The 51,651-nt window shown below is 63.4% G+C and carries 46 protein-coding genes and 1 tRNA gene (1 of these 47 cut by a window edge); 35 read left to right on the top strand and 12 right to left on the bottom strand.

The annotated features are described in order from the left end of the window. The 3 genes in view from NUW81_RS11775 to NUW81_RS11785 are tightly spaced (each overlapping or abutting the next) and all read left to right on the top strand, a layout consistent with a single transcriptional unit that may run on beyond the window. Positions 1-798, top strand: partial view of an HlyD family secretion protein gene (locus tag NUW81_RS11775; RefSeq protein ID WP_245113800.1) — the 3' portion only. Its footprint begins 231 nt before the window's first position; only the last 798 of its 1,029 coding nucleotides appear in the window; the start codon falls outside the window, past its left edge; its stop codon occupies positions 796-798. Beyond that, entirely contained in the window at positions 795-2,336 is a 1,542-nt protein-coding gene (locus tag NUW81_RS11780) for a DHA2 family efflux MFS transporter permease subunit (RefSeq protein ID WP_245113513.1), read from the top strand. Before NUW81_RS11775 ends, NUW81_RS11780 begins: the two co-directional genes overlap by 4 nt. Continuing rightward, a complete protein-coding gene (locus NUW81_RS11785; protein ID WP_245113516.1) occupies positions 2,336-2,608 on the top strand; it encodes a DUF167 domain-containing protein in 273 nt (90 codons plus the stop codon). The genes NUW81_RS11780 and NUW81_RS11785 overlap by 1 nt, the downstream gene beginning before the upstream one ends. A gap of 3 nt (positions 2,609-2,611) precedes the next feature. On the opposite strand, the gene NUW81_RS11790 is transcribed toward NUW81_RS11785, so the two are convergent. The 6 genes from NUW81_RS11790 to NUW81_RS11815 form a co-directional block, all read right to left on the bottom strand. Further along, positions 2,612-2,998, bottom strand: a complete 387-nt coding sequence (locus tag NUW81_RS11790) for a hypothetical protein (protein ID WP_260508505.1) — start codon at positions 2,996-2,998, stop codon at positions 2,612-2,614. An 86-nt stretch (positions 2,999-3,084) separates the two neighbouring features. Beyond that, the gene (locus NUW81_RS11795; protein WP_245113520.1) at positions 3,085-4,164 is read right to left on the bottom strand and encodes a serine hydrolase domain-containing protein; all 1,080 of its coding nucleotides are present in this window, start codon (positions 4,162-4,164) and stop codon (positions 3,085-3,087) included. Positions 4,165-4,251: 87 nt separating this feature from the next. Beyond that, positions 4,252-4,803, bottom strand: coding sequence for a 30S ribosomal protein S9 (gene rpsI / locus NUW81_RS11800; protein ID WP_245113522.1), 552 nt, complete (start codon positions 4,801-4,803; stop codon positions 4,252-4,254). Beyond that, positions 4,803-5,282 carry a 50S ribosomal protein L13 gene (gene rplM, locus NUW81_RS11805; RefSeq protein ID WP_245113523.1) on the bottom strand — a complete coding sequence of 160 codons (480 nt, stop codon included), beginning with the start codon at positions 5,280-5,282 and terminating at the stop codon, positions 4,803-4,805. Before rplM ends, rpsI begins: the two co-directional genes overlap by 1 nt. Positions 5,283-5,431: 149 nt before the next feature. Continuing rightward, the gene (gene cutA / locus NUW81_RS11810; protein WP_245113525.1) at positions 5,432-5,779 is read right to left on the bottom strand and encodes a divalent-cation tolerance protein CutA; all 348 of its coding nucleotides are present in this window, start codon (positions 5,777-5,779) and stop codon (positions 5,432-5,434) included. Next, positions 5,776-6,822 carry a COX15/CtaA family protein gene (locus NUW81_RS11815; protein WP_376741950.1) on the bottom strand — a complete coding sequence of 349 codons (1,047 nt, stop codon included), beginning with the start codon at positions 6,820-6,822 and terminating at the stop codon, positions 5,776-5,778. The genes cutA and NUW81_RS11815 overlap by 4 nt, the downstream gene beginning before the upstream one ends. Positions 6,823-6,977: 155 nt before the next feature. On the opposite strand from NUW81_RS11815, the gene NUW81_RS11820 reads away from it, so the two are divergent. From NUW81_RS11820 to NUW81_RS11900, 17 genes are all read left to right on the top strand, one after another. Further along, complete coding sequence (locus NUW81_RS11820; RefSeq protein WP_245113527.1) at positions 6,978-7,346, top strand: MerC domain-containing protein; 369 nt, start codon at positions 6,978-6,980, stop codon at positions 7,344-7,346. A 58-nt stretch (positions 7,347-7,404) separates the two neighbouring features. Then, complete coding sequence (locus NUW81_RS11825; RefSeq protein WP_245113529.1) at positions 7,405-7,875, top strand: Fur family transcriptional regulator; 471 nt, start codon at positions 7,405-7,407, stop codon at positions 7,873-7,875. Positions 7,876-7,936: 61 nt separating this feature from the next. Continuing rightward, positions 7,937-9,859, top strand: coding sequence for a 1-deoxy-D-xylulose-5-phosphate synthase (gene dxs / locus NUW81_RS11830; protein ID WP_245113532.1), 1,923 nt, complete (start codon positions 7,937-7,939; stop codon positions 9,857-9,859). A 50-nt stretch (positions 9,860-9,909) separates the two neighbouring features. After that, complete coding sequence (locus NUW81_RS11835; protein WP_245113534.1) at positions 9,910-10,239, top strand: diacylglycerol kinase; 330 nt, start codon at positions 9,910-9,912, stop codon at positions 10,237-10,239. A gap of 46 nt (positions 10,240-10,285) precedes the next feature. Continuing rightward, entirely contained in the window at positions 10,286-11,365 is a 1,080-nt protein-coding gene (locus NUW81_RS11840; RefSeq protein WP_245113537.1) for an endonuclease/exonuclease/phosphatase family protein, read from the top strand. 115 nt (positions 11,366-11,480) lie between these two features. Next, positions 11,481-12,077 carry a hypothetical protein gene (locus NUW81_RS11845; protein ID WP_245113539.1) on the top strand — a complete coding sequence of 199 codons (597 nt, stop codon included), beginning with the start codon at positions 11,481-11,483 and terminating at the stop codon, positions 12,075-12,077. Positions 12,078-12,115: 38 nt separating this feature from the next. Continuing rightward, positions 12,116-12,856: a TlyA family RNA methyltransferase gene (locus tag NUW81_RS11850; protein WP_245113541.1), complete on the top strand. Its 741-nt coding sequence runs from the start codon at positions 12,116-12,118 to the stop codon at positions 12,854-12,856. After that, a complete protein-coding gene (locus NUW81_RS11855; RefSeq protein ID WP_245113543.1) occupies positions 12,853-13,359 on the top strand; it encodes a TspO/MBR family protein in 507 nt (168 codons plus the stop codon). Before NUW81_RS11850 ends, NUW81_RS11855 begins: the two co-directional genes overlap by 4 nt. 14 nt (positions 13,360-13,373) lie before the next feature. Then, on the top strand, positions 13,374-13,655 hold the full coding sequence (locus NUW81_RS11860; RefSeq protein ID WP_245113546.1) for an accessory factor UbiK family protein: 282 nt from the start codon (positions 13,374-13,376) through the stop codon (positions 13,653-13,655). Positions 13,656-13,657: 2 nt separating this feature from the next. Beyond that, positions 13,658-14,164, top strand: a complete 507-nt coding sequence (locus NUW81_RS11865; RefSeq protein ID WP_245113550.1) for a type III secretion system chaperone family protein — start codon at positions 13,658-13,660, stop codon at positions 14,162-14,164. Then, positions 14,161-14,976, top strand: coding sequence for a pyrroline-5-carboxylate reductase family protein (locus NUW81_RS11870; RefSeq protein ID WP_245113552.1), 816 nt, complete (start codon positions 14,161-14,163; stop codon positions 14,974-14,976). The genes NUW81_RS11865 and NUW81_RS11870 overlap by 4 nt, the downstream gene beginning before the upstream one ends. A 65-nt stretch (positions 14,977-15,041) precedes the next feature. Next, positions 15,042-15,917 carry a branched-chain amino acid aminotransferase gene (locus tag NUW81_RS11875; protein ID WP_245113554.1) on the top strand — a complete coding sequence of 292 codons (876 nt, stop codon included), beginning with the start codon at positions 15,042-15,044 and terminating at the stop codon, positions 15,915-15,917. 128 nt (positions 15,918-16,045) lie between these two features. Continuing rightward, on the top strand, positions 16,046-18,400 hold the full coding sequence (locus NUW81_RS11880; RefSeq protein ID WP_245113556.1) for a putative bifunctional diguanylate cyclase/phosphodiesterase: 2,355 nt from the start codon (positions 16,046-16,048) through the stop codon (positions 18,398-18,400). 46 nt (positions 18,401-18,446) lie between these two features. Further along, positions 18,447-18,521 (top strand) — tRNA-Gln (locus NUW81_RS11885). A 116-nt stretch (positions 18,522-18,637) separates the two neighbouring features. Further along, the gene (locus NUW81_RS11890; protein WP_245113559.1) at positions 18,638-20,542 is read left to right on the top strand and encodes a tyrosine-type recombinase/integrase; all 1,905 of its coding nucleotides are present in this window, start codon (positions 18,638-18,640) and stop codon (positions 20,540-20,542) included. Positions 20,543-20,658: 116 nt separating this feature from the next. Continuing rightward, a complete protein-coding gene (locus NUW81_RS11895) occupies positions 20,659-22,167 on the top strand; it encodes a hypothetical protein (RefSeq protein ID WP_245113562.1) in 1,509 nt (502 codons plus the stop codon). Positions 22,168-22,208: 41 nt separating this feature from the next. Next, positions 22,209-25,013 carry a site-specific integrase gene (locus NUW81_RS11900; RefSeq protein WP_260508506.1) on the top strand — a complete coding sequence of 935 codons (2,805 nt, stop codon included), beginning with the start codon at positions 22,209-22,211 and terminating at the stop codon, positions 25,011-25,013. A 677-nt stretch (positions 25,014-25,690) separates the two neighbouring features. On the opposite strand, the gene NUW81_RS11905 is transcribed toward NUW81_RS11900, so the two are convergent. Continuing rightward, positions 25,691-26,185 carry a hypothetical protein gene (locus NUW81_RS11905; protein ID WP_245113564.1) on the bottom strand — a complete coding sequence of 165 codons (495 nt, stop codon included), beginning with the start codon at positions 26,183-26,185 and terminating at the stop codon, positions 25,691-25,693. A 295-nt stretch (positions 26,186-26,480) separates the two neighbouring features. Here NUW81_RS11905 and wecB point away from each other — a divergent pair, with 295 nt between their 5' ends. From wecB to NUW81_RS11980, 15 genes are all read left to right on the top strand, one after another. Continuing rightward, the gene (gene wecB, locus NUW81_RS11910; RefSeq protein ID WP_245113565.1) at positions 26,481-27,611 is read left to right on the top strand and encodes a non-hydrolyzing UDP-N-acetylglucosamine 2-epimerase; all 1,131 of its coding nucleotides are present in this window, start codon (positions 26,481-26,483) and stop codon (positions 27,609-27,611) included. A gap of 15 nt (positions 27,612-27,626) precedes the next feature. After that, the gene (gene wecC / locus NUW81_RS11915; RefSeq protein ID WP_280638892.1) at positions 27,627-28,868 is read left to right on the top strand and encodes a UDP-N-acetyl-D-mannosamine dehydrogenase; all 1,242 of its coding nucleotides are present in this window, start codon (positions 27,627-27,629) and stop codon (positions 28,866-28,868) included. Further along, positions 28,856-30,088, top strand: coding sequence for a polysaccharide biosynthesis protein (locus tag NUW81_RS11920; protein WP_245113569.1), 1,233 nt, complete (start codon positions 28,856-28,858; stop codon positions 30,086-30,088). Before wecC ends, NUW81_RS11920 begins: the two co-directional genes overlap by 13 nt. Positions 30,089-30,120: 32 nt before the next feature. After that, positions 30,121-30,597 (top strand): acyltransferase, encoded by a 477-nt coding sequence (locus NUW81_RS11925; protein ID WP_245113570.1) that lies wholly within the window; start codon positions 30,121-30,123, stop codon positions 30,595-30,597. A 143-nt stretch (positions 30,598-30,740) separates the two neighbouring features. Then, positions 30,741-31,988, top strand: coding sequence for a hypothetical protein (locus NUW81_RS11930; RefSeq protein ID WP_245113571.1), 1,248 nt, complete (start codon positions 30,741-30,743; stop codon positions 31,986-31,988). Then, positions 31,985-33,064, top strand: a complete 1,080-nt coding sequence (locus tag NUW81_RS11935; protein WP_245113572.1) for a glycosyltransferase family 4 protein — start codon at positions 31,985-31,987, stop codon at positions 33,062-33,064. Before NUW81_RS11930 ends, NUW81_RS11935 begins: the two co-directional genes overlap by 4 nt. Next, positions 33,061-34,248 (top strand): glycosyltransferase, encoded by a 1,188-nt coding sequence (locus tag NUW81_RS11940; RefSeq protein WP_245113573.1) that lies wholly within the window; start codon positions 33,061-33,063, stop codon positions 34,246-34,248. The genes NUW81_RS11935 and NUW81_RS11940 overlap by 4 nt, the downstream gene beginning before the upstream one ends. After that, positions 34,245-36,353 carry a bi-domain-containing oxidoreductase gene (locus tag NUW81_RS11945; RefSeq protein WP_245113575.1) on the top strand — a complete coding sequence of 703 codons (2,109 nt, stop codon included), beginning with the start codon at positions 34,245-34,247 and terminating at the stop codon, positions 36,351-36,353. The genes NUW81_RS11940 and NUW81_RS11945 overlap by 4 nt, the downstream gene beginning before the upstream one ends. 2 nt (positions 36,354-36,355) lie before the next feature. Further along, complete coding sequence (locus tag NUW81_RS11950) at positions 36,356-38,146, top strand: heparinase II/III domain-containing protein (protein ID WP_245113577.1); 1,791 nt, start codon at positions 36,356-36,358, stop codon at positions 38,144-38,146. Next, a complete protein-coding gene (locus NUW81_RS11955; RefSeq protein ID WP_245113580.1) occupies positions 38,146-39,360 on the top strand; it encodes a glycosyltransferase family 4 protein in 1,215 nt (404 codons plus the stop codon). The genes NUW81_RS11950 and NUW81_RS11955 overlap by 1 nt, the downstream gene beginning before the upstream one ends. Then, complete coding sequence (locus tag NUW81_RS11960; protein ID WP_280638893.1) at positions 39,357-39,953, top strand: sugar transferase; 597 nt, start codon at positions 39,357-39,359, stop codon at positions 39,951-39,953. Before NUW81_RS11955 ends, NUW81_RS11960 begins: the two co-directional genes overlap by 4 nt. 1 nt (position 39,954) lies before the next feature. After that, positions 39,955-40,896 carry a hypothetical protein gene (locus tag NUW81_RS11965; RefSeq protein ID WP_245113582.1) on the top strand — a complete coding sequence of 314 codons (942 nt, stop codon included), beginning with the start codon at positions 39,955-39,957 and terminating at the stop codon, positions 40,894-40,896. Then, positions 40,893-41,453: a GNAT family N-acetyltransferase gene (locus NUW81_RS11970; protein WP_245113585.1), complete on the top strand. Its 561-nt coding sequence runs from the start codon at positions 40,893-40,895 to the stop codon at positions 41,451-41,453. Before NUW81_RS11965 ends, NUW81_RS11970 begins: the two co-directional genes overlap by 4 nt. Next, entirely contained in the window at positions 41,446-42,474 is a 1,029-nt protein-coding gene (locus NUW81_RS11975) for a GNAT family N-acetyltransferase (protein WP_245113587.1), read from the top strand. The genes NUW81_RS11970 and NUW81_RS11975 overlap by 8 nt, the downstream gene beginning before the upstream one ends. Continuing rightward, positions 42,468-43,670, top strand: a complete 1,203-nt coding sequence (locus NUW81_RS11980) for a DegT/DnrJ/EryC1/StrS family aminotransferase (RefSeq protein WP_245113589.1) — start codon at positions 42,468-42,470, stop codon at positions 43,668-43,670. Before NUW81_RS11975 ends, NUW81_RS11980 begins: the two co-directional genes overlap by 7 nt. On the opposite strand, the gene NUW81_RS11985 is transcribed toward NUW81_RS11980, so the two are convergent. From NUW81_RS11985 to NUW81_RS12005, 5 genes are all read right to left on the bottom strand, one after another. Continuing rightward, positions 43,667-45,619: a polysaccharide biosynthesis protein gene (locus NUW81_RS11985; protein ID WP_245113592.1), complete on the bottom strand. Its 1,953-nt coding sequence runs from the start codon at positions 45,617-45,619 to the stop codon at positions 43,667-43,669. The genes NUW81_RS11980 and NUW81_RS11985 overlap by 4 nt on opposite strands. Positions 45,620-46,292: 673 nt before the next feature. Continuing rightward, positions 46,293-46,727 (bottom strand): hypothetical protein, encoded by a 435-nt coding sequence (locus NUW81_RS11990; RefSeq protein ID WP_245113594.1) that lies wholly within the window; start codon positions 46,725-46,727, stop codon positions 46,293-46,295. Between the two features lie 83 nt (positions 46,728-46,810). Next, the gene (locus NUW81_RS11995; RefSeq protein WP_312025036.1) at positions 46,811-47,128 is read right to left on the bottom strand and encodes an excalibur calcium-binding domain-containing protein; all 318 of its coding nucleotides are present in this window, start codon (positions 47,126-47,128) and stop codon (positions 46,811-46,813) included. A gap of 272 nt (positions 47,129-47,400) precedes the next feature. Continuing rightward, positions 47,401-47,610: a hypothetical protein gene (locus NUW81_RS12000; protein ID WP_245113598.1), complete on the bottom strand. Its 210-nt coding sequence runs from the start codon at positions 47,608-47,610 to the stop codon at positions 47,401-47,403. 376 nt (positions 47,611-47,986) lie between these two features. After that, positions 47,987-51,649: an autotransporter outer membrane beta-barrel domain-containing protein gene (locus tag NUW81_RS12005; protein WP_260508507.1), complete on the bottom strand. Its 3,663-nt coding sequence runs from the start codon at positions 51,647-51,649 to the stop codon at positions 47,987-47,989. Positions 51,650-51,651: the final 2 nt, after the last annotated feature.

The raw sequence follows: 51,651 nt of genomic DNA on the forward strand, positions 1-51,651 counted from the left end.
GGGCAGCATGTCGAGGCGGGCGAGCCCCTGTTCCGCATCGACCCCGAGCCGGCGCGCATCGCGCTGATGCAGGCCGAGGCGCAGCTTGCCGCGGCGCAGCTGCAGACGCGCCAGCTCGGCGTGGTGGCCGCGGGCACCGGCGCCGATATCGAGGGCGCAAAGGCCACGCTGGCGGTTCGGCGCAGCGCGTTCGACCGGCAGGCAGCGCTGCTCGAGCGCGGCTTCACCACCAAGGCGGCCTATGAGGAAGCGGCCAATGCGGTCGCGGTGGCCGAAAATGCGCTGGCCGATGCCCGTGCGCGCGCCGCCAATGCGAGCGCCGCGCTGGCACCGGGCGAGCAGCCGCAGGTGGCGGCGGCCAAGGCGGCGATCGAACAGGCGCGGCTCAACCTTCGCTACGGCATGGTCCGCGCGCCGATTTCGGGCGTCGTTACCAAGTCGCAGAAGGTGCTGCCCGGGCAGTCGGTCATCCCGGGGGTCGGGCTGATGTCGATCGTCCGTGACGACACGGCCTGGGTCGAGGCCAATTTCAAGGAAGGCGATCTTTCCCGCATGACCACGGGCCTGCCCGCCACCGTGCGCTTCGATGCCTATCCGGGCCTTGTCGTGAAGGGCCATGTCGAGACCATCGGCGCCGGGACGGGGAGCGAATTTTCGGTCCTGCCCGCGCAGAACGCTAACGGCAACTGGGTCAAGACGACGCAGCGCGTGCCCGTCCGCATCGCCTTCGACGAAGCGCCCGCGCGTGACATGATCGCGGGGCTGTCGGTCGAAGTCGAGGTCGAGCTGGCCGAGTGACCACCCACGAGGACATGCCCGCCGGCCGCCGCATGGCGGTGACGGTCGCCGTCATGCTGGCGGTGCTGATCCAGGTGCTCGACACCACGATCGCCAATGTGGCGCTGCCGCACATGCAGGCGAGCCTCGGGGCGACGCAGGAATCGGTCAACTGGGTGCTGACGAGCTATATCGTCGCCGCCGCCATCGCCCTGCCGATCGCGGGCTGGCTCGCCGAACGGGTCGGGCGGCGCGAGCTGCTCATCGTTTCCACCATCGGCTTCACCGTCGCCAGCGTGCTGTGCGCGGTCGCGACCTCGCTGCCCGAAATGGTATTGTTCCGCATCATCCAGGGGGCAACGGGCGCCTTCCTCGTGCCGCTGGCGCAGGCAACCCTGTTCGACATCAACCCGCCCGAACGGCACGCCCGCGCGATGGCGCTGTTCGGCGGCGGCATCATGATCGGCCCGATCCTCGGGCCCGTGCTCGGCGGCTGGCTGACCGACAGTTTCGACTGGCGCTGGGTATTCCTCGTCAACCTGCCGATCGGCGTGGTGACGACGATGATGCTGGTCCGCTACCTGCCCGAGAACGGCAAGGCGCGGCGCAAGTTCGACGTGCTCGGCTTCGCGCTCCTCGGTCTGTCGATCGCCAGCCTCCAGCTCCTGCTCGAGCGCGGGCACCAGCTCGACTGGTTCGAGAGCGTGGAGATCTGGATCGAGGCGGGGCTGTTCGTCGGCGCGGGCTGGATGTTCATCGTCCACACGGTGATGGGGCGCGAGACGCTGTTCGAGCGCGAGATGTTCGCCGACCGCAATTTCTCGATCGGGCTCCTGTTCATGGTGGTGACGGGCGTGCTGCTTCTCGCCGGCCTCGCGCTGCTGCCGCCGCTTCTCCAGAAGCTCTATGGCTATTCGGTGCTCCAGTCGGGCTTCCTGACCATGCCGCGCGGTGTGGGCATCCTCGTGTCGATGCTCATCACCGGGCGGCTCGTCGGCCTGGTCGACCTGCGCCTGCTGGTGCTGGGCGGCATGGCGCTGATGGCCTGGTCGATGCACATGATGACGGGCTTCGCCATCGAGATGGGACGCGGGCCGATCATCTGGTCGGGGCTGGTACAGGGCTTCGGGCTGGGGATCGTCTTCGTGACCATGCAGAGCCTTGCCTTCGCCACGCTGGCGCCGCGGCTGCGCACCGATGCGGCGAGTGTCCTCAACCTGTTTCGCAACATCGGCGGGTCGGTCGGCATCAGCCTTGTCGCGACCTTGCTCGCGCGCAACATCCAGGTCGCCCATGCCGACATGGCGGCGCAGGTGGACGAGCGCGTGCTGCCGCGCCTGACCGACCAGGTGGCCGGCGCGCAGGGGCTCGATCCGGCCACGGCAACCGTGCTGCTCGATGCCGAGATCAACCGGCAGGCGGCCTTCATCGCCTATCTCGACGATTTCCAGATCATGATGTGGCTGACGCTGGCGGCGATGCCGCTCGTGCTCTTGCTCAAGCCCTTGTCGAAGGCACAGCGGGGCGAGGGATCGCCGGCGCTGGCGATGGCCGACTGATGGACGATTGCGTCATCGCGGTCCGGGTCACGCCCAAGGCGAAGAAGCCGGGAATCTTGGGCTGGCGCCGCGATGCGGCGGGGGAGGAGCGGCTCGAGGTGCGCGTCGCCGCGCCGCCCGAGGATGGCAAGGCGAACAAGGAATTGTGCGTGACGCTCGCCAAGGCGCTGGGCGTGCCGAAGGGCGCGGTGCGCGTTGTGGCGGGCGAGACGAGCCGGTTGAAGCGGGTCGAAGTACCCGCGACCGCCGAACCGGCGACGCGGGCACTCTAGCGGCTATTCGGCGGCCGGCGTCCAGTCCGAGCTTTCCAGCGTCAGCGGCAGCTGCGCGCCGCCCTGGCTGAAAGTGCCGGCAAAGGCCTCGCCGTCCCATGTGCCCTGATAGGTCGCGCCGACCTGCGGGATGTTCACCGTCAGCACGTCGTCCGCCAGCGCGACGCTGCCCACGGGCAGCGGCATGTCGGTCTGGTCGGGGCTGTAGGCGACGCCTTCGAGCGTGCCGTCCTCGTCCTCGTCCGTGAACACGAAAATGACCCGCAGGTCCTGCTCGCCAAGCTCGAGATTTCCGGCCCAGGTGCCGATGGTGTCGTCATGATCGTCGGCAAGCGCGGGCGCCGCGAGCATCATGGCAGCGGCGGCGAGCGGTGCGAAACGGGTCATCATTGTCTCCTCATTGGGTCGACAGGCGACGTGGGGAGGGGGTGCCTTCGCCACAAGGGGCGCGCCACGCCTTTCGACCAATGGCGGTGCTATTCGGTGTCGGGCAGCGCTCGGCCGAGGAGGAAGTGCAGCGCAAGATCCTCTGGGCCGGTGCCGGCGTGGCTGTTGATCATGACGACGACGGCTTCGCCGCGATCGGGATCGAGCGCCATCATCGAGCGGGAGCCACCGGTGGCGCCATTGTGCCAGACGATCTCGCGGTCGCCGAAGCGGCGGCGGAAGAGGCCGAGGCCGTCGCTCGCGGCCCCTTCGAAGAGGAGGGGGATGGCGGCATCGAAGGGCGCGGGGCGGTCGAGATAGAGGCGGGCGAAGCGTGCCATGTCGCCGATGGTCGCGCGCGCGCCCCCCGCAGGTCCCATCGCGCCGAGGTCCCAGTCGGACTGGACATTGTGGATGGCGCCATGCGGCTGCGCGAGCGGGGCATCGTCGCTGTCGCCGAGGACGGCGGTCATGCCGAGCGGGCCGAACAGGCGCTGTTCGAGAAGCTCGGCGTAGGGCGTGCCGGTGGCGCGCTCGAGCGCGAGACCAAGGATCGCCACGCCGAAATTGCTGTAGGCGACGGTGCTGCCGGGCGCGCTGTCGAGCGCGTCGGTCGCATCGATCGAGGCGAGCAGCGCCGCATCGTCATAGGTGGCGTAGGGATTGTAGGGCTGCGCGGGGAGGAAGTCGGCGGGCATGCGCGGCAGCCCGCTGCGGTGGCGCGACAGGTCGCCGAGGGTGATCGCGCGGCCGTCCCCGCCGTCGGGTAGCTGGTGGTCGGATGGCAAATAGCGGTTGACCGGATCGTCAAGCGAGACCGTGCCCTCGGCGGTGAGCAACGCGAGGAGCATGCCGGTCATGCTCTTCGTCACCGAGCCGATCTCGAAGCGGGTGGCGCCGTCATAACCGGTAGCGGGGGCGTGGAAGAGGGTGGTGTCGCCGCCCGGGCCGATGATGGCAACCGCGATCGCCATACCGGGATAGGGCGCGACCAGCGGGTCGAGCGCGGCGCGTACCGCGGCCTCGTCGGGCAGCACATGGGTGGCGGCTGCCTCCGTCGCGGCGGGCTTTGCGGCAAGGGGCTGGGCGAGCGTGGCGGCGGCGAGCGCGGCGGGGAGCAGCATCTTCATGCGACAAAGCCTAGGCCCGAGAGGCGCAAAGAAAAAGGGCGGCGCCTTTCGGCACCGCCCCAATTCGGTTGTTCCTGTCGGAAGCTCTTAGCGCTTCGAGAACTGGAACGAACGACGTGCCTTCGCACGGCCGTACTTCTTACGCTCGACCACGCGGCTGTCGCGGGTCAGGAAGCCCGCGCGCTTGACGGTGGTGCGCAGCGCCGGCTCGTACTTGGCGAGCGCCTGGGCGATGCCGTGCAGCACCGCGCCGGCCTGGCCCGAAAGGCCGCCGCCCTTGACGGTGGCGATCACGTCATACTGGCCGGCACGATCGGTGATACCGAAAGGCTGGTTGATGACGAGACGCTGCGTCGGACGCGCGAAGTAGACGGCCTGGTCGCGGCCGTTGATGGTGATCTTGCCCGAACCCGGCTTGACCCAGACGCGGGCGACCGCGTCCTTGCGGCGACCGGTGGCGTAGGCGCGGCCATACTGGTCGAGCTCCTGCTCGCGCAGCGGCGCTTCCTCGACGACCGGTGCTTCGACGGTTTCGCCTTCGACCGCTTCCGGAGCGGTGACGGTTTCTTCCTTGGTCGTGCCCTGCTGGCCCTTGGTCAGGTCCTTGAGGTCCTCGAGACCCTTCTTTTCGTCAGCCATTACGCACCCACCTTGTTCTTGCGGCTCATCGACGCGACGTCGAGCGTTTCGGGGTTCTGGCCACCGTGCGGATGCTCGGTGCCGTTGTAGAGATGAAGGTTCTTCATGACCGCACGGCCCAGCGGGCCACGGGGAACCATGTTCTTCACGGCCTTCTCAAGCACGCGCTCGGGGAACTTGCCTTCGAGGATCTTCGCCGGCGTGGTTTCCTTGATGCCGCCGGCATAGCCGGTGTGCTTGTAATAGGTCTTGGTGTTCGCCTTGTCCGAGGTGAAGCGGACCTTGTCGGCGTTGATCACGACGACATGGTCGCCGCAATCGACGTGCGGCGTGAAGCTCGGCTTGTGCTTGCCACGGATGTGGTTGGCGATGATCGCGGCGAGACGGCCGACGACCAGGTTTTCGGCATCAATGATGTGCCATTTCTTCTCGACCTCGGCCGGCTTGGCCGGCTTGGTGGTCTTCATCAGCGCCTTCATGGCCTGATCTCCCGTTGAAAAATACGAAAGGCACGGGGACGAACCCATGCCGTTGGGCGCGCTAATGACGATTTCACCCGATTAAGTCAAGCAATCCGCATGGTTGCTGGCGGGTAATATGATACCGCGCCTGTGCGGCCTGGCCCGTTTCAGGCGATCGTCACGGGGTCGGCCGGTCCCGAATTCTCGAGGATCCAGTCGTGATAGTCGCCCGGTGCCTTGGCGATCGGCCAGACGGTGATGGCGGGGACCGAGAAGCCGTGGAGGTCTTTCACCCGCGCGATGAGCGCGTCGGTGCAGTCCATCGTCGTCTTGGCGATCACGGGGAATTCGGCGCCCGTCTCGATCTGGCCTTCCCACCGATAGATCGACTTGGCCTGCCCGAGGATGTTGCAGCAGGCGGCATGGCGTTCCTCGACGAGGGTGCGCGCGATCTCCTGCGCCTCGCCGAGCGCCGAACACATGATGAAAACCGAGACGGGCTGGCGGTCGATCATCGGGCTGTCCCTACGATATGCGCGCCCCAGGCGACGGCGCCGACGAGCAGCGCTCCGACGGCCTGGTGGCTGGCGGCAAGGACGATGTTCATGCCGCTCATCACGGTAGCGATGCCGAGCAGGATCTGGATGCCGAAGGCCGAGTGGATGGCGATCGAGGCGCGGCGGTCGAGGGGCTTCACGCGTCGCGCCAGCACGATCAGCGCGGCGACCGCCACCCACGCCCACCAGCGGTGCAGCCAGTGAATGAGGAAGGGGTCGTGGGTGAGCGCGTAGAGCGGCCCCATCGCCCAGTCGATGCCGGCGGGCCAGATCGCGTCGTTCATCAGCGGCCATTCGGTGGTGATATAGCCCGCATCGAGCCCCGCCACCCACGCGCCGAGCAGCAGCTGGACGAAGAGGATGAGGCTGACGCCGATCGACAGGCCGGTGAGACGCGCGGGGACGGTGTCGCCCTTGGCGAGCTGGCGCAGGTCGAGCGCGGTCCAGACGAGGCCGGCAAGGATGAACAGGGCGGTGAGGAGGTGCGCCGAGAGGCGGAAGTGCGAGACGTCGGTGCGGTCGACGAGACCCGACTGGACCATGAACCAGCCAAGCGCGCCCTGGCTGGCACCCAGCGCGAGGAGCGCGAGGAGGCGCGGCTTGTAGCCCTTGGGGATGGCCTTGCGAATCCAGAACCACGCCAGCGGGACGGCGAAGGCGAGACCGACGAGGCGGCCGAGAAGGCGGTGGAACCACTCCCAGAAATAGATGAACTTGTAGCTGGAGAGCGTCATGCCCGCGGGGCCGTTGATCTCGATATATTCGGGGGTCTGGCGGTAGAGCGCGAACTGCTCTTCCCAGGCCGCCTCGCTCATCGGCGGCAGGGTGCCGGTGACGAGGTCCCAGCGGGTAATCGAAAGGCCGCTTTCGGTCAGGCGGGTGATGCCGCCGACGACGACCATGAGGAAGACGAGGCCGGCCACCGCCATCAGCCAGTTGGCGATGGCGACGGGGCGGATCGTAGCGCCCTGCGGCGCGGTAAGCGGACGGTCCATGTTCATGGCCGCGCGCTATGCCGCGAAACGATGCGATAGAAAAGGGGAACCAAGGGCTTAGCCCCCGGCGATATGGGCGAAAACGCCGTTCGTCGGAAAAATTCGCCTTTTGATGCGATGTGATATTGTCTCTTTAACCCCTGCTGCCTATATGCGGGGCCATGAACGCGATCCTGCGCCAACCCGCGACTCTCGACCGCCTGGCCATCGGCCTGTCGGGGCTGTGCCTAATGCACTGCCTCGCGACCGCCGTATTGGTGGCGACGCTGGCGAGCGCGGGCGGCCTGCTCGGCTCGGAAATCATCCATGAAGGCGGGCTGGCGGTCGCCATGCTGCTCGGCACCGTGGCGCTTGGCCGCGGCATCCGCGAACATGGCTATATGATGCCGAGCGCGGTCGGCGGGCTGGGGCTCGGCGTGATGGGCGGGGCGCTGACCCTGCCGCATGACGGCACCGAGCTTGTCGCCACCATGGTCGGCGTCGGTATCCTCGCGCTCGGCCACCGCCTCAACGACATGGCACGCGACTAGGCACGCGCGACGAGCCGGATCGCTTGCGGCAGGCACGGCGAGCGCTTATCTAGGCGTCATGGCCGAGAAGCATGCACATCACCACCACGCCCATCATGGCAATGACCTGCGCGAAGCCGCGCGGGCGCAGATGGTCGAAAAGGGCGAGCAGTGGACCGACATGCGCGCTGCCGTGTTCGATGCGCTCGCCACCTTCGACCAACCCGCATCGGCCTATGATATCGCCGAAAAGGTCGGGCAGGCGCGCGGCAAGCGGGTCGCGGCCAACAGTGTCTATCGCATCCTCGACCTGTTCGTCGGCACGAACCTTGCCGCCCGCGTCGAAAGCGCCAACGCCTATGTCGCCAACGAGCATCCGGGCTGCCTGCACGACTGCATCTTCCTGATCTGCGACGATTGCGGCAAGGCGACCCATCTCGACAATGACGCCATCTCGGGCGGCGTGCGCGATGCCGCCGCGGGCACGGGCTTCAAGCCCAAACGCCCCGTGATCGAGGTGCGCGGCACTTGCGAGGACTGCGGCGACTAAGCCTTTAGTCGGTCCTTTTAGGCTGATGACACGTCCTTACAGGGGCGTTAGGAATGGACCCATGAGCACACGCCCCGACACCCCGCTGCTGGACACGGTCCACTATCCTTCCGACATCCGAAAGCTCGACAAGAGCCAGCTGCGGCAATTGTCCGACGAGCTGCGGGCAGAGATGGTCGATGCCGTCTCGACCTCGGGCGGGCATCTCGGTTCGGGGCTCGGCGTGGTCGAGCTGACGGTGGCGATCCATTATGTCTTCGACACGCCCGACGACCGGCTGATCTGGGACGTTGGCCATCAATGCTACCCGCACAAGATCGTCACGGGGCGGCGCGACCGCATCCGCACCATCCGCCAGGGCGGGGGGCTTTCGGGCTTCACCAAGCGTGCCGAGAGCGAATATGACCCCTTCGGCGCGGCGCACTCGTCGACCTCCATTTCGGCGGGTGTCGGCTTTGCCGTCGCCAACAAGCTTGCCGACCGCCCGGGCCGCGCCATCGCGGTGATCGGCGATGGTTCGATGAGCGCGGGCCTCGCTTATGAGGCCATGAACAATGCCGAGCAGGCGGGTAACCGCCTCGTCGTCATTCTCAATGACAATGACATGTCGATCGCGCCGCCCGTCGGCGGCCTGTCGCATTATCTCGCGCGGCTGGTGTCGAGCGAAGCCTATCTCGGCGTGCGCGACTTCGCCTCGCGCCTCATCCGCCGTATTTCCAAGCGCGTCCACAAGAGCGCGTCCAAGGCCGAGGAATATGCCCGCGGCATGGTCACCGGCGGCACGCTGTTCGAGGAACTGGGCTTCTATTATGTCGGCCCCGTCGACGGCCATGACATCGAGACGCTTGTCGACATCCTCGAGAACGTCCGCGACGCCGAGGAAGGCCCGATCCTCGTCCATGCCCGCACCGTGAAGGGCAAGGGTTACGAGCCCGCCGAAAATGCCGCCGACAAATATCATGGCGTGGCCAAGTTCGACGTCGTGTCGGGCGAGCAGAAGAAGTCGTCCGGCGGCCCGCCGAGCTACACCAAGGTCTTCGCCAACGCGCTCATCGCCGAGGCCGAGAAGGACGAGAAGATCGTCGGCATCACCGCCGCCATGCCGTCCGGCACCGGCATGGACGCCTTCGAGAAAGCCTTCCCCGACCGGATGTTCGACGTCGGTATCGCCGAGCAGCATGCGGTCTGCTTTGCCGCGGGCCTCGCCGCACAGGGGCACAAGCCTTTCTGCGCCATCTATTCGACCTTCCTCCAGCGCGCCTATGACCAGGTCGTCCATGACGTGGCGATCCAGAATTTGCCCGTGCGTTTCGCGATGGACCGCGCCGGTCTCGTCGGCGCCGACGGCTGCACCCATGCGGGCAGCTTCGACCTCGCCTATCTCTGCACGCTGCCCAATTTCGTGGTGATGGCGGCCTCGGACGAGGCCGAGCTCACGCACATGGTCCACACCATGGCGCATTATGACGATGGCCCCATCGCGGTTCGCTATCCGCGCGGCGCGGGCACGGGGGTCGAGATCCCCGCGCAGCCACAGCTCCTCGAGATCGGCAAGGGCCGCATCGTCAAGGAAGGCAAGACCGTCGCGCTCCTCAACCTCGGCACCCGCCTCGAGGAGTGCCATAAGGCTGCCGCGCAGCTCGAGGCCAAGGGCCTCAGCGTCACCATCGCCGACCTGCGCTTTGCCAAGCCGCTCGACGAGGCGCTGATCCGCGACCTCCTGTCGCGCCACGAAGTCGCGGTGACCATCGAGGAAGCGGCGGTGGGCGGTTTCGGTGCACATGTGCTGACGATGGCGTCCGATGCGGGGCTGACCGATGCGGGCCTCAAGATCCGCACCATGCGCCTGCCCGACACTTTCCAGGACCAGGACGCGCCCGACAAGCAGTATGAAGAGGCCGGTCTCACCGCGCCCGACATCGTCGAGACCGTGCTGACGGCCCTCAAGCGCAACGACGTGCGCGACGAAGGAGTGGTCGCCTGAGCGACGCGCGCTTCACCATTGCCGGACGGCTGAAAGCCTTCACCTTCGCCTTGAAGGGGCTGAAGACGCTCTGGGCCGAGGAGCCGACGACACGCTTCCATGCCGTCACCAGCATCGCGACCCTGCTCGCCGCGCTCGCGCTCGGTCTTGCGCGATGGGAATGGGCGCTGATCGTGATCATGATCGGGCTGGTCTGGTTCGCCGAGGCCGTCAACACGGCGATCGAGCGGCTTGCCGATGCCGTCACGCTCGAGCACCATCCCCTGATCGGTAAGGCCAAGGATGTCGCCTCGACCTCGGTGTTCCTCGCCAGCCTGACGGCGGCGGCCATTGGCGCGGTGGTGTTCGTCCCGCACATCGCGGCTCTGGTCGATGGATAGCGGCGAGCGCCGCGTCTTGCCTCATTATCTCGGGTGGCGCCGCTGGGTGATCCACGGCCTGGGTGCGCTGGGCCTGCTGCTCGCACTGGTCGCCTTCCTGCCCGCCTGGCAGACGGACCTGTGGTTCATCCGCATCTTCGACTATCCGCGCATGCAACTGGGTGTTGCAGGTCTCGTCGTCGCCTTTCTCTACGCGATCCTCACGCCGGACATCCGGCGCGGACGGTCGCTGTTTGTCTTTTCGGTGCTGCTCGTCGCGACGGCCTGGCAGTTTCTCCACGCCGCCCGGTTCCTGTGGCTCTACCCCAACGAGGTCGCCGGCGCGGACAATTGCGCCCCGGACAAGCAGCTATCCATGCTGGGCGCCAATGTGCTGATCGAGAACGAGGATTATCCCGCGATGTTGCGCGTGGCAGAGGCCGAGCAGGTCGACCTCATCCTGCTGACCGAGAGCGATGCGGCGTGGCAGGAGGCAATGCGCCCGCTGCACGAGGCCTATCCCTATCGCATCGCCGTGCCGCTCGAGAACAGTTACGGCATGCACCTCTATTCGCGCCTCCCGATGACCGGGGAGGTGAAATATCGCGTTCAGGACGACATCCCCTCGATCGACGCGCGGGTCACCATGCGCGATGGAAGCGAGATCATCCTTTATGCCATTCACCCCGAACCGCCCCGTCCCGGCGACGATACCGGCGAGCGCGATGCCGAACTGGTTCTGGTCGGACGGGAGGCGCGTGACGAGGGTGGTGCGTCCATCATCCTCGGCGATCTGAACGATGTCGCCTGGTCCAGGACGACCAAGTTGTTCCTCGAGGTTTCGGGAAGCAGGGATCCCCGCGTCGGCCGTCGCCTGATGCCGACCTTCAACGCCAATTGGCCGATGATGCGCTGGCCGCTGGATCACATGTTTCTCTCGCCGCATTGGGGGTTGGTCGAGATGGACCGGCTGGAGCATATCGGTTCCGACCATTTTCCCGTAAGATTCACTGTCTGCCTCGTGCGCGATGCGGAAGAGCGGCTACTGGCGCGCGATGCCGACAGCGAGGCCGAAGCCGAAGCGAGCGAGCAATTGCAGGAAGGGCGCGAGGAAGAGGCGACCGAGGTCGATGGCAAGAAATATTAGTGTCCGTCATGAAGGTGCCGAACCCGTGGCATCGAGCGGGCGCACCTTCCGGTCGCCGCGGATCGCCTTTACGCTCATCGCCTCTTAGGGAATTTGCGGCAGGACAGCATCCAACATGAGCGAGCTGCCAACCGAACCGATCACGCTGGAAGCCAGGACGCTGAGCACCCATCCGCGCTGGCAGCTGCCGCTCGCGCTGGCGGCGGTGCCGATTGCGGGATGGCTTGCGGGGCTGTTCGGCCAGCCGCCGGTCACGGGGCTCATCCTGTGGGGCCTGCTCGCGCTGCCCGTCACTGTCATGGTCGCCATCGCGCTCATCCTGCGTCCCTCGAACCGCAGGTTGGGGCTGCGCATCCACGCCGAGGGCTTCTTCTACCCTGCCTACAAGGACAGCGAGTTCAGCTGGAACGAGGTGGAGGACGTGAAAGTGCTGGGCGCGGGCGATGGCGAGGCGGTTCTGTTCGCGCTGCACGATCCGCCGCATGGCGGGGGGAGCCGCGCCGTGGGCGTGTCGCGCATCTTCGGCTGGGGCAATTTCGGTATCCGCACCGATGATCTCGACTGCACGGTGGACGAGGTGGCGGCGGCGGCGGAGCGCAACTTCCGGCTCGCCAAGCGGGCGGGTCGCTTCAAGCGCCGCGAGGTGAGCCGCGATGCCGAGGGACGCCGCCATACGGTCGGATTCGGCACGGGGCGGGGCTTGAGGCTCTGAGTTGACAGGCGCGGGCCCGCGCCGCCAAGGGGAGGGCGATGGCCAAGATACGCGCTGACCAGCTGCTCGTCGCTCGCGGGCTCGCCGAGACCCGGACGAAGGCACAGGCCTATATCCTGTCGGGCTATGTCTATACCGCCGAGCGCAAGATCGAGAAGGCGGGCGAACAGCTCAAGGAAGACGCCACGCTGGAAGTGCGTGGGCGCGAGCATCCGTGGGTCAGCCGCGGGGGCATCAAGCTCGATCACGGCCTCGACCATTTCGAGGTGGACGTGACCGGCATGACCGCGCTCGACGTTGGCTCGTCCACGGGCGGGTTCACCGATGTGCTGCTCACGCGTGGGGCCGCGAAAGTGTTCGCGGTGGATGTCGGCACCAACCAGCTGGCGTGGAAGCTGCGCTCGGACGAGCGTGTCAGCGTCCACGAACAGACCAACGCGCGAACGTTGACGAGCGACATCATCACCGAGGCGCCCGACATCGTCGTGTGCGACGCCAGCTTCATCGCGCTGCACAAGGTGCTCGACGCCGCGCTCGACCTCGCGAGACCCGGCGCCTGGGCCGTCGTGCTTGTCAAACCGCAGTTCGAGGCGGGACGCGCCGAGGTCGGCAAGGGCGGCGTCGTCCGTGACCCTGCCGTGCACCGGCGCGTGTGCGACGAGGCGGCGAATTGGGTCGAAAGCAAGGGTTGGCGCCTATTGGGCGTCGAGAAAAGCCCGATCACGGGCCCCGAAGGCAATGTCGAGTTCCTGCTCGGCGCACGAAAGGAAGATGCATGATCGAGAAACCCAGCCGTCCGTGGTGGAAATATGCGATCCTCTTTGTCCCGCTGATCGTCATCGGCGGGAGCGCCTCGGGCATCGGTTTCGGGCCCGACGAATGGTATCGGGACCTCGAGAAACCCGCCTTCCAGCCGCCCAATTACCTCTTCGGTATCGTCTGGCCGATCCTCTACGCGCTGCTCGGCGTGGCGATCTCGATGATCCTTGCCAGCCCCAAGACGCCCAAGCGCGACGCGGCGATCGCCTTGTTCGTCATCCAGCTCGCGCTCAATTTCGCGTGGAGCTACGTTTTCTTCGGCGCGCATGCGATCGAGGTTGCCAAGTGGCATCTTGCCGCCATCCTCGTCATTGCGGCGCTCGCGGCAGGACGTTTCTTCCGTATTCGCCCCCTAGCCGGATGGCTGATGGTGCCCTATTTGCTGTGGCTGATCTTCGCCTTCACGCTCAACAGCGCGATTGTGGAACTGAACCCCGGGGTCTCCGAGCCCCTGTTCGGATAGCAGGACGAGTAGAGATGCAGAGCCAGAACAAGTTTTTCGACGATCTCGCCAAGGTGGTGAACGGCATGGCCGGCACGGTGGCGGGCATGGGTCGCGAGGCCGAAGCGGGGGTGAAGGACAAGCTGCGCGACCTCGTCGGGTCGGACGACATGGTCAGCCGCGACGAGTTCGAAGCGGTCAAGGCGATGGCGATCAAGGCGCGCGAGGAGAACGAGCTTCTGAAGGCGCGCCTCGACGCGATGGAAGCCACCAAGGCTGCGCCCGCGCCCAAGAAGAAGCCCGCGCCCAAGAAGTGAGCATGATGACCGAGGAACGCTCCGTCACCCCGCGCGAGGAAGATGCGCCGGTCGAGATTTTCGAGGCCTATTTCCGCGCCCGCGGTTGGGCGTCCGAACGGATCGGCGAGGGCGAGGTCATTGCCTCGGCGAGCGGTTCGTGGTCGCAGTACGAACTGCGCGCGGTCTGGCGCGCCGATGACAGCGTGCTCCAGTTCCTCGCTTTCCCCGACATCAAGGTCGTCACCGACAAGAAATCGGAGATCTACGAGACCATCGGGCTGATCAACGAGCAGCTGTGGATGGGGCATTTCGAATATTGGCAGGGGCCGGGCGTCATTGCCTTCCGCCACGCCATACTCGTCGACAACAGTGGCCAGCTCAGCCTCGAGGAGGCCGAGGGCACGAGCGAGGCGGCGCTCGAGGAGTGCGAACGCTTCTTCCCCGTCTTCCAGTTCGTCCTGTGGGGCGGCAAGTCGCCGTCCGAGGCCATCGAGGCGGCACTCATCGACACGGCGGGCGAGGCGTGAGCCTCGGCGGCTCGGGCAAGGCGATGCCGCCGGGCTGGTTCGTCGGCTGCGGCAACATGGGCGGGGCAATGGTCGCGGGCTGGGTCCGCGCCGGCCGCGACCTGTCGAAGCTGACCGCCATCTCGCCCTCGGGGCGCGAGGTGCCGGGCGTGACCGTCGCGACCGACTATCCCGACGAGCATCCCGACTGGGTCTGGCTCGGTCACAAGCCCTATCAGGTCGAGCAAGTCGCCGAGCGGCTGGCGCCGAAGGCGAAGGGCGCGGTGATCCTGTCGATCCTCGCGGGCGTCGAATGCGCCAGCCTCAGGCGCCTGTTTCCGGACGCACGCGCGGTCGTGCGGCTGATGCCCAACCTGCCCGTCAGTCACGGGGAGGGGGTGACGGGGCTTTATTCCAACGATGCCGACGCGGCGCTGAAAGCGGAGATTTCCGATGTGATCGGTGACCTCGGACTGGCGCCCTGGGGCCAGGCCGAGGCCGACCTCACCGCGATCAGCACGGTCGCGGGCTCGGGGCCGGCTTATGTCGCGCGGTTCGTCGCGGCGCTCGCCAAGCAGGCCGAGGCGCTCGGGCTCGACGCTGACACGGCCCATGCCATCGCCCTCCAGACGGTGGCAGGCACCGGCCTGATGGCGCGCTCGAGCGGGGAGGGGATGGCCGACCTCGCGGTGCGCGTCGCCAGTCCCGGCGGCTCGACGCAGGCGGGGCTCGACGTGCTCGATGCCGAAAACGGGATGGACGAGCTCGTCGCGCGCACCGTGGCCGCGGCGCGACGCCGGACCGAGGAAATGGCGGCAGAAGCGCGGGGCTGAGCCGGCCGGCATTGACCGGAATCGCCTCTCTATCCTAGGCGGGCGGCCAAGGAGAGAGTGTTCAAATGGTACAGCCCTATAACGATCGTGACGGTTTCATCTGGATGGACGGGGGCTTGCGCCCGTGGCGCGAGGCCGAGGTCCACATCCTCACCCACGCCTTGCATTACGGTTCGAGCGTGTTCGAGGGCCAGCGCGCCTATGGCGGCAAGATCTTCAAGCTGACCGAGCATAGCGAGCGCCTCCACAAGTCGGCCGAGATCCTCGGCTTCACCCTGCCGTGGAGCGTCGCCGAGATCGACGCGGCCTGCGAGGAAGTGCTGAAAGCGAACGACCTTGTCGACGCCTATGTCCGCCCAGTCGCGTGGCGCGGCTCCGAGCAGATGGGCGTGAGCGCGCAGCAGACCAAGCCGCACCTCGCCATTGCGGCGTGGGAATGGGGCAAATATTTCGACGAGAAGAAGGCCAACGAGGGCATCCGCCTCGACATCGCGCCCTATCGCCGCCCCGCACCGCACACCGCGCCGGTCCACGCCAAGGCGGCGGGTCTCTACATGATCTGCACCATCTCCAAGCACGAGGCCGAGGCCAAGGGCTATGACGATGCGATGATGTTCGACTGGGAAGGTCGCGTCGCCGAGGCCACCGGCGCCAACATCTTCTTCATCAAGGACGGCAAGATCCACACGCCGATCGCCGACATCTTCCTCAACGGCATCACCCGCCGCACCGTCATCGACCTTGCCAAGAAGCGCGGCATCGAGGTGATCGAACGGCGCATCTGGCCCGAGGAACTGGCCCAGTTCGAGCAGTGCTTCCTGACCGGCAGCGCCGCCGAAGTGACCTTCGTCAAGGAAATCGGCCCCTGGTCGTTTGCCCCCGGCGACATCAGCCGCCAGCTGCGTTCCGACTATGACGACCTCGTCCATGGTCGCGGGTAAATAATAAGTAAATCCAATAACTTGCGAATGTAACTAATTATTGATAGAGGCTGGCCGATAAGACGTATTGTAGCGTTTCTTTGATTGGGTGGACGACCGACGTGGGTGGCAAACGGCAAGCAGGGGACATGGCTGTTCAACGCAGCGCGCCCGCGCGCGCGCCGCACCTGCCGCCCTCGTCCTTCTCCATCGGTGACCTTCTGCGCATCCGCCGCGGCCGCTCGGCCATGATCGAGGCGGTGCGCTGGCGGCAGGTCAACCAGTTCACCCGGATCGGCCCCAAGATCATCATTGGCAACCTGCTCATCGCGGCGATGGATGTCGGGGTGATGGCGGGCCATGTGCCGACGATCGAGCTGCTGTTGTGGCTCGGCACCTGCGCGGTGCTTTGCGGCCTGTTCGCGTGGCGACATCACCGGCTGACCCACGACCCAGACTATCGCATTGCCAAGCCCGCGAGTTTCGCCTCGGCGACCATCGGTACCATCGCCACCACGCTGATGTGGTGGGTGGTGCCGCTGCTCTGGTTCCCCCAGCTACCGTCCGACCTCCAACTTGCCGTCGCGGCCTTCGGCGTGGTGCTGATGAGCACGGGAGCCTTCATGCTCGTCTATGTGCCGCCTGCCTCGGTGGCCTATACGCTGCTGATGTCGGTCGCGGGGCTGATGATGGCCGCGCACCTCCAGAGCGGGCTGCTCGCAGTTCTCGTGCTGCTGTATTGCATTTCGCTGGTGGTGGCCTCGCTGGTGATCGCGCGCGAACTGTTCGTCCAGACCCGAAGCCAGATGGAATTGTCCGAGATGGGCGAGCTGGTCGAACTGTTGCGCGAACTCGACGCGCCGGGCTCGGGCGGCCTGTGGGAGCTCGACAGCGACCTCAATTTCACCAAGATGAGCCAGGCGCTGAATAGCGCCATCACGCTGCCCGCCGAGAAGGTGAAGGGGCGTTCGGTCTTCAAGATGATCGATCCCGACGGGCGCTATCGCAACATGAGTTCGGGCGTGCGCCAGCTGTTCGGCCATTTCCGCGAGGAAGAGCCGTTCCGCGATGTCGTCGTGCCGCAGGTCTATACCGATCGCTGGTGGTCGCTCTCGGGGCGTCCGCACTATGACGAGGACGGCAAGCTCATCGGCTGGAAGGGCGTGGCCTCCGACGTGACCGAGGCGCGCACCGCCAATGCCGATGCGCTGGGCGCGGCGCGCTCGGACCCGCTCACCGGCATCGCCAACCGCCTCCTCATCCGCGAACTGCTCGAACAGGCGCTCCTGGGGCAGATGAACAGCCACGGCGGCTGCGCGCTGCTGCTGGTCGACCTCGACCGCTTCAAGCTGGTCAATGACACGCTCGGCCATGCAATCGGTGACAAGCTCCTGTGCGCCATTGCCGAGCGGCTCGAGGCCGTCGTCGGCACTGAGGGCCATGTCGGCCGCCTCGGCGGCGACGAATTTGCCATCATCTGGCACGGCGACATCGACCGCTATTCGCTCTCGGGCCTGGCCGAGCGCGTCATCGCCGAGGTCAGCCGCGGCGTCACCATCGGCGCTGCCAATATCAATGTCGGCGCCACGATCGGCATCGCCATCGGCCCCGAGGACGGCAACCGCGAGGATCGCGTCATGCGCTCGGCCGACCTCGCGCTCTACAGTGCCAAGCGCGGCGGGCGCGGCGGCTATGCCTTCTACGACCGCGCCATGCTGCAGGCGGCCGAGGACCATCGCCTGCTCGAAAATGATGTCCGCGAGGCGTTGAAGAACAATGACATGCGGCTCGCTTACCAGCCGATCGTCGATGCGCGCACTGGCAAGATGGTGGGGCGCGAGGCGCTTCTGCGCTGGCGCCATGCCACCCGCGGCGAGATCGCGCCCGACCGCTTCATCCCGATCATCGAGGATGCCGGCCTCATCCACCAGATCGGCGACTGGGTCATCCGCGAGGCCTGCACCGAGGCGGCGGGCTGGGACGAGGACGTGCGCGTCGCGGTCAATATCTCGGCGGCGCAGTTGACCGGCGCGGGGCTGGCCAAGACGGTGGTCAACGCGCTCGCCCTGTCGGGCCTCCACCCGCACCGGCTCGAGCTCGAGGTGACCGAGAGCGTCTTCCTCGGCGACGATCCCGACACGCTCGCCTCGATCGAGCGTCTGCGCGGGCTCGGCGTGCGCATGGTGCTCGACGATTTCGGCAAGGGCTATTCCAGCTTCGGCTATCTCAGCCGCGCGCATTTCTCGAAGATCAAGATCGATGCAAGCTTCGTGCGCGCCGCCGCCGCCGGCGACCAGCAGTGCGTGGCCATCGTCAACGCCATCCTCGCGCTCGCCTCGGGCCTCGGCATCGAGACCACCGCGGAAGGCGTCGAGACCGCCGCGCAGGCCGACATCATGCGCGAACTGGGGATCGGCTCGCTGCAGGGCTACCTGTTCGGCCGCCCCGAGATCCTCGGGGTCAATGTGGTCGACATGGCGCGCCACCGCCGCGACATCGCCTGACCCCTTTTCATCTGCGTTTTAAGGGCTATAAGCCCGCCTGCGCTGCTGGGGTGTAGCCAAGTGGTAAGGCAGCGGTTTTTGGTACCGCCATGCGCAGGTTCGAATCCTGCCACCCCAGCCATAAACTATCCCAAGTATCTGAAAAGACTAGGAAAGCCTCCGATATCTGCTGGTTAATGTACCAGCGATTGTAGCCACTCGCTGTAGCCAATCGCGAGCGGCCTGATGGAGGTTTTCATGACCAAGATCCCCAACACCTTCCGCCGCGGAAAAATTTTCTGGTTCCGGGTAAGCCGGCGTTTGCCCTCCGGTAACCTGTTCCGGCCTACGGTCTCGCTTCGTACCGACAACTGCGCCGAGGCCCGCCGACGCGCAGCTCGTCTCACCGCGCGTTTCGAGGAAATGTACATGCGTCTGTTCGGAAGCGCGACCCGGCGCCTGGCCATGGATGCGCCCGACGCTACGAAAATCTTCAAAGCCGAATTCGAGCATGCGCTCGACCAGATCGAGGATGAGCGCGAGCATGCGTCGCTAGAAGGCTATGAATATGGAAGCTTCGAGACGTTCCTCGACGTCCACGAGCATGTCTATCGCTACCTCGCGGAAACGAAGTGTTCTGGCGAGGCGCCGACGATGGATGACCTTTTGGTGCGCTACCCTGCGCTGGCTCCGCGCACGACCGCGCTTGTCCACGGGGAGCTGCAGCGGCTCGGTGCGATCTGGCATACGCAGCTGGACGAAGCTGCCGGTGCGATGGAGGCCCAGGGCCTCGACACCGATATCTTCCATCTCGACCATGCAATCCGGCTGCGGTTCGAGGCGCGCCTCGCGGCGCTGCGCGAATATCGCGAGGGGATGATCGACCCCGCCCGCCGGTTTGCAGGGGGCGCCGGATTATCCAAACCGATCGTTCAGCCGGTTCCTCAACCCACGCCTCCCGTTGTGCCAACAGAACCTCCGGCAGCAGACATTCCCCTCTCGCCGCTAGCCGGGATGTCCGCCACCGAGTTCGGTCGCTACTTCGTCGAGGAGAACCCCAAGCTCAACGACCATGGTTCTCGCAAGCGGGGTGCCAGGTGGACGGAAAAGACCCGCAGTCAGTTCGAGGCGGCGATGCGCATGCTTGAGAAGAGCATGGGCGCCAAAAGCTTCATCGAGCTGTCGAATAACGACCTCAAGCAGCTTCTCGACCATTTCGATCGTCTTCCCCATACACATCATAAGACGCCGAGGCATCAGGACATGTCGCTTGAGGAGATCTGTCAGGAGGCAGCGTCGGAAGTCGCGGCAGGTAAAAGAGACAAGGGATCCATCGGGCTCAATGTCCCGACCCTAAACCGCCACTTTCGCTTCATTCGCATGGCGCATGACTGGGCTGTTCAGCGCGCCCCCTCTCTGACCAATCTCGACTGGGCGGCCTATTCGTTCGATGATCACCGCAGCGCACGAGATGTGCGCGATCCCTTCCCGGTCCAGTTGGGACGAAAGATCCTGCGGCTCCCACCGTGGCGGGGCTGTGCCGGGCGTAGCAAGCGCTTCGTCCCGGGCAGGGAGCTCTTCCACGACGCCGCTTACTGGGTCTTCCTGATCCTCTGGTACACCGGCATGCGCCGTGAAGAGGCCTGCAAGCTCAAGACATCGGATCTCTCGCGGCACGAGAATGGGGTGTGGTATTTTGACGTGAACGATACCGACACCGGCCGCGTCAAAAACAATAGCTCCAGGCGGTGGATCCCGATGGCCGACGAGTTGATCCGCCTGGGTCTGCCGCAGTTCTCGATCGCCAAGAAGAATGCCGAGGGCGACGTCCTCCTGTTCCCCGAACTCAAAGCGCCCTCGCGCATGCTCGGTGACACCTACTACCGTTTGTGCTGGAACAAGATTGTTGCCCATCTCAATGAGGATTTCTCGGGCGTGACGCTTCACGGTATCCGCCACATGGTCGCCGATGAACTCAAGGACGCGGGAGTTTCAACCGAGTTTCGTGCGGACCTACTCGGTCATACGGTGCCCGGTGAGACCGAGGGCCGGTACTCCAAGGCCGCGCGGCTCAAAGCGATGCAGCCGATCGTGAACCAGATCCCCGTCATCAGTTCGACGTTGCAGCCGATCCCTCACAACTCCCAACCCATACGGGATTAGTGCGTGTCCCAAGAACATCTGCGCGTGATAACGAAATGCCTGGGATGAAAGGCCGGTTAAAATGCCATTATCCTTAAATTGCGGTTGCTCATGTCGCTGTCAGCGAGGGTCTGGCCGTGGCGACTGATCAGCCGAAAGCGGCCAAGAGGGGCAACGGCTCGATCAACGTTCGAGCACGCTATAACCAGATGCTTCTGGGGGACTGGACGCAACTGAGCCAGGCTGACCTAGAGCGCATCAAACGCGTGCTGAGCCAGCGGCTGGAAGATGACGAAGCGGACCCTCTGACACTCGAAGCAGTGTTGTTGCTATGCGCGATCTTGAGCACCGGTCGGAAGCTTTCGGAGTTAGCCAAGCTCGAGATCCGTAGTGTCGAAACCCGAAGAGAAAATGTTCTAAAAACCCCGCCGTGCCTTCTGAGATTGGATGGGTCGTGGGGATGGTGGCTGCCGTCGGGAGCGCCCCCCCGTGCCCATGTCCAAGACAAAGGCGATATGGTTCGGGCAATTGAGAGCGTGTGGCTGCCGGTGACACCGCTGACAAGGGAGGCCTTGGAGCGGAGTGTTGAATTCTCTGAACTCAATAAGGGGCGGGGCAGGTGCGTTCTGTTCCGTTATTCAGAAGTCCAGCTGCGACAAGCAGCGCTTTCCATTCTCGACGATGACCGGCCGGACCAGGGCAGGCAGCGTCGGTCAGCTCGTACTGTAGAGGCCGCGGAGCGCTGGCTCTTCCGCGAACTCGTCAACGCCCCTGGCGGTGATCCCGCGGTCGCTACACTACTCACGGGTCGTGAGCATAGCGTCGCTAACCCCATGAGGCATTATGGGGCGAAGATGATCGATCCAGCGGTGAAGCTGCACAGGCAAGCTGTTGCTCCCTTTGACTCGCACTCCGGCGGATCCCCACTGACGTTGATCGCTCGTTATGTTGGTGATCCAGAGACCCCCCGTGACGATGTCGTGGGCAACATGATCGAGGAGATGATGTCCGCGCTGCGTTGGCGACGTCACGATCTGCCTTTCTTCCATCAAGCATTCACGGCGTACACCGTCGCTCTTCTGGCCTTTGCGTTGGGGCATCGAGGTAAATTCAGGATGCCGAGCGTGCGAGCGATCGACGAAAATGGGTTTGCCGACATCATCGACAAGAAAACGAAGGGAGGGGTCGAGCTTCGCAGGACTTGGGTATGCAGCTTGGCGCGCCAGCAGCTCGAGGCCTATGAGGACCATCTTGATACCCTGCAGAGCAAGCTGCCCTCCGAACAGGCTTTGCGTCTCATACGCATACGTGAAGGTGCCGGCATTTCCCTAGCACTCGTGAAGCTCACCAAATCCCGGAAGATCGTCGAAACCGACGTTAACTCAGTCATCACGTCGGCCAGGCAATTCGGCTGGCGGGGATCGACAAATGCAGGACGCCATTGGTTGCGCGGTAAGATGTCTGGAAAGTGCAGCAGCGAAACGCTCGGCGCATTTTTCGGGCACGTCCAGGCGGGGACAGACCCTTGGGGACCAACCTCGGCATTAGACCCTCTCCTGTACCGGGCGGATGTCTCAAGGGTTGTCGACGACGTCCTCATAAAAGCGGGTTGGGACCTTCAACGTGGGTGGGGCTCACCGTCGTGAATTATGAAGCGAGTAAGACCAGGCCCGCAAATCCAAGCGACATGGTCGATGTGAGCGCGCTTATCCGCGCAAAAATGATCGACGGTCTCGCGCCATCGATGGGCCTGTCGCCTCGTCAGCGTATTGGTCGGATCCTCGCATCGGCGATCTTCCATGGAGGATTCCTCGACAGAGAATTTTTCGAGCATCTCCATGCTGCGATCCGCGCGGGCTATCGCAAACAGGGCGAGTTGGTTTGGGTCGAAATTGCGCCACTGGACGGGGAAGGGAAGGGGCCGCGATCAAAAGGTAGGCGATGGTTTGCAGACCCGATCACTCGGGCGCTCATGGCGCAAATTGACGGGCGCGCGTGGCCTGAAACCGTAAACGCGAAAGAATGCGTTGCTGATTTCTTCGCATTGCAAATGCCGCCTGAGGCGCTGCTCGACCGACTATTCGAGATCGCAGAAGGAAGATGGCGAGGCTTGATGCCGCCCATGCTCGTCGAGCACGCACTTGGGCGAACTGGCGCTGTTCCGGTCGACGAAGAAAATTGGAACCGGCTTCTTCGTAACGATCTTTGGCAGGCTCAGAACCCTTCACCGACCGAAATTCTCAGCGATGAAAACTTACGTCGCCCCAAAGCCGAAGAGCAGGGAAATGCGGCAAAGGGTAAGTTAGTCGATAACCGGAATGCCGAGGAAAACGGGCCGGGCGGTGACGCCAACACTGATGGAGATACGAAGCACAGTCGACGATCAGGGCGACCAACGAGAAGCCCAAACTTCGACATCATCATCGGTAATTGGGGTCTCTCTGACGTCCCCAATATCCTAGCAGGTGCGGGATGCTATGGGCCCTCGGAGAAGCGCAAACGCGCGAGACTACTTCGGGCCGCGGCTGAAAAGATTCGTGGCAGACCATCCACTCGTCCGGCCGAGCTACTCCTTCGAGGTTGGGCGTTCAACGCGCTTACGTTTCCGAATCGAGGCAAGCCGGGGTTTGAGCCCAGCACGTTTCGAGATTATCTCGCTTACCTATGTCGAGACGTCATCCGACCGGATGACCAAATTTCTGACTATGTCCCTAAGCAGTGGCTCGAGCTTTTGGATGACAGACTATCCTCCATCGAGCAGCTCGGCCGACGACGTGAGGCGCTCAAAGCGGTACGCAGCTTGCTTCGCTATTTGGAAAAACGCGGTGGCCAAGCCAATGACTGGTCGCCCGTTTTCGATGCGCTCGATTTTCATGAGATCGATGAGTGTTCGAGCGCCCATCTAATATCTCCAAGAGAGTTCCAGTCGGCCTTGGCGGCGTGTACGACCGCCGACCAACAACTGAGCTTGGTTCTGGGGTATCGTGCCGGTCTTCGCTTCTCCGAAATAAGCGGGCTAACTGTACACGACTTTTCGGATTGCGGAGATGGACTGTTTCTTACTGTACAAGCTAATGACCACCGGAACCTGAAGACCCTGACCAGCAGACGGGTACTGCCGTTGCATCTCCTTCTCATCGCTCCGGAATTACGACAGATCCGCCAGCGCTTGAAAACGCTCAAACGGCGTTCTCGTCTTGAGTCAGGGAACAGTCGGCTGATTGTAGACGAAACCTTGGCCAGAAAAAACGGTAAATCGCCGAGTTTCGAGGCGCGAATAGATCAAATCCTTCAGGACTCAATCGCTCCCACTATATCGTTCGGTCACCTCCGTCATTGCTTCGGAAGCTATCTGCTTGCGACCATGCTGCTACCCCGCTCAAACGATGATAGCCTCGTGCCTGAAGAGCTCTCTCCGGTGATTTCTCATGATCGGCAGTCGAAGCTCGAAAAAGCGCTTCTGGGCTCTGAGAAGCTCGGTCAACACGGGCTTCACGCGGTCAGTCAGTCGATGGGGCATCTTCCCTCTTCCACGACCCTGAAGTGGTATTCGCATTTGCTCGACCTGAGCCTCGTTCAATACACGTCTCGCGCTTCCGAGATGGTCGCCTTTCCGCGGAATACTGCTGAGCAATTACTCGAGCGACCCCGCATGCGCCCGGTCGATTGCGATCGAGAAAGAGCGCGCGCGCCCACGAAGCGAAGGCGGCAGACCTATACGAGACCGAAATTTACTCCTGAGCGACATCACGCAAAAGGAGAATGGGTTGGCATCAGCATTGCTGACTTTGGCCGCTCGCTGCAGAGGAAAGAGCGCCGTCGCGAGATTGACCGGCAAGTCGATCGGCGTAGGCTGACAAGAAGATCGGTCAAATTTCTCGATGGGACCGTTGATGATGATTGGCGCGATATTCTGGCTGCACTAACGGACGATGACGACCGAGTTTCGGCGCTTTACTCCTCCTCAAAGGTGCAGGTTTGGCGAAAGGCTTATAAAGAAGTCCTATCGCTAAAGAAGCAATCGGGCGCTCAGCGCTTCTCTTCATCTAATGTCGACATACCAAACTCGGCCAAATGGGTTGCCTTTGTAGATGGGCGATGGCGCCGAGACCTGAAGCTCACAGCGCCTAAGCGTGAAGTCCTATTTGATGCCCTTAAAGGGTGGGACGATGCTCGGTCGGTCGTCCGCTTCAGGAGCCGTCCGAAGGCTGTCCTCTATCGCGACCTTCTCGTGAGGGATCTTGGATTTGAAGAGGGCAATATCGAGATTCAGCTCACCGGGCTTCGTTTCGCTGGGCGTTATACCTCTGAAACACTCCACAAAATCCTTGGAAAGGGGTCACACCTTCCTGGAACAGCCGCTAGGCGTGGTAGTCGTGGCTCTATCGTGATCGGTCTGACCGGCGTCAATCCCGAAATCGATAGCCGGCAAGTCCGTACAGCTGGCCTGTTCGTTTTGATCATGCATGCGATCCGAGAGGGCTTTAGCTAAGCTGCTCATACTTCATTCTGGCGTGCCAGATTGCGCACCCGCTAGACAGGGGTTAGGCATTCGGCTTCGTGCTCGCAAAAGGTCGTCCAGGCTTTGTCGAAGAACTGACGACCCTCCTCCTCGCTTGTCAGTCGTTTAATGAATGTGGCGAAGCCTGTCCGCGGACGGATCGTTCGGCATGGAATGATCAAGTGAACATGGGGTGGGCCGAACCCCCAGGATCGTACGGGGACATGCTGTATCGCCACGACCGCCGCCTGAAGCTCCTTACTTATCGACACCGCGAAGCAGCGAGACCTCTCCCATGCTTCGTGTAGTGGCAGCGATGCGCTCGGGTCCTCCACCTGCGGCCATCGCAAGGTGACGATGGCAGCGAGGTCTCGGATGCGGTCGCCCGGCATGCTGTGGAACGCCCAGCTCAGTCCGTCCACGCTAGAAAGATGATCGGGAGCACCCGGAGGAAGAATGATGTCATACCTTTCCGCAGAAGGTGAGCTCGATGGGTGGCGGTCCTTCGGGGCTATGGCGGGGTAGAGGCGCCTATAGATGGGCTCGGCCAGGGTTCTCGTTTCACCATCGGGAGAATGGGCCTTCAGTACCCCGAAGGAGAGGCTCTCATGCTCGCCGCAAACCGGGTCATAATCGAGGCCTGGCGGCGCCTTATACTTCTTGGCCATTCAGTTGACCCCTGCCGCAAAGGCAAGGAGGCGCTGCGTCCCGGCGATGATGCCCTGTTCGGCGGGAAAGGCAATCGGAACGACCGCCGGTCGCAGCCCGAGCGGACCCAGTTCCACACACATATTCTGGTCATGACCGAGGAAGCGAGGTCGTCCGTCGAAGCCGAGCGAAAGGCGACAGCCCTGGAAGACCCAGAGCGCCCCATCGATCCACATGCCGATGTCCCACCGGATGGCTCGCATGGGATCGCGGTCGTGCATGTCGCGGGCGAGAATGACATCGCAGCGTTGTCCTTCTGCAAGGGAAAGCATGTCCGGGGGACTGACGGGGGAGCTCCAGCGAAGCTGCGCCGCAAGTAGTTTGAGATCCGGGAATTTGACCGCCCCCAGCGCGTAGTCGAGTTCCAAGGTCTCGGCCTTGGTTGTCGAGAGATACGATGCGAGGAATTGCGCGACGGCGTGGGAGGCGAGGCGAACGTTTTTCGAGTAGGTCATTGCTAGAGGTCCATTGTTGATCCTTGGCACCTCCAATTTTCATCCTTTTGGAAGCACCAAGCTTCCTCCTCCTTCTCAGTCCTCTATCTCTTGGGATCCGACGGGTAGCCGGGTCGGATCGCCACTGCGTGGGAGCATGATTTTTTCGCTTCGACGCCGATTTTACCTTTGCAAGGCATTGAAAAATTAATGATTGCGTGTCTAAGGCGGTGAACAGGGACGACACGCGAAACGCGTGGCCCTATTTCATCTATCGAGTTTTCCGAGGCGCGGGTCCCAGCCCGCGGTGTGTTGCATGTATCGAGTACTAACAGTCTTCGGGACGCGGCCCGAAGCGATCAAGATGGCGCCCGTGGTCAAGACCCTCGCTGCCGCCGAAGATATCAAACAATCAGTCTGTGTGACCGCGCAGCATCGCGAGATGCTCGACCAGGTACTAGACCTTTTTTCAATCGTGCCGGATCATGACCTCGATCTGATGCAGGCAGGCCAGGACCTGACCGATATCACGGCGCGGGTGCTCATGGGGCTTCGCGACGTAATCGCGATCGAGAAGCCTGACTTGTTGCTCGTTCATGGCGACACGACGACCACGCTCGCCGCATCGCTCGCAGCTTATTACGCCCAGGTGCCTGTCGGTCATGTCGAGGCTGGCCTCCGCACGGGCAATATCTACTCGCCGTGGCCGGAAGAGGTGAACCGCAAGGTTGCTGGGGCCATTTCGGCCCTGCATTTTGCGCCGACCGAGCGGTCGCGCGCCAATCTCTTGAGCGAAAATGTCTCCGACGAGACCATTGAGGTGACCGGCAACACGGTGATTGACGCCCTGCTGGACGTCGTTGGCACGCTCGAGAGCGATGCAGAACGCCGAGAGATCCTCGACGAGCGCTTTGCCTTCCTCGACCGATCTAAGCGCCTCATCCTCGTAACCGGCCATCGTCGCGAGAGTTTTGGCGGCGGGTTCGAACGAATTTGCGGCGCGCTCGCGGAGATCGCGGACCGTGAGAACGTTGAGGTCTGCTATCCCGTTCACCTCAATCCGAATGTCCGCGAACCGGTCGGCCGCCTGCTTGAAGGGCGTGGCAATGTCCACCTGATCGAGCCGCAAGACTATCTGCCGTTCGTCTATTTGATGAACCGTGCGGATATCATTCTCACCGACAGCGGTGGGGTGCAGGAAGAAGCCCCTTCGCTCGGCAAGCCGGTGCTGGTCATGCGCGAAACCACCGAGCGGCCGGAGGCAGTCGAAGCTGGGACGGTCAAGTTGGTGGGCACCGACCGCGACACGATAGTCGAGGAAGTCGCGCGCCTGCTCGACGACCGCGCGGCCTATGAGGCGATGTCTTTCGCTCACAACCCCTACGGCGACGGCAAGGCTGCAGAGCGAATTCTCAGTGCTGTGCGCGCGCTTTCCGAAAATTCTTAAAAAAAGCTCCGATTTATGAAGCGTATTTTTGAAACTATCTCGGTGGTCGGCCTTGGCTACATTGGCCTCCCGACAGCCGCCATGTTCGCCTCGCGTAAGGTGCGCGTGATCGGCGTAGATGTGAATGAGAACACAGTCGCGACCATCAATTCTGGCGGCGTGCATATCGTCGAGCCCGACCTCGATATCGCGGTCCATTCAGCAGTCGAACAGGGATATTTGCGGGCTACTACCAAGCCCGAACCCGCTCAGGCATTTCTCATTGCCGTTCCGACGCCCTTCCTCGAGGGGCATGTCCCGGATCTCAGCTACATCGAGAGTGCGGCACGCGCGATCGCTCCTGTGTTGGCGCGTGGAAATATCGTCGTCCTTGAATCGACCTCGCCCGTCGGTGCGACCGAGCAGTTGGCAGCGTGGCTTGCGGAGGAGCGTCCGGATCTGACGTTCCCCCAGACCCATGGCGAGGACAGCGACATTCGGATCGCTCACTGCCCTGAGCGTGTGCTACCCGGTAAGGTAATGCAGGAGCTTATTCACAATGACCGTGTGATTGGCGGGCTCAGCCCGCGCTGCAGTGAAGTCGCGACCTCGCTCTACCGCACCTTCGTGGATGGCAAATGCGTCACAACCGATGCGCGCACCGCGGAGATGGCCAAGCTGACCGAGAACAGCTTCCGAGACGTCAATATCGCATTCGCAAACGAACTTTCGCTGATCTGTGAGGATCTCGATATTTCGGTCTGGGAGTTGATCGAACTCTCCAACCTGCACCCCCGTGTTAACATCCTCCAGCCTGGGCCGGGCGTGGGCGGTCATTGTATCGCAGTGGATCCGTGGTTCATCATTCATCGAAACCGAGAAAAGGCGAAGATCATCCGCGCTGCTCGTGAGGTGAATGATAGCAAGCCAAAATGGGTGATTGAGCAGGTTAAAGACGCTGTGGCGGCGCATGATGGCCCTGAAGAGCCAGTGCTCGCGCTTTATGGTATCGCCTTTAAGCCTGATATTGATGACCTCCGTGAGAGCCCGGCGGTACATATTGCGCGTGAACTTCTCGACTTGGGGTTCAAAACCTTAATTGTTGAGCCTCACATCGAAGCACTTCCGGCATCACTCTCATCGGCTCGTATGGTCGAAGAAGCGAAGGCGTTTGAAATAGCTGACATTCACGTCATGCTTGTAGATCATACTCGATTTAGGAATTCGCCGAGTCCGACGGGGTGTCTCATTGATTGCCGCGGCGTATGGCGCACGTGACAGTGCAAATCCGCCAGCTAGCCGCCGAAGCCTCGTGGGCTGCCCTCGCGCATTTGTTCATGCGTGGCGGGATCGTGGTTGCGTTCATGGTTTTCAGCCATGGGATGCTGGTAGACGATTTCGCTGCGGCCAACGAGTTCAACCTTTCACTTTCCTACCTTTCGTCGATGGCGCTCGCGGGTATTAGCCCAGTCGTAGTTCGCCAGTTTGCGCGTTTAAAGGATGCGAGTGAGGGACGCGAAGCTGGCGCCACCCTGTTGCTGCTCGCATTCGCGGCGCTAGCAGGCGTCGGGATGGGGTTGATCCTCGCTCCTGCTGGCGAAAGGGCCAGCCTGCCGCTGATCTTCGCGCTTGCAATCACGGTTGTTGTGCTTGGCGCCTTTCCAGCCGCCGTTCTAAACGGGCTGCGCGCCTTTCGTTCACTGGCGCTTGCGGCAGGATTAGGCGCGGCTTTCCTGCTTGTCGCAGCCAGCCTAACCAATACTCTCGTCGAGGCGGTACTGGGCATTACTGGCGCGCTAGGCATTAAGGCCGTCTGCGAATGGGCCATTGCCTTGCGGCGCATCAAGTTGACCGGCCGACCCGTCGCGCTTCCCGATCTTGCGGCCTTTAAGGCAGTCATGGGTTCGATAGCCCGGGTCGGCGGATCGGCCATTCTTACTGCAGGAGCGCTGTTCGCAATGACCAAGCTGATGCGCGAGGGCCAAAGCGCGCTCGACTTCTCGCTCTTCGCGATCGGGATGCAATGGTACGCGATGGGAGCGTTCGTGGCGGGCAATGTTACAAAGTCGCTATTCCCGCGGCAAGTCGCGGTGGCAGAATGCGGTATCGACCACCACGCCCAGCGCCGTCTTCTCTTTCAAGGAGTTGTATTGGGTGTAACGGGCGCGCTCCTCGTGATCGCCTCCGCATTCGCGGCGCGCCCATTGATCGCGCTGGCCTATGGAGAAGCGGGTGCTGGTGCGATCGATGTCATTCCACTGTTTATTGCTGTTTCGCTGGTCGCCATTCCTGGAAACATGGTCGGCAACCTCGCAATGGCGTATCATGAGGAGGGTGCGTGGCTAATTTCGTCGCTTTTCGGCTCGGCGACCCTCTTGATGGCACTGCTCATCCTGCCCGTGGCGGGAGCGAGTCTTGCCGCTGTTTCGCTAGTCATGTCGCTGATCGTCCAGAACGCGGCCTGTCTCTTATTGCTTCTTCGTAAGGGTTTGTTGTGAAGCCTGCAGTGGTATATTTTGCCTCGCTTGTGATGGCGATGCTGCCCGCGACGCGCGGGTTTGCGTTCAAGCGCTGGCTGCTGCGCAGGGCGGGCGCCAGTGTGGGGAATAATGTGCGAATCTGCTCGTCCGCGCGTTTCGGGCTCACAGGCAGACTTGAGATCGGGGAAGGGACTTGGCTCGGCCACGAATTTCTGCTCGTGGGTGGCGATGCCGAGGTGTCTATCGGCCGCGACTGCGATATCGCACCGCGCGTCACGTTCGCAATGGGCTCGCATGAGCTTATGGAGGGTGGCAACCGCGCCGCAGGGGCGGGCTTCAGCGAGCCCATCCTTGTCGGCGAAGGGTGCTGGATCGGGACAGGGGCGACTCTGCTGGGCGGCACCTCGATCGGCAAGGCCTCGGTTGTCGCCGCGGGTGCGTTGGTGCGCGGCGACTTTTCTGATCGGGTCTTGATAGGCGGCGTGCCCGCACCAGTGATCCGAAAGCCAGACCGGAAAGCGTCGTGACGCAGACGCAGCCCCGTAATATGACGCCCGTCCGTTCCTCGCCAAACGCTAGCAGGTATGCGGCGATGCCGGTCGTGCGGACGGTAGCAGTATTCGTTGGTTTCTGCGCGCTTCATTTCACATCGGTAGGAACCATCCTTCTGATGACGCTAATGGTCGCGCTTCCTTTCGCTGGACCGCGCTGGAGCATTTGGGCTCTGCTCGGTACTTGGTTCATTACGCTCAGCCACACCGGCCTCTTCGCGCACCCCCCGGCGGCCGGCCTGCTGCGTTATGCTGTCTATTTTGTCGCCTTTGGAACGCTAATATTGCCCGTGAGCGGACGGCCACTTCAGCGCGGATCGGTTGCGCTGGTGGCCTCGACACTAGGTATCGGAGCGGTTGTTGTCCTACATTCGTTCTTTTATAGCTACATGCCATACTTGAGCATCGCAAAGATTACTTCGTGGACTGTCGTGGTAAGCGCTTTGTGGCTCGCCTGGGGCCGGCTTGGTGCCGAGGAAGTGCGCGCGTTGCGACTGCAAATTTTTGTCGTCCTTTCGATCCTTTTGCTCTTCTCCCTACCCTTGATGATGACGGGTCTCGGCTTTGCGACTAACGGGCGCGGATTTCAGGGGCTGCTCAACCATCCGCAGGCTTGGGGCCTCGTGGGCGCAGCAATCATGGCTCTGTCTTCCGCCCGGCTGCTGCGTGGCGATCAAAAGGCAATCTTGCTATGTACTATCGCCTTTCTTTCCACCGCCGCGACATTCGCTTCGGGTGCCCGCACCGCGCTGGTCGGCATCGCCGTGGCGCTTGCGGCGGGCGCCGGGGCCTCAACCCTTCATGCCGTTCTCGCGCAACGAAGAATCTGGCGAAACCGCGCGGCCGTTGCGTGGGTGTTTCTTTTCATGTTGGTAGTCGCGGCCTTGTTGACACCGCAGGTTCAGCACGCAATTCAAAGCTTCCTCGGGAAGGGCGACGTACGGCAGCTTGAATCCTTTAGCCAGATATATGAGCGCTCGCGCGGCGGCCTGACTGGCGTCATGAATAACAATATCTCCCGCCATTTTTACGAAGGGATCGGCTTCGGCCTCGCCTCGGTGCCCGGCACGATGGTGGTCAGCTACGACCCGCTGTTCGGACTGCCGATCGGCGCCTCGGTGGAGAAGGGCAACGTCTATCTCGGCCTTACCGAAGAGGTCGGCGCGCCGCTCGCCCTGCTCGTAGGAGCGGTCGTCGCGTTCTGGGCGGTCCGTGGCCTGCGTTGCGGTCTCGTCGGCGCGACCATCATCTTCTTCGTCCTCGCCGCAAACTTCGCCGAGGCCACCTTCTTCTCCATGGGTGGCATGGGGCTGCTCTTCATGGCGCTGTTCACCAGCTATGCGACGGGCGTGGAGGAAGCGCGGTGAAGGTCGTCTTCTGGCAGCAGACCGTCTCGCCGCACATGGCCGGGCTGGCCGATGCGCTTGCGGCGCGAGGCCACGACGTCGCCTATGTGAGCGGCGTCGAACTGAGTGAGGCGCGCCTTGCCCAGGGCTGGATCGCGCCGAGCGTGGACCGGGCAAAGCTGGTAATCCTCGGTCGCGATGAGGCGCTCGAGAACATCCTCGTTGAATCCAGCGATGCGATCCATATCGTCGAGGGCCTGCGCGGCAACGGCATCGTCGGGAACGTGTCCGAGCGGTTGCAGGAGGGAGGCGCGCGGCTGGCCGTCATCATGGAGACGGTCAACGATCGCGGATGGAAGGGCGCGCTGAGGCGCGTCGGCTATTCGTGGCTTGCCCGCAAGATACGGGGCCGCGCCGAGACCATCCTTGCCATCGGCGACCGGACGTCGGACTGGTTGGTCGCGCGGGGCTTTCCCGAGACGATCGTCCATCCGTTTGCCTACTTCCTGCCCGAGGCCGACGACTTCACGGCGGACCGGGCAGCGGATCGACGCTTCCGAGTCGGGTTCGTCGGCCAGTTGATCGAACGCAAGCGTGTCGACCTCCTGATCGACGCCAGCAGCGCCCTCGACGTCGATGTTGATATTGTGGGGGCAGGATCCCTGAAGGCTCGGCTCGAGGATCGCGCGGCGGCGTCCGACCATATCCGTCTCCTTGGCAAGCGACCGATGGACCAGGTCCGTACCATCATCGCAGAGTTCGACGTGCTCGTTCTCCCCAGCGAACATGACGGGTGGGGCGCGGTCGTGTCGGAGGCGCTGCTCGCCGGCACCCGAGTGATCGTTTCGGACGCCTGCGGTTCGTGCGTCGCGGCCCGCCACGACGAAGGCAGCGCGGTGTTTCCCGCAGGCGATCTCGCTGCGCTGCGCGCCGCGATCAAAGCCTCGAAGGCCCAGGGCAAGGTCGACGCCAAAGAACGCGCCGCGCGCGCTTCCCGGTCGCGCTATCTCGGCGCCATGGCCGGTGCAGCCCGCCTCGAAGCGATCCTCCAGGGCGCGATCCCGCACGATTTTCCACTCACGAAGGCGGTTCCATGAGCGATCGGCGCAAGATCCTCATCTTCGTCAATCACTTCCCCCCGGCCTTCAAGTCGGGCGGGCCAGTCCGGTCGGTTGCGAATATAGTCGAGGCGCTGGGCGAGGATCATGACATCCATGTCGTCACGACCGACCGCGACCGCGGCGATGCGCGGCCGTTCGATCATGTGACGTCCGACCGCTGGAATTCGCTTTCCAAGGCAAAGGTCTGGTTCGCGAGCCCCGGGTCGCTCGACCTCGGCACCGTGTCGGCGCTTATCGACGAGGTCGCCCCCGACCTCATCCATACGCAAAGCTTCTTCGCCTCGCATTTCTCGATACTCCCGCAGCTTGCGGCGTGGAGGAAATGCTATGGCGCCGACAGCATCCTCGTCGGCCCGCGTGGCGAGTTTTCGCAAGGCGCACTCGGCCTGAAGGCGGTCAAGAAGCGCGCATATCTCGCGCTATGGAAGCTGCTCGGGCTGTGGCGGCGCGTGCGTTTCCACGCCAGCGACGCGCACGAGGCCCGCGACATCGCCCGCCTGTTCCCTAAGGCGTCCGTTTCGAAAGCCCGAGACATCGGCCCCGGCCCGACTGACGTGCCGCTTGTCGCTGGCATCGATGGCGAACCACTCAAAGTCCTGTTCCTCTCGCGCATCGCGCCGATGAAAAATCTCGATTTCGCGCTCGAGGCGCTGGCCCGTTGCCGCGAACCGATCGCGTTCACGATTTGCGGTCCCGTCGACGACGCCGCCTATTGGGAGCGCTGCGACAAGCTCGTCGACAAGCTGCCTGGCCATGTCGCCGTGACAATCGAGGGGCCGGTCGCGCCGCCAGACATTCCCGCCAAATTCGCGGCGCACGAGTTGTTTTTCCTGCCCACGCGCGGCGAAAATTACGGCCATGTCATCGCCGAGGCGTTCGCTTCGGGCGCCTACACGCTCATCTCGGATCGCACGCCATGGACCGGCCTTGAAGTGAAAGAGGCAGGGCGCACGCTCGCGCTCGAGGACGGCCCAGAAGCCTTCGCCCTTGCCATCGACGCGTTCGCGCGCAAAAGCGCCGACGAACGCCTCGCCATGCGCAAGGCCATTCGCGCCGTTTCCCCGACCCTGACCGGGCGTGAGGAGGCGATCGCCGAGCATCACGCACTTTATGCAAGCGGGGCGCAGTCCGCCCCCGACCAGGAACGAAATAGCCGATGAAACAGATTTTTCAGGACCTCGCGAAGGGCGAGACCAGCCTTGTGGAATGTCCCGCGCCCACGCCGCGTGGCGGACAATTACTGATCGAGACGAGCGTCTCGCTCATTTCGGCGGGCACCGAGCGCATGCTGGTCGATTTCGGACGCTCGGGCCTGATCGCCAAGGCGCGCTCGCAGCCCGAGAAAGTCCGGCAGGTGTTCGACAAGGTGCGTACCGACGGCCTCTTCACCACGCTCGATGCGGTCAAGTCCAAGCTCGGCCAGCCGCTGCCGCTGGGCTATTCGAACGTCGGCTGCGTGTCCGTAATCGGCAAGGGCGTCGAAGGTTTCGCCGTGGGCGACCGCGTCGTCTCGAACGGACCGCACGCCGACCTCGTGACCGTTCCCAGAAATCTTGCGGCCAAAATCCCCGACGAGGTGAGCGACGAGGCGGCCAGCTTCACCGTGGTCGGCGCGATCGGCCTGCAGGGTTTGCGCCTTGCCGAACCGACGCTGGGCGAACGGTTCGTCGTGACCGGCGCGGGACTTATCGGCCTGCTCACCGTCCAGCTCCTGCGCGCACAGGGCTGCCGCGTGCTCGCGATCGATTTCGACGAAACCAAGCTCGAACTCGCCCGCCGCTTCGGCGCGGAGACGTGCAATCCCGCCAGGGGCGAAGATCCGGTCAAGGCGGGGCTGGCCTTCTCGGCCGGGCTCGGCGTCGACGGGGTCATCATCACCGCCTCGACCAAGAGCAGCGATCCCGTTTCGCAGGCCGCGCAAATGTCGCGCAAGCGTGGACGCGTCGTGCTGGTGGGCGTGACCGGCCTCGACCTCAACCGCGCCGATTTCTATGAAAAGGAGCTGAGCTTCCAGGTCAGCTGCTCCTACGGCCCTGGTCGCTACGATCCTGACTATGAAGACAAGGGCCATGATTATCCGCTCGGCCATGTTCGCTGGACGGAACAGCGCAACTTCGAGGCGGTGCTCGACCTGATGGCCTCGGGCGCGATCGACACCGATCCGCTGGTCTCGCACCGCGTCGACTTCGAGGAGGCACCGCGCGCCTACGACATCCTGACCGAGCAGCCCGGCTCGCTCGGCATCCTCCTGACCTACGCCTCGCCCGTCGAGCAGCGGGCGGTCAGCTCGGTCGTTATCGAGGATCGCGCGGCGCCCGCCGACGGCAGTGCCTCGGTCGGCTTCATCGGGGCAGGCAACTATGCGTCGCGCGTCCTCATCCCGGCATTCGCGAAGGCCGGCGCGGACCTGCGCGTCATCGGTTCGGCCGGCGGCAGTAGCGGCGTCATCCAGGGCAAGCGGCTGGGCTTTGCTGAAGCGGTTTCGGGTGCCGATGCGGTCATTGCCAGCGATGCGGTCGATACCGTCGCTATCGCCACGCGCCATGACACGCATGCCTCGCTGATCTGCGCCGCGCTCGAGGCGGGCAAGCATGTCTTCGTCGAAAAACCCCTCGCGCTGACGCTCGATGAGCTCGAACAGGTCGAAGCCGCCTACGAAAAGAGCGATCGCCTGCTGATGGTCGGGTTCAACCGTCGCTTCGCCCCGCTCACACGCAAGATGAAGGCGCTGCTTGATGCCTCGAGCGAACCCAAGGCCTTCATCATGACGATGAATGCCGGCGCGATCCCCGCCGATCACTGGACGCAGGACCCCGAAATCGGCGGCGGGCGCATCATCGGCGAGGCCTGCCACCTGATCGACCTGATGCGCTTCCTCGCCGGCGCGCCGATCGCATCGGTGCAGGTCACCGCAATGTGCGGCCCGGCCAACGCGACTGGAGACAAGGCGTCGATCCACCTGACCTTCGAGGACGGAAGCTTTGGCACCGTCCACTATCTCGCCAATGGCGGCGCAAGTTTCCCTAAGGAACGGATCGAGGCATTCGCGGGCGGCGGCACGCTGGTTCTCGACAATTTCCTCAAGCTCAAGGGCTATGGCTGGAAGGGCTTCAAAAGCCAGACGCTGCGCAAGCAGGACAAGGGGCAGGGCGCCTGCAGCCAGGCCTTCCTCGACGCCATCCGCGAGGGCAAACCGGCCCCGATTTCTGCCGAAGAGCTGTTCGAAGTCACGCGCGTGTCGATCGAGGCGGGGCGCCAGGCCTGACGATGGCGCGCTTGCCGACCAAGTTGCGGACCTATCGCGCGCTGGGCGTGCGCAACGTCGCGCGCGTGGCGGCCTATCGTTTCGGGCTAAAGACGGGGCTGCACCCGGTGCTCCGGATCGCCGCCGAGCGGCCTGAAGGACCGTTTTTCCGTGCGAGCGAGGCCGCACTGCCGTTCGCCCCGCGCGAAGACTGGCGCGAAACCATGCCGTGGTTCGGTCATGCCTCGCGCGCCCTCGATGGCGCACCGCCCGACTGGCACCGCTCCTACGAAACCGGCGAGCATGCCAGCGCGGATGCCCCGTGGCACCAGCTGCCCGATTTCGACCCCGCGCTGGGAGACATCAAGGCCGTCTGGGAAGCCTCGCGCTTCGACTGGGCGATCGCGATGGCGACGCGAGCCGCCGCAGGCGAGGGTGGGGACCTCGACCGCCTGAACGTCTGGCTCGCCGACTGGATCGCGAAGAACACGCCCTTTATCGGCCCCAACTGGAAATGCGGGCAGGAAGCCTCTCTTCGCCTCCTTCACCTCGCATTGTGCGCGGTCATCCTCGAGCAGGATGGCGACTCAGAACCCGCGCTTCTCGACTTCGTGGCGCTGAGCTGTCGCCGCATCGCTCCGACGATGAGCTACGCCATCGCGCAGGCCAATAATCACGGCACCTCGGAAGCCGCCGCCCTGTTCGTGGGAGGCAGCTGGCTGGCGCGGCACGGGCGCAGCGAGGGCCAACGCTGGGCACGGGTCGGCTTCAAATGGCTCGACGAGCGCGCCGCGACGCTGATCCTGCCCGACGGGAGCTTCAGCCAGTCCTCGATTGTTTATCATCGCTTCATGCTCGACACCTATGTGTTCGCGACCCTGTGGGCGCGCCGCCACGAGCTCGCGCCCCTCGCCGAAGCGACGCACACCCGTCTTGCACGGGCGACGCGCTGGCTTCACGCTATGGCCCAACCGGAAAGCGGTGATGCCCCCAATCTCGGCCCCAATGACGGCTCGCGCCTGTTCGCGCTGACCGACGGTCCCTATCGCGACTTCCGCCCGACGCTCCAGGCCGCCAGCGCGCTCTTTCTCGATGCCCGCGCCATCGACGCCGGGGGTCCTTGGGACCGCATGCTCGACCTGTTCGGCGAGGCGCGTCCCGACACTGTTCTCGAAGAGGCGAGCACCACGCATTTCACCGACGGCGGGTTCGGCGTCCTACGCGAAGGCCGCGCGATGGCGCTCCTGCGCTTCGCCCGCTTCCCTTTCCGTCCCGCGCAGGCCGACGTCATGCATGTCGACCTCTGGGTCGGCGAGACAAACGTGCTGCGCGACGATGGCAGCTACAGCTATGCCGCCGACACGCGCTTCGGGTCTTCCACGATGCACAATGCCGTCACGTTCGACGGGCGCGAGCCGATGCCGCGCGTCTCGCGATTTCTGTGGGGCGACTGGCCGCATGCCGAGACGTCGACCGACGCGCGCTCGATCACTGCACGCCATCGCGACGCCAATGGTAATACGCATGTCCGCACCCTCAGCCTCTCGTCCGACAGCATGACGGTGGAGGACGATTTTTCGGGGGAAGCCGAGACCGCGACGCTGCGCTGGCGCCTCCTGCCCGGCGACTGGGCGCTCGAGGACGGCGTGGCACGTCTAGGCGAGGTCGAAATCCGTATCGAAGGCGTCCCGCCAGACGCGATCAGCATCGAAACAAGTGAGGAATCGCGCCATTATTTCGAGCGGACCGTTGTTCCCGTCCTCACGGCCCGCGCGCCGATGTCCGCCACTCTCGTCACCACGGTCAGTTTCTGATGCACGTACTTTATTTCCACCAGCATTTCACCACCCCCAAGGGCGCCGGCGGCATTCGCAGCTATCGCAACGCGCAAGCGCTGATCGCGCGCGGCCACGAGGTGACGATGGTTTGCGGCAGCAATGCGCGCGGCGCGACCGGGCTCGACGGACCCTTCGAGAAAGGACGCCGAGAGGGCGAGGTCGACGGGATCCGCGTCATCGAGTTCGACCTCGGCTATTCCAACAATGACGGTTTTCTCAAGCGCAGCCTGACCTTCCTACGCTTTGCCTGGCGTAGCATCTGGCTCGCGCTGACCGGCAAGTACGATTTGCTGTTTGCCACGACGACGCCGCTCACCGTCGCGCTTCCCGGCATCGCGGCGCGCTGGCTGCGCGGCAAGCCGTTCGTCTTCGAGGTGCGTGACCTGTGGCCAGAGCTTCCTCGGGCGATGGCGGTGATCAACAATCCCGTCATCCTATGGGCGATGGGGGTGCTCGAATGGCTCGCCTATCGAAGTGCGCACCGGCTCGTCGCGCTCGCGCCCGGCATCGCGCGCGGGATCGAGAAGCGCGGCGTTCCGGCCGAACGCGTCGCCATCGTGCCCAACGGCTCGGACGTCGAGACCTTCGATGCCGCGGCCTCCAAGCGTCCTGCCGATTTGTCCGAAAGCGACCTTGTCGCGATCTTCGCGGGGGCGCACGGCCTCGCCAACGGGCTCGGCGCAGTCCTCGACGCGGCCGCCGAACTCAAGCGACGTGGCCGCGACGACATCCGGATCGTGCTCATCGGTACCGGCGCCACGAAGGCGGCGCTGGAGGAGCGCGCCGAACGCGAGCAGCTCGATAACGTCCTGTTCCGGCCCCCCGTCGCGACCCAAGAGGTCGCCTCGCTCCTCAAGGGCGCCGACATCGGATTGCAGACCCTCGCCAACGTAGAGGCCTTCTATTTCGGCACCAGTCCCAACAAGTTTTTCGATTATGTTGCGGCCGGCCTCCCAGTGCTCAACAATTATCCCGGCTGGCTCGCCGAGATGATCGAGACCCATGATGCGGGCCTGACCGTCGCGCCCGACGACGCCGCCGCCTTCGCCGACGCGCTCGAGGCCGCTGCCAATGACCGCGAGACGCTGAAACGCAAGGGCCGCAACGCCCGCGCGCTGGCGGAAAGCGAATTCGACCGGTCCGCGCTCGCGCAGCGCTGGGTCGATCATGTCACGAAGGAGGACGCATGATGCTCAAACGGCTGTTCGACATCTTCGGTGCGCTGGCGGGTCTCGTGCTGTTCGCGCCCGTCATTCTTCTCCTCGCACTCCTCATCCGCATCAAGCTCGGCAGCCCCGTCCTGTTCCGGCAGGTGCGCCCGGGCCGCGACGCCAGGCCGTTCGAGATGGTCAAGTTCCGCACTATGACCGATGCGCGCGATGTCGATGGCAAGTTGCTCCCCGATGCCGAGCGCCTGACCCGTTTCGGTCGTTTCCTGCGCTCGGCGAGCCTCGACGAGCTGCCCGAGCTGTGGAACGTGCTGAAGGGCGACATGAGCCTTGTCGGCCCGCGACCGCTCGCGATGGCCTACCTGCCGCTTTATTCGCCCGAGCAAAATCGCCGTCACGAAGTGCGCCCGGGCATCACCGGACTGGCGCAGGTGAGGGGGCGCAACACGCTCTCGTGGAACGACCGCTTCGCCCTTGATGTCGACTATGTCGACACGCATAACCTGTGGCTCGATATGCGCATTCTGGTCGAGACCGTCATGATCGTTCTGCGCCGCGACGGAGTCCAGGCTGGCGGCCAGGAGGACGTGAATTCCTTTGACGGGACCAACTGACATGCCTGCCTCGTTCGGAGCGCATCGCGCGTTGCCGCAGGGCACGCGTGACTATGAGAGCGCCCGCGCCGCGCTCAGCGCCTTCCTGCGCGCGCGAAACGCGCGTCGCCTCATCTGTCCCGCCTACATATGCACCGCCATCTTCGATGCCGCGCGCCATGCCGGCGTGGACGTCGAGACCTATCCGCTCTCCGAAAATCTCCAGCCCGCGACGACGCTGTCGCTGCAGGACGGCGACTTTGTCCTCCTGGTCGACTATTTCGGCCTCAACGCGAGCGGGATCGACGAGGCGCTGGCCTCGCTCGACCCCGCGCGGGTCATTGTCGATGCTTCGCAAGCCTGGTTCGCCCCGACCCGTCCGGGCGTTGCCGCCACGATCCGCTCGCCGCGCAAGTTTCTGCCCGTTGCTGATGGCGGCGTGCTAAACGCTGAGCCCTTGCCGCCTGTCGAGCCAGCCGACGAACGCGCCGCGCATGAGAGAATTCGCTACCTCCTCGAGCGCATCGGTGCTCAGCCTGACGCAACCCGCGAAGCCTATCTCGCGGCAGAGGCGATGCTCGAGACGATCAGCGACCGCGCCATGCCGTTTCAAACCCGTGCGATCATCGACGCGCTCGATAAGGACGCCATCGCCAGTGCTCGCCGAGCCAACTTTACGCGCTTCGAGGCTCTGCTTGGCGACAGCAACGGCTGGCGCTGGAACCTTGGCCAACAGGTCCCGCTTGCTTACCCCTTCACCATCGGGCGAACGGACCTTCGCGCCCACCTGATCAGAAAGCGTCTCTTCACACCGCGTTACTGGCCCGGCATCACCGTTACCGAGCCGGTCGAACGTCGGCTGCTCGAAGAGACGGTTTTCCTGCCGATCGACGAACGGTACGACGAGCATGACATCGCGCGTATGGCCGACCTCACGCTCGAGACCATCAAGGAGCTCTCATGAACATCCAAGGCAAGAAAGTCGTTCTGCGCGCGATTGAGCAAGATGATCTTCCCGCGCTGCACCGCTGGGCGAACGAGCCCGAGATCCAGTCACTCCTTGGCGGCTGGCACTTCCCCGTCTCGATGCAGGACCAGCAGCGTTGGTTCGAAGCGCTGAGCGTAAATTCGCTCAACCAGCGTTTCGCCATCACCACCGCAGAGAATGGCTTGGTAGGAACCGCCAACATCGTCTCGATCGACTGGCAGAACCGCAACGCCTTCCACGGCATGCTACTGGGCGATGCCGACCTGCGCGGCACCGGTGTTGCGCTCGACACGGTGATGACCGTCATGCGCTACGCTTTTGAGGAATTGGGGCTTCATCGCCTCGACGGCGACATGATTGCTACCAATGAACGCTCGATCGATTTCTACCTACGCAAATGCGGATGGGTCGAGGAAGGCCGCAAGTCGGGCTGGTATTATCGCGGCGGCGAACGGCACGATAAGGTCGTGGTAGGCATCACTGCTGACCAGTATAGCGCGCATGTTGAGGAAATCGGCTACTGGAATGATTGACGCTGGCGACCTGACGGTCGACGTGGTGCGCGGCGCTGGGCCATGGACGCAGGCGCTTAACGACCTCGGGCGACACGATTTCTTCCATACGTTCGATTTCCATCGTGCCAGCCAAGGCGAAGGCGAGGGCGACCCGGTCGCGCTCGTCGCGCGCGTCGCCGGCAAGGCCGCGGGCTTCTGGCCGATGCTCGAACGCGCGATCGAGGGCAGCGATGCGACCGACCTTGTCTCGGTCTACGGCTATGCCGGCCCGCTGTTCGCCGAGGACGTCGACAGCGGACAGGTCGTGACCGCGATGCGCGAGGCGTGGGCGCGCACAGGCGCAGTCTCGCTCTTCTCACGCATGCATCCCTTGTTCGTCGATCAACTCGAGTCAGATCTTCGTGGTAAGCCAAGCGGAGAGGTCGTCGTCATCAACGTCTCTTCCGACGATACACCGCCATCGGGCTATCGCGGGAGTCACCGACGCGAGATCAACAAGCTGGTTGAGCAGGGCGTGACGGTCGATCGCCGCACCGACACCGAGGCGCTCGCCCTCTTTGTCGATATTTATCACGAACAGATGAACGCTCTGGGCGCAGGCGCGCGCTACTATTTCGGAGAGCCCTTCTACAAAGCGATGATGGCTACCAGGGACTTCCACACGGACATCTTTTTAGCTTCGCTCGACGGAGAGCCTGCCGCCGCCGCAATGTTCGTGACGACCGGCGATGTCATGCAATATTTCCTCTCCGGCACGCGCACCGCGCACCGTAAACTGGCAACCAACAAGCTGCTGATCGCCCGCGCCCACGAACGCGCCATCGAGACCGGCGTCACGCGCATAGTGCTGGGCGGCGGGGTCGGCGGTGAAAAGGACGCGCTTTTCAAGTTCAAGGCGGGCTTTTCCAAGTCCACCGCGCCCTTCCATCTCGTGCGCGAAGTGCTCGACACCGAAGCCTATGCCCGCCTGTGCGACGAGCGCGGCATCGATGCCGCCGCGACTTCCTTTTTTCCAGCCTACCGAGTGCCGACATGCTAAACAGTCCCTTCGCGCCCTGGCCCTCCTTCACGCAGGAAGAAGCCGACGCGGCCGCGCGCGTGCTCCTTTCGAACCGCGTCAACTACTGGACTGGCACCGAGGGGCGTGAATTCGAGCGCGAGTTCGCGGCCTTCGCCGATGCAGAGCACGCTATTGCGCTGACCAACGGGACGGTCGCACTGGATCTCGCGCTCCACGGCTTGGGCGTCGGCAGCGCCAATGGCGGTAGCGCAAGCGATGAAGTCGTCGTTACCCCACGCACCTTCCTAGCCTCGGTATCCTCTGTCGTGAATGCCGGGGCGGTTCCGGTCTTCGCCGACGTCGATCCCGACAGTGGTAACATCGAGGCGGACACGATCGCCCCGGTCATCACGGAGCGCACCCGCGCGATCGTCGTCGTTCATCTCGCCGGTTGGCCCGCCGATATGGACGCAATCATGGATTTCGCGCGCCCTCACGGCATCAAGGTAATCGAAGATTGCGCGCAGGCCCACGGCGCCCGCTACAAGGGGCGTAGCGTTGGGTCGATCGGCGATGTCGGCGCCTGGTCGTTCTGCCAAGACAAGATCATGACCACCGGCGGCGAAGGCGGCATGGTTACCTGCAACGACGAGGCACTGTGGCGGCGCATGTGGTCCTTCAAGGATCATGGCAAGAGCTGGGAGGCGGTTTACGAGCGCGAACACCCGCCGGGCTTTCGTTGGCTACATGAGGATTTCGGTACCAACTGGCGAATGACCGAGGTTCAGGCCGTCATAGGTCGCATTCAACTCGATCGTATGGGAGAGTGGACCGAACGCCGCAACGCCAATGCGGCGCAGCTCATTGAGGCGCTCACGCCGGCGGTGGCGAGGGGAGCGGTTCGCGTTCCGCGGCCAGGCGCGGACCGCGTTCATGCCGATTACAAGTTTTACGCCTATGTCGATCCCACGGCGCTATCGCTCGGATGGGACCGAGATCGCATCGTTTCCGAGATCGTCGCCGAAGGCGTGCCCTGTTTCCAAGGGAGCTGTTCGGAGGTCTACCTGGAGAAAGCTTTCGAAGGCACAGGCTGGCGTCCCGACCCGCGCCTTCCAAATGCGCGCGCTCTTGGTGAGACGAGCCTCATGTGGCTCGTGCATCCCACCCTGACGGAAGCGGAAATGGCACTAACGGCGAAAGTTACAGCGGATGTTCTGGATCGCGCCTCGAGTTAGCTGGCCAGTCGCAGCGGCTCGACCGTTTCCTCTCCAAAGCCGGGCACGCACTTTGCTAGGACACTAAGTGCAGTCTCATCGTCGTGGTCCCTACAAGCCTCAATGAGCTTGGTGACGTCCACCTGAATCTCGTTCCAAGGCATGAACTGTTCGCGACCGCGCACAATGCGCGGATGCTTCGTGACCTCCGCATCCGCATCAATCAGAAGCTCTTCGTAGAGTTTCTCGCCTGGACGTAGACCTGTTTCGACGATCTCGATATCGCCATCGGGCCTGTTCGCATCCCGAACAGTAAGGCCAGATAGCTCGACCATTTTCTCGGCAAGGTCACGGATGCGGATTGGATCGCCCATGTCCAAGAGGAAAATGTCGCCGGCCGATCCCATGGCTCCGGCTTGAATTACTAGCAAGGCAGCTTCGGGAATGGTCATGAAATAGCGGGTAACGTCGCCATGCGTGAGAGTGATCGGACCGTTTGCAGCAATTTGCGAACGGAAGAGCGGCACAACAGAACCCGACGAGCCTAGGACGTTGCCGAAGCGTACGGCGGAGTAGGCCATGCGAGGGTTCTCTGCTGCACGTGCTTGGACGATCAATTCACACATGCGCTTCGACGCGCCCATCACATTAGTCGGTCGGACCGCCTTATCGGTGCTTACAAGGGTGAACCGCTCGCACCCGAAGCGCTCAGCAGCCTCGAGAATTCTGAGTGTCGAAACCACGTTGTTCACAATACCCGTCGTGGCGTTCGCTTCCACCAAGGGAACGTGTTTGTACGCAGCGGCGTGATATACGAGCTCCGGTCGTCCCATACGAAAGATGCGCTCGACATCTACGCTGTCGCCGACGTCGGCGAGGAGCGGCACGATTTCCAAGTCGACGCCGAGCTTCGCGGACAGAGCCGTTAATTCTCCCTCGATCGTATATAGCGCCAGCTCACTCCGCTCAGCCAAAAGAATTCGGCTTGGTCCTAGCTGCGCAATTTGGCGACAGAGTTCACTGCCAATCGAGCCGCCGGCACCGGTAACGAGAACAGATTTGCCTCGAATGGTGTCGAGCAAATCCGAAAGAGGCGCAACGGGTTCGCGCCCCAACAAATCCTCAATCTTCACTTCGCGAAGATCTCCCACGCTAACGCGACCAGAGGCAAGATCGCGAAGGCTCGGGAGTTTGCGTACTGTTGCCGACGGCCAGTGCTTATGCACGAGATCGACAGCAGCGCTGTTGGCCGCGCGCGACGGTCGATCGAGTGCGATGAGGAGTTCATCCACCTGGTTTTGAGAAAGAAATTCATCAGCGCCAGAGCCATCAACGACCGGCCTGCCTTCAAGGCGCTTGCCCTTCATGGAGCCGTCGTGATCGACGAAAGCGAGGAGTTCTATGCCAGGATCGAACCGTAACGAGCGTCCAAGCGCCAGCGCTGCGTCTTGCGCCCCATATACGACAACGGCTTTGCGGTTTTGCGGGCCATCATGGGAAAGCTGGGAGAGCATAGCCGCGAGCGAAACGCGCGAAATGGTAGCGAACATAAACATCACGAGCGGCTGCAGCACGCCCATCGTCCTGGGTGTTCCGAACGGCGCATAAATGACGAGGAATGCCGCGAGAAAGCCGCCAACCATGAAACAGGTTTTGGCAAGTATGTAGAGAGTGTTGAAGCCGAAGTTCCGTATCGAAAGCTTATACGTGCCCAAGGCCCAAGCGACCACCACCCAGGCACCGAGGCTGAGCGAAGTGACATAAAGGAACCGCTCGACTGGCATCGCGGAGATGCCGACGCGCAGAGCGTAGGCGACCGGAACGGACACCAGCACCGCCGCAATATCTAAGAGGACAACGAAGCTGGAGCGCTGGCGCGAATTGAGGCCAAGAAGATACCGGACAAGCTTGCGTGCTTGGTCGTTCAAAAAGGCATAGGGGCCGGACACGGGAGACTTACTTTCAATCATGACAACGCCCCTCGGGGCTGCGCCGGCTATCAGCCAGGCAGCACGCGCTGAGCGTGATTGCGCACTTCGATACGGCCATGCCGTGCCTGATCAATGGATCCTCCCCTTACGCACAGAGGTCGTTACCTTCGACCCTGCATTAATCGCTGCGTTATTGAGATAGGGTTAAGGGTTCAAGGGCTTATTCGCGCTCGCACCGCTTCTTCCTCAGGGCTCAACCACCAGTTTCCCTAGAAAAGTGCGGGGAGGGGCTGAGCGGGTTGCAAGAACACAAAAAACTCTAGCGATTAGAAATGGAAGGTCGGAGCCGGGTAAGCTCGAGGAATGTCGTTGAAGCGCGGAAAGCAGCTCGGGGGGATCGCCGACCATTGGCCGCCGAAGCGAACCACCTTCGGTTCACGCTACGTCGGCTTGGCGACATTATTTAACCAAGAATTTTGAACTCTTCTGGTGCCGGCCACCGCCAAAATTCACTATAAACCAGCGCGGTGGGGTCTATCTCGACGGCGCCCCCTTCGCCCTCGACTGGAAGTCGATGGAGGCAACCATCAGCGAAATACGCCTCTGACAAGAAGAGAGCGCTTGCATTGTAGGATTCTATGCGGTCACTTTAGTTATCGATGTGCCGGATCGGCGCCCGGGGTATTCCAAAGAGATTGCCTCGGGCGTCTTTCTATTTGCACTGATGCCGACCCCAGTAGCGAGCCCATCGCTCAGCGTTTCCGCTCGCAACCATCGCACAAGAAAGATCGACGCCCGACGCGGTCACGCACCACGCGCCCGTACGAGACCCGCCCGCCGAGCCGGTGGAAACGCATCGCATTGTCGGCGCTCGCACCACGACGTGACCGTGCGAAAGCGATCCACGCGGCCCGCCGAGGAGATTCACGAGCGCGTCACGTGCTGCAGCACCCGATGCCGCAGGGCATGGATGGCCCGCGCGACACTCATCATCAATCTCGCGGGCCGCAATACCCGACAGTCTGATGCGCGGTCCCTCTTCGCACCAGATAGGTCCGTCGCCATCCCAAACTGCGGTTGGCGTGCAGTCGAAGACGGTACCCGCGGATGGAACAGGGGCTATCAGGAGAAGAGCGGCAGTAAGCATTGAATTTCCTTAAGCTTATACGGCGCGCTTCCGACGCATGGCTCGGGCAGGCCTTGAGAACGCGGGGTCGTCCGTCACCTGTCCTATTCGCATCCGATGCCGTCGTTGTCTCGGTCTAGATGAGGTGCGTATCCAGGACCCCCGCGCTTCACTGGCGCAGCACCTGCGGCCCTCGCTTCGCTACAGTTTCTATAGGAGACGCTGCTGGGATTGGTGGCACGCTGTACCGTCGGAGAGGGCCTCGCGCGCGAGCTGGCACGATGACAGTGATAGTCGCCGGTTTTCCGATTGTTATGGCAACCCTCCGCATTCAAGCCGCCCGGGTGGGTTATTGCCAGAGCAATGACAGCAAGCGTTACAGACATCTTCTTTCCCCTCCGCCGATTCGGCAGACCGAGCATATCTTGATCGAGGTTAAAGGCTAGTCGATGATCCGTCGGATACGGCTATGTATGGGAATGTGGCGCTTATGATCTGGCTTCATCCGACGGGCAAGAAGTTAGAATGTAGACCAAGTATGGTCGCACTGCTGCCGACCTGCTGCGCTATGGAGCAGACCTAAAATCCAACGCTCTGGGGATGGAAGCCATGACCAAGTTCTGTTCGGACTTGGCTTACGCTTCCAGTTGTGCAGGCGGGTAGATGCCTTGCATCTACCCGCCCCAATTTGGGCTCACGTTTTAGGCGGCTGAGGCCAATCGATGTCACACAGAATGTCATTCAAGCGCTCAAGCTCAGAACTGATTTTGTCGAGAGCTTCGGAAGCCTTCAGATTGGCATAGGCTGCAGCGACCTCGGCAGGAATGATTTCGCCCTCCTTGGCACTGAAGGTCACTCCCATGAAATTCCCTTCGTATTTAAACTCGGCCAACTTTTTCTCCATTTCGTATTGGTCAAACTCGGACCAAGTTTCTACGTCCCACAAACGTATTAGCACCTTATCAACGGCGGACTGGTTTCAGGCGCGATTGGGGAGGGGGCAGGCAGGGTGCCCCAGCGAGCGTCGTGAGCGCTTCTCGAAGGAGGATATCCGCGTCCATAACGGGCCGTTAGCGGGCTGGCAGCTATTGGTAGCTAATTTTGGCCGCGAAGGCAGCCTCAACAGATGGTGGATCGTGCTGGGTTCGCTACCAACCTAGAAGCGGATTTTCTCTACATTACTTCCGATGTCTCGCGGAAACGCCCGAAGCGATTCACATAGTGAAGCGGGAGCGTGGCTACCGCCGCGCTCCCGTCACCCTTGTTTCGCGTAACGCTTCCTAGAACCCAATCCTGAGGCCAATGTTGATGCTGGCCTTGTCCTGATCGGTGTTACCCGAGAGGTCCTTTTCGTAAGACGCCTTGGCGAAGGCGGTGAGGCTGCCGCCGCCGAGGCTATACTGAGCGCCTGCGCCAATTTCGCCGGTGGTCTCCGGCAGGTAGCTTGACAACTGGTAGCCGCCGACCGTGCCCTGCATCATCGGGTCGAACACGTGACGCACGTTGGCGAGACCGAAGGCGGTCAGGCCGTCATTGCCAGTCCCCGCGCCTGCATCGAACCTGAGGCCCACGCGCGCGGTCTTCCAGTCATTCTTGTTGTCGTCGTCGTAAATGCCTCCGAGCGGACCGGTGAACGTGTCGATCTTGAGATCCTGCCACGACAACTGGCCCTGCGGGGTCAACGCGAGGCTACTACCCAGCGGCAGGCGATAACCCACCTCTAGGCTCATGGCGCGCGTCTCGGCCCCGGCGTCACTCTTCATGCGCGCGACCTCGCTCGACTCCATGTTGAAGTCGATCCAGTCGGCACGCAGCTGCGTGTCGACGTAGAATCCTGCGCCATTCATGAATGTCAGGGCACCGCCCACGCCGACCGCGTCGGCATTGATCTCAAGCGGATAAAGGATTGAGCTGATCGCCGCATCGACGTTGCTCTTTCGAACCGACACGCTCGCGGCGAGCTTGTCGAACGGCAGGAACGTGCCACCCAGCGTGTAACGCTGCGTGTCGCTGTCGATCTCCGTCCCGAACTCGCTGTCGGCATATGCGGAATTTGCCCACTCGCCATCGACCTGGCCCCACACACCTGCCTTAAAGCGCGGACGGCCTTCCTCGTCGGCGACGATGCCATTGCCGAAGCGGTCGTGCATCGTTCCAAGCTCGGCAAAGCCCGACAGTACCAGCGGAAGCGCCTCGTAGGCCGGTGCGGTCGGCACCAGCGTATTGGCCAGAAGCAGGAATTCGCCGTCCAACTCGATATCGTAAATGTAGACACCGGCCATGAATTCACCACCTTCGAGCGTGAAGTTCCCCTCCTCGATGAAGCCATCTGCAGTCACCAGAACGATGTCGTCACCGTTTGCCGTGCTCGTGTTGATCATGTTGAGGCTAATCAAGGTAACACCCGAGACGTCGCCCGCGACGCTCAACGTGTCGGCCGTAACAGACGCGAAGTCGACATCGAGCCCCAGCACCCCGCCACCGGCAAAGTCGCCGCCGACCGTGAGCGCATCACCCGCAACATCATTGCGCAGGTCCGCAAGCCCAGAGAGGGTCATGTCGTTCGACACGGCCAGCTGCACCGCATCGGTTCCCATCGCCAACAGCGCACCATCGGCGCCGACCGCGAGGTTACCCGTAAGATCGAACCCGGCCGTACTCAAAAGAGTCGCGCCGTCGGTGACGAACAGGCCGGTGCCCGCCTCGCCGCCGACGGCGAGAGCGCCGTCGAGGCTCAAGTTCGAATTGGTGGCAATGACGATCTCGAAGTTGGCGATGGTGCCATCGAGCGTCCCCGTCGCATTTTCGAGACTCAGCGTGTCGATCATCCCGTCGGCAACGCTCGTATCGTCACCGCCGTCGATCATGCTCCCCGCGAGGTCGAAGTTGGCCAGCGTGACATCGTCCGAGCCGAGCCCAGTCGTGACCATGTCGATGGCGGTACCGTCGACCATGAGAACGTCGTCGCCATCGCCCGAATCGACGCTGCCCGCGCTACCGCCGGTGAGCGAGACCGAGTCGACATCCGCGCCGGTCGTGATCGCGCCCGTGACATCGGCATCGACCAGCGTGACGCTGTCCATGCCGCCATCGGTGTCGATGCTGTCGGCGCTGCCGCCGGTCATCGCCAGCATGTCGTCGCCCGCACCAGTCGTCACCGCACCCGCGATGTCCGTATCGGTCAGCGTCACCATGTCGGCGCCGTCGCCGGTCGAGAGGCTACCTGCCGACGCATCGGTCATCACGACCGTGTCGTCGCCGAGGCCCGTGACCACGTCGCCCGCAATCGCGGTGCCGTCAACCGTCAGGTCGTCGTCGCCATCGCCCGTGTCGACGCTGCCTGCGCTGCCATTGGTGAGCGTCACGAAGTCTCCGTCCGCACCGGTCGTCACCGCGCCAGCGATGTCGCTGTTCGTCGAGGTGACATCATCGACCCCATCGCCCGTCGCCAGGCTGGCCGCGCTGGCATCGGTCAGGATAACACGGTCGTCGCCCGCCCCCGATGTAACATCGCCGGCAACCGTCGTCCCGCTCAGCGAGAGAACGTCATCACCTGAGCCAGTATCGACGCTCCCCGCGCTGCCGTCGGTCATGAAGAGCACGTCGCCTTCACTCCCAGTAGTCACGGCGCCCGTCACCACGACCCCACCGAGCGAGAGACTGTCGACGCCGTCCGCGCTGTCGATGGATGCTGCGGAGCCGCCGGTCATCGCAAGGCTGTCGTCGCCGGCGCCAGTCGTGACCGCGCCGGTGAAGTCATCGCGGTAGAGCACGACCGCGTCGTCGCCGTCACCAGTATCGAGGCTCGCCGCCGACGCGTCGTCCATCCGCACGGTGTCCGCGCCACCACCGGTGGTCACATCGCCCGCGATCGCGGTCCCGACGACCATCAGCATGTCGTTGTCGTCACCCGTCGCAACGCTCCCCGCGCTGCCGCCGGTGAGCGTCACGTCGTCCATGCCCGCACCCGTCGACACCGCACCCGCGATCGTGACGTCGGTGATATCGATCGTGTCGGCGCCGTCGCCCGTGTCGACGCTGCCCGCGCTGCCGGCGGTCAGCGAGACCGTGTCGGCCTCGGTGCCCGTCATGATCGCACCAGCCACGTCGGTGCCGGTGAGTGTCACGCTGTCCATGCCGCCGTCAGTATCGATGCTGTCTGCCGAGCCGCCGGTCATGGCGAGCATGTCGTCGCCCGCGCCAGTGGTGATCGCACCCGCGATGTCGGTATCCGTGAGGGTCGCTATGTCGGCGCCGTCGCCGGTCGACAGGCTCGCCGCCGACGCATCGGTCATCATGACCGTGTCGTCGCCGAGGCCGGTCACGACATCGCCCGCAATGGCGGTACCGTCAACCGTGAGGTCGTCGGCGCCGTCGCCCGTGTCGACGCTGCCCGCGCTACCGCCGGTGAGCGAGACCATGTCGGCATCGGTGCCGGTGGTGATCGCACCCGCCACGTCCGTGCCGTCCAGCGTGACGCTGTCCATGCCGCCGTCGGCATCGATGCTGCCGGCACTGCCGCCGGTCATCGCAAGGCTGTCGTCGCCCGCACCGGTGGTGATCGCACCCGCAATGTCGGTGGTCGCCAGCGTGATGCTGTCGGCACCCTCGCCGGTCGCCAGGCTCGCCGCCGACGCATCGGTCATCATGACCGTGTCGTCGCCGAGGCCGGTCACGACATCGCCCGCAATGGCGGTACCGTCAACCGTGAGGTCGTCGGCGCCGTCGCCCGTGTCGACGCTGCCCGCGCTACCGCCGGTGAGCGAGACCATGTCGGCATCGGTGCCGGTGGTGATCGCGCCCGTGACATCGGCATCGACCAATGTAACGCTGTCCATGCCGCCGTCGGTGTCGATGCTGTCAGCACTGCCGCCGGTCATCGCAAGGCTGTCGTCGCCGGCGCCAGTCGTGACCGCGCCGGTGAAGTCATCGCGGTAGAGCACGA

It is taken from the genome of Sphingomicrobium aestuariivivum, assembly GCF_024721585.1.
Classification (GTDB): Bacteria; Pseudomonadota; Alphaproteobacteria; order Sphingomonadales; family Sphingomonadaceae; genus Sphingomicrobium; species Sphingomicrobium aestuariivivum.

Coding starts and splice junctions, on each gene's coding strand:
- NUW81_RS11785 (WP_245113516.1), top strand. CDS start 2,336: ATGGACGATTGCGTCATCGCGGTCCGGGTCACGCCCAAGGCGAAGAAG.
- NUW81_RS11790 (WP_260508505.1), bottom strand. CDS start 2,998: ATGATGACCCGTTTCGCACCGCTCGCCGCCGCTGCCATGATGCTCGCG.
- NUW81_RS11795 (WP_245113520.1), bottom strand. CDS start 4,164: ATGAAGATGCTGCTCCCCGCCGCGCTCGCCGCCGCCACGCTCGCCCAG.
- rpsI (WP_245113522.1), bottom strand. CDS start 4,803: ATGGCTGACGAAAAGAAGGGTCTCGAGGACCTCAAGGACCTGACCAAG.
- rplM (WP_245113523.1), bottom strand. CDS start 5,282: ATGAAGGCGCTGATGAAGACCACCAAGCCGGCCAAGCCGGCCGAGGTC.
- cutA (WP_245113525.1), bottom strand. CDS start 5,779: ATGATCGACCGCCAGCCCGTCTCGGTTTTCATCATGTGTTCGGCGCTC.
- NUW81_RS11815 (WP_376741950.1), bottom strand. CDS start 6,822: ATGAACATGGACCGTCCGCTTACCGCGCCGCAGGGCGCTACGATCCGC.
- NUW81_RS11820 (WP_245113527.1), top strand. CDS start 6,978: ATGAACGCGATCCTGCGCCAACCCGCGACTCTCGACCGCCTGGCCATC.
- NUW81_RS11825 (WP_245113529.1), top strand. CDS start 7,405: ATGGCCGAGAAGCATGCACATCACCACCACGCCCATCATGGCAATGAC.
- dxs (WP_245113532.1), top strand. CDS start 7,937: ATGAGCACACGCCCCGACACCCCGCTGCTGGACACGGTCCACTATCCT.
- NUW81_RS11845 (WP_245113539.1), top strand. CDS start 11,481: ATGAGCGAGCTGCCAACCGAACCGATCACGCTGGAAGCCAGGACGCTG.
- NUW81_RS11850 (WP_245113541.1), top strand. CDS start 12,116: ATGGCCAAGATACGCGCTGACCAGCTGCTCGTCGCTCGCGGGCTCGCC.
- NUW81_RS11855 (WP_245113543.1), top strand. CDS start 12,853: ATGATCGAGAAACCCAGCCGTCCGTGGTGGAAATATGCGATCCTCTTT.
- NUW81_RS11860 (WP_245113546.1), top strand. CDS start 13,374: ATGCAGAGCCAGAACAAGTTTTTCGACGATCTCGCCAAGGTGGTGAAC.
- NUW81_RS11865 (WP_245113550.1), top strand. CDS start 13,658: ATGATGACCGAGGAACGCTCCGTCACCCCGCGCGAGGAAGATGCGCCG.
- NUW81_RS11875 (WP_245113554.1), top strand. CDS start 15,042: ATGGTACAGCCCTATAACGATCGTGACGGTTTCATCTGGATGGACGGG.
- NUW81_RS11880 (WP_245113556.1), top strand. CDS start 16,046: ATGGCTGTTCAACGCAGCGCGCCCGCGCGCGCGCCGCACCTGCCGCCC.
- NUW81_RS11890 (WP_245113559.1), top strand. CDS start 18,638: ATGACCAAGATCCCCAACACCTTCCGCCGCGGAAAAATTTTCTGGTTC.
- NUW81_RS11900 (WP_260508506.1), top strand. CDS start 22,209: ATGGTCGATGTGAGCGCGCTTATCCGCGCAAAAATGATCGACGGTCTC.
- NUW81_RS11905 (WP_245113564.1), bottom strand. CDS start 26,185: ATGACCTACTCGAAAAACGTTCGCCTCGCCTCCCACGCCGTCGCGCAA.
- wecB (WP_245113565.1), top strand. CDS start 26,481: ATGTATCGAGTACTAACAGTCTTCGGGACGCGGCCCGAAGCGATCAAG.
- wecC (WP_280638892.1), top strand. CDS start 27,627: ATGAAGCGTATTTTTGAAACTATCTCGGTGGTCGGCCTTGGCTACATT.
- NUW81_RS11920 (WP_245113569.1), top strand. CDS start 28,856: ATGGCGCACGTGACAGTGCAAATCCGCCAGCTAGCCGCCGAAGCCTCG.
- NUW81_RS11925 (WP_245113570.1), top strand. CDS start 30,121: ATGGCGATGCTGCCCGCGACGCGCGGGTTTGCGTTCAAGCGCTGGCTG.
- NUW81_RS11930 (WP_245113571.1), top strand. CDS start 30,741: ATGACGCTAATGGTCGCGCTTCCTTTCGCTGGACCGCGCTGGAGCATT.
- NUW81_RS11940 (WP_245113573.1), top strand. CDS start 33,061: ATGAGCGATCGGCGCAAGATCCTCATCTTCGTCAATCACTTCCCCCCG.
- NUW81_RS11945 (WP_245113575.1), top strand. CDS start 34,245: ATGAAACAGATTTTTCAGGACCTCGCGAAGGGCGAGACCAGCCTTGTG.
- NUW81_RS11950 (WP_245113577.1), top strand. CDS start 36,356: ATGGCGCGCTTGCCGACCAAGTTGCGGACCTATCGCGCGCTGGGCGTG.
- NUW81_RS11955 (WP_245113580.1), top strand. CDS start 38,146: ATGCACGTACTTTATTTCCACCAGCATTTCACCACCCCCAAGGGCGCC.
- NUW81_RS11960 (WP_280638893.1), top strand. CDS start 39,357: ATGATGCTCAAACGGCTGTTCGACATCTTCGGTGCGCTGGCGGGTCTC.
- NUW81_RS11965 (WP_245113582.1), top strand. CDS start 39,955: ATGCCTGCCTCGTTCGGAGCGCATCGCGCGTTGCCGCAGGGCACGCGT.
- NUW81_RS11970 (WP_245113585.1), top strand. CDS start 40,893: ATGAACATCCAAGGCAAGAAAGTCGTTCTGCGCGCGATTGAGCAAGAT.
- NUW81_RS11975 (WP_245113587.1), top strand. CDS start 41,446: ATGATTGACGCTGGCGACCTGACGGTCGACGTGGTGCGCGGCGCTGGG.
- NUW81_RS11980 (WP_245113589.1), top strand. CDS start 42,468: ATGCTAAACAGTCCCTTCGCGCCCTGGCCCTCCTTCACGCAGGAAGAA.
- NUW81_RS11985 (WP_245113592.1), bottom strand. CDS start 45,619: ATGATTGAAAGTAAGTCTCCCGTGTCCGGCCCCTATGCCTTTTTGAAC.
- NUW81_RS11990 (WP_245113594.1), bottom strand. CDS start 46,727: ATGCTTACTGCCGCTCTTCTCCTGATAGCCCCTGTTCCATCCGCGGGT.
- NUW81_RS11995 (WP_312025036.1), bottom strand. CDS start 47,128: ATGCTCGGTCTGCCGAATCGGCGGAGGGGAAAGAAGATGTCTGTAACG.
- NUW81_RS12000 (WP_245113598.1), bottom strand. CDS start 47,610: ATGGAGAAAAAGTTGGCCGAGTTTAAATACGAAGGGAATTTCATGGGA.